Origin of the sequence: Rhodopseudomonas rhenobacensis, from assembly GCF_014203125.1 — a bacterium.
In the GTDB taxonomy this organism is placed as follows: domain Bacteria; phylum Pseudomonadota; class Alphaproteobacteria; order Rhizobiales; family Xanthobacteraceae; genus Rhodopseudomonas_A; species Rhodopseudomonas_A rhenobacensis.
In genome coordinates, this window is the sequence record NZ_JACHIH010000023.1 from 1 (window position 1) to 57,671 (window position 57,671).

The following is a 57,671-nucleotide window of genomic DNA, read 5'->3' on the forward strand; positions in this document are numbered from 1 at the left end:
CCAGACAACACCACATCGCTGCGCGGAAAACTGAAACGTGCAGGATGGAACGATACGTTCCTCTTCGAACTCATCCAACACATGCGATAGCCCTGCCCCGCAAGCGGGGCGAGGGAAGAGCAGCGCCGCTCGTTCATCTACTTTCCAGTCAAATCACAAGGCGCGCGCCGGTGTCGGCGCGCGCCTCGAAGATGATTAAGATGCCCGTCAGCAGTCGCCGGCGGGCTTTGGTTTATTTCACCACCAACGCGAGCGGGCCGCTCTTGCTGCCGTCGGCCGGCTTCACGGCACCCACCGCGGTGAGCTTCGCGGTGCCGACGCCGAGCTTGCTGAGGCTCGCCACCACCGTCGCGGCGCGCTTCTGCGACAGCTTGAAAGCCTTCTTGCCGCCGCCGTCGAACGGGCCCGCGACTTCGATCTGCACCGGCTGGCACAGCGCGATCGCCTGGCCGAGCTTCGCCAGCGCCGGCTGCGAAGTCTTGCTGAGTTCGGCGCTCTTCGGCTCGAAGCCGATCTTCTCCTCGGCGACCACCGCAGAGAGCTTTTGCTGGCAGGCCTTGGCGTCGAGCAGCGCGGCGGTCTTGGCGCCGACCGCTGCGTCGGGCTTTTTCACCGGCACGCTTTCGGCGTCGGCCGTCGCAAGCTGCTGATGCGCGTGGCCGTCCGCAGCCGGCTTGGCAGCAGCGGCCTCCGCTTCGACCTTCGCGGCGGCTTCCTTCGCAGCTACTTCCTTCGCCGCAGCTTCCTTGGCGGCAGCTTCCTTGGCGGCAGCATCCTTGGCGGCCGCCTCCTTCGCCGCAGCCTCCTTGGCCGCCGCTTCACGCTGCGCCGCCTTGCTCATCGCCTGATGCGCGGCGGCTTCCTTGGCCGCGGCTTCCGCCGCTTCCTTGGCGGCGGCTTCCTGCGCCGCGGCTTCCGCGGCCTTGGCTTCGGCGGTCAGCTTGGCGATGGTCTTGGCCGACAGCGCCGGGCCGGTGAGATCGTCGACGTCGGCGACCAGCCGCACGCCCGGCACCGCGAGCAACTCTTTGCCCAATTCAACGCGCATGGCGGCGTCGATATCGGCCGGCAGCAGCACATCCCGGCCGGCGAGGTCGACGTTCACAGGATCGCCGCCCGCGGTTTCGACCGCCGCGGCGACGCGCTCGCGCAGATCCTTGTCGAGGCCGGGCAACGCCACGATCGCGAACGCTGCCCAGATCAGGCCGGTGGCGAACAGCCCGACCCACCAGCCTTCGTAGCGCACCGGCAACAGCTGCACCGTCGCGCCGACCAGGCCGCCGATGGTGTAGGCGACCGCGAGAGCAAAGCCGGCTTCGAGCAGGATCTCCGCCTTGCCGCTGATCAGTTGCGTCGCGATCAGCACCAGCGGAATCGCCAGCACCACGCCGACTCGCGTGATCCAGTATCCCGGCAGATCCGCGGCCCAGCCGAACCGGCTGGCCAACAATGGCGTGACAGCGCCGGCAACAAGGGCGGCTGCCAGCCACATCCAATAATGCGTGAGCAGATAGTACATCAGCAGCGTTCCTTCTCGACAGAGAGCGATGTTTGCAGACGACAATGCATGGTGAGGCTGGCCGACGTTCAAACCGCGCGCAGCGACAGATGCAGCAGGCGCTGCAGGCGATCGGATCGGGCTTTGGCCTCGGAACCGATCAATAGCGTCGTTGGCCGGGCACCAGCCATCCTGACTAAAGTTTGATCGTCATAGATTAGCTGCACCAAAACTGTGCAGCGCGCCGAAGAACGCAGCAAGCCCTACGCGAGTACGCTTACTAACTGTAACGGGGTGAGGAAAAGCAGGATTGCGGCTGAGAGAAGTTTGCGCAGGAATCGCCAACTACTATTCGTTCAGAGTACCGGCCCTTACCTCTCCCCGCTTGCGGGGAGAGGTCGCCCCCGCGTAGCGCAGCGAAGCGGGGTCGGGTGAGGCGGCGTCTCGGCATAACGCGGCGCCCCCTCACCCGGCGCGACAAGCTTTGCTTGTCACGCCACCCTCTCCCCGCAAGCGGGGCGAGGGAGCGATGCCCAAGCGCTCCGCCTAAAATCGACCGCCGATGGCTCGCCTTAGCCGCTGTTGCGCAGGCCGGCGGAGATGCCGTTGATGGTGAGCTGGATGCCGCGCAGCACCTTCTCGTCGACGGCATGGCCGCGGTGCTCTTTCAACAGCTCGACCTGCACGTGGTTGAGCGGATCGAGATAGGGGAAGCGGTTGCGGATCGAACGCTCGAGCCGCGGATTGCCCTGCAGCAGCCGGTCCTGCTGCATGATGTCGAGCAGCGCCTGGATCGAGCCGTGCCACTCGGCGCGGATCCGGCCGAAGATTGCCTGCCGCAGCTGTTCGTCGGGCACCAATTCGGCGTAGCGCGAGGCGATCGCGATCGAGCTCTTCGCCAGCACCATGTCCATGTTCGACAGCAATGTGCGGAAAAACGGCCACTCGCGATACAGCTCCTGCAGGAACGCCATTCCCTTGTCGGGATGTTCTTTGACGAAGGCCTCAACCGCGCTGCCGAAGCCGTACCAACCCGGCAGCATCAGCCGGCATTGCGCCCAGGAGAACACCCAGGGAATCGCGCGCAGATCCTCGATCTTGTGGGTCTTCTTGCGCGACGCCGGGCGGCTGCCGATGTTCAGCGTGGCGATCTCGGTGATCACCGTGGAGGCCCAGAAGTAATCCTCGAAGCCCTCGGTTTCGTAGACCAGGCCGCGATAGGCCTTGAAGGCGAACGACGACAACTGCTCCATGGCGTCGAGATATTCGGCGCGCGGCGCGCTCTGCCGCGGCATCAGCAGGCTGGCCTCCAGCGTTGCTGCGGCAAGAATCTCCAGATTGTTGCGGCCGACCTCGGCGTTGGAATATTTGCTGGTGATGATCTCGCCCTGCTCGGTGATGCGGATCTGGCCGTTCACCGCGCCGCCGGGCTGCGCCAGGATGGCGTCGTAGCTCGGCCCGCCGCCGCGGCCGACTGAACCGCCGCGACCGTGAAACAGCCGCAGCCGCACGCCGTGATGCTCGAACACCTTCACCAGTTCGATCTCGGCCTTGTACAGCTCCCAGCCCGAGGTGACGAAGCCGCCGTCCTTGTTGCTGTCGGAATAGCCCAGCATCACTTCCTGGACGCCGCCGCGGCTGTCGACCAGCCGGCGATAATCGTGCAGCCCGAGCAGCCGGTCCATGATCCCGGCCGCGGCCTGCAGATCCTCGATGGTCTCGAACAGCGGCACCACGTTGATGGCGCTGCGCCCGGCGTGGTCGACCAGGCCCACCTCCTTCAGCAGCAGCACCACCTCCAGCATGTCGGAGACGCCCTTGCACATCGAGATGATGCATTGGGAAATCACGGTGTGCCCGAACGCGGCGTGGGCCTCGGCGGCAGTGCGGAACACGGCCAATTCGCCGAGCGTCTCCTCGCCGTATCTCACGAACGGCGACACCAGCGGCCGCGTCGAGCGCAATTCGCCGGCGAGCAGCGCGATCCGCGCTTCCTCGTTCATCGCCATGTAGGACTTGCCCGGCATCGCGGCGTCGATCAGCTCGGTCATGCTGCGCTCGTGCACCGCGGAGTTCTGCCGCATGTCGAGACTGGCGAGGTGGAAGCCGAAGCAATCGGCGGCGCGGCGCAGCTGCCGCAGCCGGCCGCGCGCGATCACCGCGGCCTGGTTGGCGATCAGCGAGCGATGCAGCACGTCGAGGTCGGCCTTGAACTCCTGCGGATCGGCGTAGGGCTCGGCGGCGCCGACCGGGGCGCGGATGTCGTCGAATTTCAGCCGATGCGCGGTGGCGGCGAGCCGCGCATAGATCCCGGACACCGCCAGCCGATACGGCTCGCCGCTGCGATGCGGCGAGGTGTCGGGCGAGCGCTCCGCCAGCGCGCGCAGATCCTCGGAGATATCGGCGAGGTGGGCTGCGATCGACAGTTCGGAGCCGAGCGCATGCAGCTCGTCGAGATAGAAGCGCAGCGCCCGGGTGCTCTGCAGCCGCAGCGCGCCGCGCATCACCTCGGCGGTGACGAACGGGTTGCCGTCGCGGTCGCCGCCGATCCAGCTGCCCATCCGCAGGAACGAGGCGAGCTCCTCGCTGGCTCCGTCGTCGTCGTTGAGGCGATCTTCCAGCGTGCAATGCAGCCGCGGCACTTCACGCAGGAAGCTGTGGTCGTAGAACGACAGCCCGTTCTTGACCTCGTCGAGCACGGTCAATTTGGTCCGGCGCAGCATGTTGGTCTGCCACAACGTCAGCACCGCGCGGCGCAGCTGTTCCTCGTGCTGCGCAATCTCCTCGGCAGTCATCTGCAGCCGTTCGCGGCGGTCGAGCAGCGCGGCGACCTCCATCTCGCGGTCCATGGTGCTCTTGCGGCGCACCTCGGTCGGGTGCGCGGTCAACACCGGGCTGACCAGCGCGTTGGCGAAGAACTTGCGTAGCTGCGGCGCGCTGATGCCGACCGCGCGGGCATGCGCCAGCGTGCCGACCACGGAGCCCGCCCGCGGCGTGCCGCTTTGCGCGCGTAGCTGCCGGATGTTGTTCTGGTCCTCGGCGATGTTGGCGAGATGCGAGAAGTAGCTGAAGGCGCGGACGATGCGCACGGTGTCGGGCGTCGACAGCCCGTCCAGGATGGCTTCGAGCTCGCTGCGCGCCGGCTTGTCGTTGTCGCGGTGGAAGCGGATCGAGGTCTGCCGGATCCGTTCGACGACGTCGAACACGCCCTCCCCCTCCTGGTCGCGCACGGTGTCGCCGAGAATGCGGCCGAGCAGCCGGATGTCGTCGCGCAGCCGGGCGTCCTCGTCGATCGCGGCAGCGTCCTCTGCGGTGGATTGCGCGGCCTGCTCGAGGGGCATGATCTTGGACGACATCAGCGGATCCTCCAGGATGTTGCCGGCACCCTTTCACCTCGCAAGTTTTTCGCAGCAAGGCAAGGTCAAGAAAACGGCGCTGGCGCGCAGCAAACGGGCGGCCGCCGCAGCGGCACGGTGCAGCGCCCGATCACGCCGCCGCGCGGATCGCAGAGGTGGCGAGCAATCCCGGCCGCAACACCTCGGCGGCGGTGGCGCCGGAAATCACCACCGCCTCGATCCCGGGGCCGTGGGTGGCGGCACCGGCGATCACCAGATTGCGCAGCGGCGTCTTCACCGACAGCGCGATGATCGAGCCGCTGCCATTGCAGATCGCCGGCGATGCCGAGCCGCTCGAATACGCAGCGCACCGGCCCGCCGGGTTGCCAGCCGGAGATGTCGTGCACGCCGGAATCGAAGCGGAACACCAGCTTGTCGCCGGTCGTCGGATCACGCTCGCGGGCGCGGCGCAGCCAGTGATGCGCAAAGCCGCCGGGCACCACGTGATGCTCGCAGACGATCACCTTGAGCCCGGCATCGGCGAGCAGCGCCGCGGCGATCAGGCCGCCGATCCCGGCACCGACCACGGCGACGTCGCAAACTTCGTCGCCTTCGCCCGGCCGCGTGGCGAAATCCGGTGCCGGCCAGGCATTGCGCGTATCGCCCTGGGCCATCCGCGCAAGCCCCCTCCGCACCAACAGCTTCGGCAGCAGCACCGAGGCGACGCCGCCCAGCGCCAGCGGTCCCCAATGCGCCACCGCGGGCAATCGCAGATAGAACGCCAGCACCAGCCAGAGAAACAGCGCCGCCCACAGCGCCGAGATCTGCATGTTGATGCTGAGAAACAGCGGCGAAGCGGCCACGCCCTGATAGTCGCGCGCCGAGAATTCCGCGGTCCACGGCCGCCGCAGCGCCACGCTCAGTAAAGCGCCGAGCCCGAGCCCCAGCATCAGCAACGCGCCGGCGTTGTCGATCAGCGCGGTCGCGCCCGCGGCGTGGCCGACCACGACGATCGCCAGCCCGAACATCAAAGAAAGATCGAACACCGGCGGCGGCTTGCCGCGCGACCACAGCGCCGACCACGCCACGGCGTAGGCGAGCCCCACCGCAGCGCCCAGCAACGGTAAGCCGAGCCAGCTCAGCAGCGCAAAAATCGGTAACGCCAGCAAGGCGGCATGCGCGATCAGAAAGGTCTTCATGGCGGAGAGCTCCGGACCGGGAGCTACTTATACGATGTAAATCAGCCGGAAATCACCGGGAATTTGATCCGGAGCAGCCTGCACGGACTGATCGTGCTGCGGCTGGCCGGACAGCCGCCGCCGCGCGGACTTCTCGCGGCCGCGCGCCGCGTGGATCGACGCGCAGGTCAACGGACTGCGCAAGCGCTGAGCCGTTGTTGTTAGCAGCGGCCGTTAGAACGCCAGCCCGACCCGGCGGCCGGCGCTCCACACCAGCCGGCAGCGCTTCTTCGATCCCGCATACAGCATCTCGAACCGGCCGGGCAGCTTGAACGGGCCGCAGATCTCGACGCAGGCGCCGCCCGCGGAATAATCCACCACGCGGCAATCGATCACCGGCAATTTCGGGCCGACGATCAGCTTGGCGGTGGTCGCCATGCGGCCGGCCGGCCGGACCCGTGCGAACCTGCGCGGATGCATGCATTCCTCCGTGACGTCGCGGTCATCCGCCCCATGGGGACAGAGCGGTTTGAAGAATCCGTTGAACTTTATGGTGAACGAATTCGCCGGCGCCCGCGTATTTGTCTTGCGTCAAATCAGCGCCAGAGTTTGCGACCTAGATTTGCCCGCGGCGGCCCGCCCGCCCCGAATGCACAGGCTCCCCTGCAACAAAGGACGTATCGATGGCCGACGTCGACAAGCATCTTGACGCCCGGATGGCCCGGATCGAACTCGCGGTGCAGCGCGTCCAGCTGTTCATCGTGATGGTGGTGGCGCTGTTCGTCATCAACTGGTGCCTGGCGATCGCCGAGCGCGCGTTCCCCGACGACGAGTTGGTGCTGTGGTTCTACGGCAGCCGCGGCGTGGCGCTGTTGCTCGGCGTGCTGCTGGCCTATGCGGCGGCCAAGATCATCGGCTATCCTCTCAAGGTGCTGGCCCGCGCCTGAGCGTCGCCGCCGGGTGGGGCGGCGATTGCGCCCCGAGCTCTCGGCACGAGCGGCACTATGTCCGCTGGTGCGATGCGCGGCTTTACTAGGTGTCATTCCCTGCAACACGCGCTAAAGTTGATTCGTTCCTGGTCCGCCGCAGTCGGCGGCGCGGGCAGTTGTGACGTGCGAAATCGGTGAGATCGCTCGATCCGAAGCGTTCAACAGAGGTCGGATCGGCCCGCGGTGGCGTTGCGCGGCAACTTCACGGCACGGGCTGGGTCGACCAAAGGCCGGGGATTCGCTTGAGCCAAGGACTAAGCCTTTCGACGCGGCTGACGATCGCCATCGTCGCCTTGGTCGTCGCCACCGCCGGCACCGTGGGCTATCTGAGCTATCGAAACATCGCCGGGGTCGCGGTGCCGCGCGCGCTGGTGCGGCTCGATGCGCACACCCGCTCGGTCGCGGTGGAACTCGCCGACATCGTCAACGACGTGCGCGCCGACCTCACCGGGTTTCGCGACGTCATCGGGCTCGAGGAAATCATCGCGCTGAGCCGCGATCCGGGCACTCGGGAGGCCGGCGGCCAGACGCTGGCGCAGTGGCGCGCCCGCATCGCCCGGCGCTTTGCCGCCGAGCTGGAGGCCAAACCGCACTTCGCGCAATTCCGCATCATCGGCGCCGCCGATGGCGGTCGCGAGATGGTGCGGGTCGATCGTCACGCGGAGAACGGCCGCGCCCGTATCGTGTCCGACGCCGATCTGCAGCAGAAGGCCAGCCGCGGTTATTTCCGGCAGGCCGTCGCGGCGCCGGACGGCGCCGTTCTGGTGTCGCCGATCGAGCTCAACCAGGAATACGGCCGGATCGAATTGCCGCCGCAACCCGTGATCCGGGTGCTCACGCCGATTTATGCGCCGGACGGCCAATGGTTCGGCCTCTTGATCGTCAACATCGATCTGCGGCCAGCCTTCGCGGCGATCAAGTCGCACACCAGCCCGGACACCTCCGTCTATGTGGTGAACGACCGCGGCGATTACCTCGTGCATCCGGATCCGGAGCGCGAATTCGGCTTCGAATTCGGCATGCCGTTTCGCGTACAGAACGATTTTCCGGAAACCGCGGCGGCGCTGGCCAGCGGCGAGCCGCGGCAGCCGGAACTGGTCGAACATCGCGGCGGCACGCGCTACGGCCTGGCGCTGGCGTCGATGCGGCTCGGCGGCGGACCGCTGGTTTCGGTGATCGAGGTGATCCCGGAAGAAAAAATCGTCGCGCTGGCGCTGCAGGCGCTGCGCGACTCCAGCCTGCTCGGCGGCACCATCGCGGTGCTGTGCGCGATGCTGCTGGCCTTCGTTCTGGCGCGCACCCTGACCCGGCAGCTGACCCAGATGACCGCAGCGGTCGCCGGCTTCGCGCAGGGCAAGCCGCTGCTGGTGCCGCTCAACGCCGGCGGCGAGATCGGCGTGCTGGCGCGCGCGTTCCAGAACATGGTGCAGGAGGTCGGCGAAAAGACCACCGCGATCCGGCGCGAGAAGGACGTTTTCCAGAGCATCATGGCGGCGATGGCCGAAGCCGTGCTGCTGATCGATGCCGAGGGCAACATCGTCTACGCCAACCGCGCCAACCAGGAACTGCTCGGGCCGATCGAGCTCGAAGGCACCGGCTGGCGCGAGCTGTACGACATCTATCAACCCGACGGCACCACGCTGCTGCCGCGGCAGCACTGGCCGTCGGCGCGCTGCCTGCTTGGCGAACAGGTCGACGGCTTCGAACTGGTTTGCCGGCGCCGCGACAACGGCAAGTCCATTCATGTGATGGGCAGCGCGCATCCGATCCGCGACGCCGGCGGCGCGCTGAGCGGCGCCGTCGTGGTGTATCGCGACGTCTCCGCCGCCAAGGAGATCGAGCGCCAATTGCGGCAGTCGCAGAAGCTCGACGCCATCGGCCAATTGACCGGCGGCGTCGCCCACGACTTCAACAACACGCTGACCGTGATCACCGGCACCGCCGAAATCCTGATCGAGAACCTCGCCGACCGGCCCGGCATGCAGCAGATCGCCAAGATGATCGACGAGGCGGCCGGCCGCGGCGCCGAACTCACCAAACACCTGTTGGCCTTCGCCCGGAGGCAACCACTGCAGCCGCGCAACGTCGACGTCAACACGCTGGTGCTCAACACCGCGCAATTGCTGCGGCCGACGCTGGGCGAGCATATCGAGATCGAATCCATGCTCGGCAACGACGCCGAACCCGCGCATATCGACCCCTCGCAGCTGTCGACCGCGCTGCTCAACCTCGCGGTCAACGCCCGCGACGCGATGCCGAACGGCGGCAAGCTGACGCTGGAGACCGGCAACGTGGTGCTCGACGAGGCCTACGCCGAGGCCAATCCAGAAGTAGCGCCCGGCCCCTATGTGATGATCGCGGTCAGCGATACCGGCACCGGCATTCCGGCTGCGATCCGCGACAAGGTGTTCGAGCCGTTCTTCACCACCAAGGATGTCGGCAAGGGCACCGGGCTTGGGCTCAGCATGGTGTACGGCTTCGTCAAGCAGTCCAACGGACACATCAAGATCTACAGCGAGGAAGGCTACGGCACCACGATCAAGCTGTATCTGCCCCGCGCCAGCGCCGAAGCCGAAGAGCTGGCGCCGACCGCGCCGATCAAAGGCGGCAGCGAAACCGTGCTGGTGGTGGAAGACGACGCCATGGTGCGCAACTTCGTCGTCACCCAGCTGCGCAGCCTCGGCTACAAGACGCTGATGGCCGCGAACGGCGCCGAGACGTTGGCGCAGATCGACGCCGGCGCGTCGTTCGATCTGCTGTTCACCGACGTCATCATGCCCGGCCTCAACGGCCGGCAGCTCGCCGACGCCGTCAAGCAGCGGCGGCCCGGCACCAAGGTGCTGTACACCTCGGGCTACACCGAGAACGCCATCGTGCATCACGGCCGGCTCGACCCCGGGGTGCTGCTGCTGCCGAAGCCGTATCGGAAATCCGAACTGGCGCGCTTGATCCGCGCCGCGCTGAATGCGGAGGCCGGCGCTGATGCCGACACCGGCCCGACCGTCGAGACCATGGATCGCGCGGGCTCCTGAGAGCCTGACCGAAAAAGCAGCGAGCAAAATCAGGGGTTGTTGTCATTGCGAGCCGAGGACGGCGCGTGGCGCCGGCCGAACAGCGAAGCAATCCAGGGGCCTCATGCGTAGCCCTGGATTGCTTCGTCGCAAGAGCTCCTCGCAATGACGCAATTAATGCCTGATTCCATTGATCGCTTTTTGAGTCAGACTCCGAGCGGAACGCAGCGCAATCAGCGGCGCTGGTCCCGGCTCAATCCATCGAATATTCCGATTGATTATAGCGTAATTATCTGTTGGATTGATTGGTCTCAAACGTCCGATGGTGCGGTGGCAACGATGGAGCCACCGATGACCACGATCCCGGCAGCCGAATGTTCCAGCCCTCCCCCCGCCGACCCCGCCACCGCATCGGCCCCGCGGCTCCGCGGGCTGCGGGCGGTCATCCCCGGGTTGGCCCTGACCGCGGCGATCGCCGCGACGGCGTTCGCCCTGCGACTCGTGCCGGGCATCGGCGTGGTCAGCCCGATGATCCTGGCCATGCTGATCGGCATCACGCTGCACAATCTCGCCGGCACCCCTTCGCTGGCCGTGCCCGGCATCAAATTCAGCGTACGCCGGGTGTTGCGCTTCGCCATCATCCTGCTCGGGCTGCAGCTCTCGGTCGCGCAACTGATCGCGGTCGGCGGCCGCGGCCTTTGCATCATCGCGGCGAGCCTGCTCGCGACCTTCGCGGTCACCAGCTGGATCGGGCACAGGCTCGGCGTCGACCGCAAGTTGACGCAGCTGATCGCCGCCGGCAGCTCGATCTGCGGCGCCTCGGCGGTGATCGCCACCAACGCGGTGACCGACGCGCCGGACGAGGACGTCGCCTATGCGGTGGCCTGCGTCACGGTGTTCGGCTCGTTGGCGATGTTCTGCTATCCGCTGTTGCCGGCGCTGCTGAGGCTCGATCCGCAGAGCTATGGATTGTGGGCCGGCGCCTCGATCCACGAGATCGCCCAGGTGGTCGCCGCGGGATTTCAGGACGGCGCGCAGGCCGGCGAGTTCGCCACCATCGCCAAGCTGGCGCGGGTGGCGATGCTGGCGCCGCTGGTGATCGTGCTCGGCGCCTGGGCGGCGCGCAGCGCGCGGCGCAACGGCGGCGATCGGCAGGCGGCGCGGCCGCCGCTGCCGTGGTTCGTGCTCGGCTTCGTGGCGCTGGTCGGCGTCAACAGCGTGGTCGCCATTCCGGCGGAGGCGAAGGGCTGGATCGTCGTCGTCACCACCTTCCTGCTGACGCTGGCGCTGGCGGCGATGGGGCTGGAAACCGATCTGCGCAAGCTCGCCGCCAAGGGCATTCGCCCGGCGCTCGTCGGCGCGCTGGCCTTCCTGTTCATCGCAAGTTTCAGCCTGGCGCTGATCAAACTCACCGGGTGAGCGCATGACGCTGGATCAGCTTCGCATCTTCATCGCGGTCGCCGAGCATCAGCACATGACCCGCGCCGCCAGCGAGCTGAACCTGACGCAGTCCGCCACCAGTTCGGCGATCGCCGCGCTGGAACAGCGCTACGCCATCAAGCTGTTCGATCGGATCGGCCGCGGCATCGTGTTGACGCAGACCGGCCGCGCCTTTCTCGGCGAGGCCCGCGCCGTGGTCGGACGCGCCAACGCCGCGGCGCAGGTGCTGAACGACCTTGCCGGCCTGAAGCGTGGCACGCTGACGCTGGCGGCCAGCCAGACCGTGGCGAATTACTGGCTGCCGCAGCGGCTGCAGGCGTTTCGCAAACGCCATCCCGGCATCGACGTCCGCCTCGCCATCGCCAACACCGAACAGGTGGCGGCCGCGGTGCATGACGGCCGCGCCGATCTCGGCTTCGTCGAGGGGCCGGTCGACGATCCGCTGCTGGCGGCGCGCCGCATCGACGGCGACAGCCTGGTGATCGTGGTCGGCGCGCAACATCCCTGGGCCGGGCAGCGCCGCATCACCGCGCGCCGGCTGCCCTTGAGCGGCTGGGTGCTGCGCGAGCGGGGCTCCGGCACCCGCGCGATGTTCGAGGCCGCCATGCGCAAAGCCGGCGTCAAGCCGAGCGAACTGCGCGTCGAGCTGGAACTGCCGTCGAATGAAGCGGTGCGCGCCGCGGTGGAGGCCGGCGATTGCGCCACCGCGCTGTCCGACCTGGTGGCGGCGCCGTCGCTGGCGGCCGGCACGCTGCACCGCATCGACTTCGCGCTGCCGCGCCGCGCATTTTTCGTACTGCGGCACAAGCAGCACGCCGCGACCCGCACCGAAACCGCGCTGCTGGAGTCGTTTCTGCCGTGACGTGACGTCGCTGCCTGAGGCCCCGTGTCCCGGACGCGGAGCAGCGCCTTGGCGCTGCTCCGCGAGCCGGGACCGTTACGAGCGACGCGTTCCGTAACGGCCCCGGCTCGCCGCGCGACGCGACGCGACGCGTCGCGCGGCGTCCGGGGCACGATCCACCCCAAGGCCTGTCCGGGGAAATCCACAGGCGACGAATTCGCGTCGCAGCCTCACCCATTCACAAACCGCGGCGGGCGCTTCTCGACATTGGCGCGAACCGCCTCGATCTGGTTCGGCGAGCCGATCAGCTGCTGCTGCTCGATCGATTCTTCGAGCAGCGCCGGTCCAGGAGCAACCAGCAGCTTGTTGTACAGCCGCTTGGCGGCGCGGATCGCGTCCGGGCTCTTGCCGGCGATCTCGCGCGCCAGTTCCAGCGCCGCGGCCCGGGGATCCTCGACGATCTTGGTCGCAAGCCCGTAGCTCAGCGCCTCCTCGGCGGAAAAGATCCGCCCGGTATAAGTGAGTTCGCGCAACACGTCATCGCGGACCAGCGAGGCCAGGATCGGGGTGCCCGCCATGTCCGGCACCAGCCCCCATTTGATCTCCATGATCGACATCCGCGCGTCCGGCGCCAACAGCCGGATGTCGGCGCCGAGCGCCAGCTGAAAGCCGCCGCCGAACGCCACGCCATGCACCGCGGCGATCACCGGCACCGGCAATTGCCGGAAGCCCCACACCGCCTGCTGCGCCGCGTTGGCCTCGCCATGGCTGCGGGTGACGAGGTCGCGCAGCGCGTCCTTCATCTCGGCGAAACGGCCCATGTCGAGCCCGGCGCAGAACGCCTTGCCCTCGCCCGACAGCACCACCACGCGCAGTCCGGCTTCGCCGGCAAGCCGCGCGGTGGTGTCGACCAGCGCCTCGAACATCGCCGCATCGAGCGCATTCATCTTGTCGGCCCGCACCAGCCGGACATCGGCGACGCCGTCGGTGATCGTCACCGCTACGCGATCGTTCATCTCAGTCCCCCCGTTTGTTGCCGGCCCACAGAAAAGCGTTGTCGGAATTTAGTCAATCACCTAGTGAAGTAGCAGTCGTTCTCCAGCCAGGGCGCTTCAAAATGTTTACTGATCAGCTTCTCGCCGGCCGCCGCATCCTGGTCACCGGCGGCGGCACCGGGCTCGGCCGGGCGATGGCGGCGAAATTCCTCAGCCTCGGCGCCGAGCTGCATATCTGCGGCCGCCGCAAGGGCGTCTGCGACGAAACCGCGACCGCCCTGATGGACGAATTCGGCGGCAAGGTGATGAGCTACGGCGTCGACATCCGCGACGCCGCCGCGGTCGACCACATGATCGAGACCATCTTCGAAGAGGGGCCGCTCACCGACCTGATCAACAATGCCGCGGGAAATTTCATCTCGCGGACGCAGGACCTCACCCCGCGCGGCTTCGACGCCGTCGCCAACATCGTGATGCACGGCACATTCTATGTCACCCACGCGGTCGGCAAGCGCTGGATCGCCGGCGGCCATCGCGGCAATGTGCTGTCGATTACCGTCACCTGGGTGCGCAACGGCAGCCCCTATGTGGTGCCCTCGGCGATGAGCAAGTCGGCGATCCATGCGATGACGATGTCGCTCGCCGCCGAATGGGGCCGCTACGGCATCCGGCTGAATACAATTGCGCCCGGCGAAATTCCCACCGAGGGCATGAGCAAGCGGATCAAGCCCGGCGACGAGGCCGGCGCCCACACCACCCGGCTCAATCCGATGGGCCGGGTCGGCACGCTGGCGGAATTGCAGAACCTCGCGGTGTTCCTGATTTCCGGCGGCTGCGACTGGATCAACGGCGAGACCATCGCGATGGACGGCGGCCAGGCGCTGGCCACGGGTGGTAATTTCTATCAGCTGCGCGACTGGAGCGACGCCGACTGGGCGGAGGCGCGCGATGCCATCAAGGCGCAGAACGACAAGGACCGCGCCGCGCGCGGTTGAGGCGGATCTGGCGCAACGGCAGCCCCAGCGCCGGAGCGGAGCCGGGCGTTTCGAAGCATGACCGCCAGGGTGTGAGCTCTGCCGCGTGCGACTAATCACCCCGCAAAAAACGCGCGGATAGCAATCCCCGCGCTTGCGGCTTCGCCTATCATCGCTTCGTCCTCGCTCACGAGGGGCGCTTCTCGAGGGCGCTCGTGAGGCGGAGCGAGGATGCGGTGTCCTGCGCGCGCGGTTCGCACCCGCAAGCCCGGGACGCCCCGGGTCGCCGTCCGGGCCTACTACGGGGCTCTGCCACTTGCTGGTTGGCTGGACGCGGGACAGGTGAAGGCGGGGAAAGCCTGCCGGATCGGCGGTGCGGAGTGCATCGCGCCTGTCCCCGGAAGCACGGTCCTGGGGTCGACAAATCCCGCGATGGAGCGCCGCAAGGCGTGCGCGGTCCGCTCGCTGCCTCGCCGGCAGCGTCGGGCAGCGCCCAACAATCACGGTTGCGCCTTGCGGCGCTCCGTCCCCCTCACTGGCGAGGGGGGAAACTAACGGCTCGCCTCGCGCAATGTCTTGCGCGAGAGCGATGGCGCGTGCGTTGAGAGTTACCGGACGTGGCTGTTTGACAATTTGCATGGCGATGGATGGCGAGGCGCACCGCGCCGCCCTCAGCTCGCAAAGACGATGATATCCCTGATCTTGCTCGCTGCTTTTTCGGTCAGACTCGGAGGAGCCGGGCTGCGCCCGCAGGGCGAGGCCAGGCGTCTCGAAGGATGCACCCCGCGCAGGGCGCCCGCCCCAGCGCCCCTTGCAAGCGCCCGAACTATCTCCCATCCATCTTGTATTTGTCGGCAAACCGCGTCACACTTTCCCCAAAGCGATAACAACTAACAATACCGTCCAGGGAGTTGAAATGTCCGATTCCGCGGAGCCGGCGACGCTTGCCGACGTGGTCCGCGCGCAGGGCCAAGCGCGCGGCGATTCCATCGCGTTCGAGTTCGAGGGCCGCCGCACCAGCTTTGCCGCGCTCGATCGCCACAGCAATCGCGTTGCCCGCGCGCTGCTTGCGCAAGGCATCAAGCCCGGCCAGCGCATCAGCTATCTCGGCAAGAACAGCGACGTCTATTTCGAACTGCTGCTCGGCGCGATGAAAGCCAATGTGGTGATGGCGCCGGTGAACTGGCGGCTGGCGGCGCCGGAAATCGCCTTCATCGTCAACGACTGCCAGGCCACAGCATTGTTCGTCGGCGCGGAATTCGTCGACCCGGTGCGCGCACTCGCGGCGCAACTGCCCGGCGTCAAAGCCTTCATCGCCACCGAAGGCGCCGCCGCCGAGTGGCCGGCCTACCCGGCGTGGCGCGACGCGCAAGCCGACGACGCCCCCGCCGTGGTGCTCGAGCCGCGCGACGTCGCGATCCAGCTCTACACCTCCGGCACCACCGGCCACCCCAAGGGCGCGATGCTGAGCCACGCCAATTTCCTCGCGCTGGTGCGCGCCGGCAAGGACGCCGAACAGCCGCAATGGAACCAGTGGAGTGCGGACGAGGTCTCGCTGGTGGCGATGCCGGTGTTTCACATCGGCGGCTCCGGCTGGGGCGTGATGGGCATGTACCACGGCGTCAAGGGCGTTATCGTCCGCGAATTCGATCCGCACAAGATTCTGGATTTCTTCGCGACCTTCGGCATCACCCGGGCGTTCCTGGTGCCGGCGGCGATGCAATTCGTGGTGCGGCAGCCGCGCGCCCGCGAGATGGATTTTTCCCGGCTGCGCTACATGCTGTACGGCGCCTCGCCGATCCCCGCCGCGCTGCTACGCGAATGCATCGCGGTGTTCAAATGCGGCTTTGTGCAGATGTACGGCATGACCGAGACCACCGGAACCATCGTGGCGCTGCCCCCGGAGGATCACATCGAGGGCTCGGAGCGGATGCTGGCGGCGGGCCGCGCGCTGCCCGGCGTCGAGCTCGCGATCCTCGATCCCGAGGGCAACAGGCTGCCGCCGCGCCAGGTCGGCGAGATCGCCACCCGCTCCGGCTCTAATATGGTCGGCTACTGGAACCTGCCGGAGGCCACCGCCAGGACCATCGATGCCGACAACTGGCTACGCACCGGCGACGCCGGCTATCTCGACGAGGACGGCTACCTCTATATTCACGATCGCATCAAGGACATGATCATTTCCGGCGGAGAGAATATCTATCCGGCCGAAGTCGAGAGCGCGCTCAGCGAGCATCCCGACATCGCCGAGGTCGCGGTGGTCGGGGTGCCGGACGAGGTGTGGGGCGAGGCCGTCAAGGCGATCGTGGTGATGAAGCCCGACAAGCAGGCCACCGCGCACGACATCATCGCCTTCGCGCATCAGCGCATCGCCAAGTTCAAATCGCCGCGCACGGTGGATTTCATCACCGCGCTGCCGCGCAACGGCGCCGGCAAGATCCTGCGCCGCGCGCTGCGCGAGCCGTATTGGGCCGGCAGGCAGCGCCGGGTGAACTGAGCGGCCGATCGGAACCGCGCCAAGCCGGTCACGGCTTTCCTCACGCCTACTACTTTAGGCGCATGAGTATCGCAGATCATTAGCTGCAAATTCCGCAACGAACTGCAACGAGATGATTAGCTGTCAGGGGTAGCGTCACAATGCCGCGAGTGGGTTGTGGAGCAAGGCTGCTACGCGCAATTCATGGATGACTTTCGGTTGCGCTGCCGCCATCTTCGCGCGGGGCAGGAAACGATTCTGGGGGCGACATGACTCTGCAATTCTCCGCGGTGACGCGCCGCGGGCGCATTACCATTGTGACGCTGTCTCGACCCGAAGTGATGAACGCGCTGCACAGCGACGCGCATTTCGAGCTGCACCAGGTCTTCAACGACTTCGCCGTCGATCCGGAACAATGGGTGGCAATCGTCACCGGCGCCGGCGACAAGGCGTTCTGCGCCGGCAACGACTTGAAGTGGCAGGCGGCCGGCGGCCGCCGCGGCTGGGACAGTAGCGGCTTCGCCGGACTGACGGCGCGGTTCGACTGCGACAAGCCGATCATCGCCGCGGTCAACGGCGTGGCGATGGGCGGCGGCTTCGAGGCGGCGCTGGCCTGCGACCTGATCATCGCCGCGGAAAACGCAGTGTTCGCGCTGCCGGAACCGCGCGTCGGCCTCGCCGCGCTGGCCGGCGGGCTGCATCGTCTGCCGCGGCAGATCGGGCAGAAGCGGGCGATGGGCATGATCCTCACCGGGCGCAGCGTCACCGCCCGCGAGGGCTACGAACTCGGCTTCGTCAACGAGGTGGCGCCAGAGGGCGAAGCGCTGGCCGCAGCGGAGCGCTGGGCGCAGACGATCTGCCGCAATTCGCCGATGTCGATCCGCGCCTCCAAGCAGGCGATTCAGAAGGGCTCGATGGTGTCGCTGCAGGAGGCGATCGCCGATCAGCGCGACTACCCCGCGGTCCGCGCCATGGTGGCGTCGCAGGACTACATCGAGGGGCCGAAAGCGTTCGCCGACAAACGCCCGCCACGGTGGGTGGGGAAGTAATCCGAGGCGGAAGCGCTGTGCTGTCATTGCGAGCCGAGGACGGCGCGCAGCGCCGGCCGAAAGCGAAGCAATCCAGGGGCTGCGCGCGTGGCCCTGGATTGCTTCGTCGCAAGAGCTACTCGCAATGACGGATTGAATGCCTGATTTTTTCGGTCAGACACTCAGGATGACGGCGCATTGCTAATCGCAAACGACCCGCGCCCTTCCACAGCTGCGCCCGTTCTGAACTACCTGCCCTGAAACTTCGCCGCGCGTTTGTCGAGGAACGCGCTGACGCCTTCCTTGAAATCCGCGGTGGCGCCGGCGATGCGTTGCGATTGGCATTCCAGGTCGAGCTGCTGCTCGTAGCAATTCTCCTCGCTGTCCCAATAGAGTTTGCGGATCAGCGCCAGCGCCACGGTCGGGCCATTGGCCAAGTCGTGCGCGAGCTTCATCGTCTCGTCCCACAATGCGGCGTCGTCATAGACCCGGTTGACCAGCCCCCATTGCAGCGCGGTCTCCGCCGGCAGCTTGTCGCCGAGCAGCGACAATTCGAGCGCCCTCGCCTTGCCGATCAGCCGCGGCAGCAGCCAGGTCGAGCCGCAATCCGGCACCAGGCCGATGCGGCGGAACGCCTGCAGAAAATACGCCGAGCGCGCGCACAGGATCATGTCGCCCATCAGCGCGAAGCTCATGCCGGCACCGGCGGCCGGCCCGTTGACCGAGGTGACGATCGGGCAATGCCAATTGCGCAACCGGCGCAGCAACGGATGAAACGCGGTCTCCAGCGCCGCGCCGGCGTTGGCCTTGCCGGGCTTGTTGAGGCGACCCTGCAGATTGGCGCCGGTGCAGAACGCGCGACCGGCGCCGGTCAGCACCAGGCAGCGCACCTTGGCTTTATCCTCCTCGATCGCGTCGAGCGCTTCGGCGAAGCCGCCGAGCATGTCGACCGACATCGCGTTCATGACTTCCTGATGGTCAAGTCTGAGGATCGCCACCGCGCCGTCGATATCGAGTGTCACGTGTTTGAACTGCATGATGTCCTCTGCTGCGCGCGGTTGATCCCGCGCGATGGAATTTTGGCTGCTACGCGCCAGGCATCTTCGAGTTTTCGCGCGCGGTTGTCCATGCTGGCAGAATTGTTGATGCCCCCGCCACAACTTCGCGTCATCCTGAGGAGCCCGGCTGAGCTCGAAGAGCGAAGCCGGGCGTCTCGAAGGATGGGCGACACGCCCGAGCGTCCGCACCCTGAGGCTCGCCGAAGACGGCGAGCACCTCAGCGTGACGGCACAACCATCGCAGCCGCTACCGCATCAGGCGCAGCGCATCGGTGAAGAACTCCGGGCCGCCGAAATTTCCCGACTTCAACGCCAGCAGCATCGGCGCGCCGGCGCCGACGCTGCGCAGCACCGGAACGCCGGCGGCGATTTCGGCGCCGATCAGAAAGCCCGGCAGCCCAAGCCGATCGACCACCGCGCCGGAGGTCTCGCCGCCGGCGATCACCAGCCGCCGCACGCCGGCGTCGACCAGCGCCGCGGCGATCTCGGCCATCGCCTGCTCGATAGCGTGGCCGGCCAAGTCGCGGCCGTGGCGGGCCTGCAGCGCCGCCACTTGATCGGGCGTTGTGCTCGACGCGATCAGCAGCGGCCCTTGCCCGATCCGTTCGCGCGCAAACGCGAGCGCGCGCTGCACTTCGGCGCCGCCTGCTATCAGTTGCTCAGGATCGAGCCGGAGCACCGGCATCACGGCTTCGGCGCAGGCGATCTGATTGAGCGTCGCCTGCGAACAGCTGCCGGCGAGACACGCCGCGGCGCCGCCGACCGCGGGCTCGGCTTCGGACAAAGCCGCTCGCGCCGCGATGCCGCCATTCGCCCGCAGCGCTCGCGCCAGCCCAAGGCCGAGCCCGCTCGCCCCCACCGAGACGCCGTGCCGCAGCGCCACCGCGCCGAGCGTCTCGAGGTCGCGCTCGAACACCGCGTCGGCAATCGCCGCACTGACGCCGCAAGCCGCGAGTTCATCGAGCCGCGCCTGCACCGCATCGGCGCCGCGGGCCACCGTCGCGAGATCGATCAGGCCGATCTTGTGACGGCTCTGCCGCCCCAGCACCCGGACCAGATTGGAATCCCGCATCGGGTTGAGCGGGTGATCCTTCAGCGGGCTTTCGTGCAACGGCACGCAGCCCACGAACAGATGGCCCTGATAGACGCTGCGACCGGTCTCCGGAAATGCCGGCGTCACCAGCACGATGGCCTCGCCAGCATCATCGCGCAGCACGTCGAGCACCGGGCCGATATTGCCGGCATCGGTGGAATCGAAGGTCGAGCAGATCTTAAACAACAGATGCTTAGCGCCACGGCCGCGCAGCCATTGCGCCGCGGCGCGGGATTTTTCCACCGCGGTAGAGGCCGCGATCGAGCGGCTTTTCAGCGACACCACCACGGCGTCGACCTCGGGCAGCGCGAGATCGTCGGCCGGCACGCCGATGCTCTGCACGGTGCGCAGCCCCTGCCGCGTCAGCGTGTTGGCGAGATCGGAAGCGCCGGTGTAGTCGTCGGCGATGCAGCCGAGTTGAAGCGTCACGACGCCCGTCCCGCGTAAGGCGCGAACCAGCCGAGCCCGTCGAGCGTGGCGCCGCGCGGCCGATATTCGCAGCCGACATAGCCGTCGTAGCCGAGCCGGTCGAGTTCGGCGAACAGGAACGGATAGTTCAATTCCCCATCGTCCGGCTCGCTCCGCGACGGCACGCTGGCGATCTGGATATGGCCGATCAAGGGCAGCAGCTCGCGCAGCCGCGTGGTGACGTCGCCGTGCAGGATCTGGCAGTGATAGATGTCGAACTGCAGTTTCAGATTGGGGATCTTGAGATCGAGGATCACATCGCGCGCGAAGGCAAAGTCGTTGAGGAAATAGCCCGGCACGTCGCGGCCGTTGATCGGCTCGATCAGCACGTCGATGCCGTGCGGCGCGAAGAAATGCGCGGCGACCGCGACCGCCTTGCGATAGGCCACCACGGCCAGCGCATCGTTGCGGTCGGCGAGGCCCGCCATCAGATGCAGCCGCGTGACGCCGGTGGCCTGCGCGTAGCTCAGCGCGGCGACGAGGCTCGCCTGCAACGCGGCGAATTTGTCCGGCCGCGCCGCGAAGCCGCGCTCGCCCGCCGCCCAATCGCCGGGCGGCAGGTTGAACAGCGCCTGCGTGAGACCATGGCGCCTCAGCCGCTCGGCAATCGCCTCGGCCGGATGCTCATAGGGAAACAGGAATTCCACCGCGCTGAAGCCGGCCTTCGCCGCGGCCTCGAAGCGATCGAGGAACGGCAGCTCGGTGAACATCATGGTGAGATTGGCGGCGAAGCGCGGCATAAACGTCCTTGTTGATTACGCGGTCTTTACGCGCGCGGCACGGCGCGGGTGACGATGCGGATCTCCGAAGTCAGCGTGCGATGCACCGGGCACTTGTCGGCGATCTCCATCAGCCGGCCGCGCTGCTCGGCATCGAGCGCGCCGTCGAGCGTGATCAGCCGCTCGATCTGGTCGAGTGTGCCGGTCTTGGTCTCGCACTCGGCGCAGTCCTCGGCGTGGATCTTGCTGTGCGCCAGCGACACCGTGACCCGGTCGAGCGGCAGCGCCTTGCGATCGGCGTAAAGCCTTATCGTCATCGCTGTGCAGGCGCCGAGCGCGGCGATCAGCAGGTCGTACGGCCCGGGGCCGGAATCGTCGCCGCCGGCCTCGATCGGCTCGTCGGCGGCGATGCGATGCGGGCCGAGCTTGATCGATTGCCGAAACTTGCCCTGGCGGGTTTCGCTCACCACAACGCGGCGCGGCGCGTCGAGGCTTTCGGCCGCCGGCAACGTCGCCACCGGATCGAGATAGCGCGCCACCCAGGCGGCGATTAGTTCGGCCACATAGGCGGCGTGGCGGCGATCTGTCAGCAGATGATCGGCGTCGTCGAGCGAGACGAAGCTTTTCGGATGCTTCGCGGCGAGGAAGATCTTGGTGGCGTTGTCGATGCCGACGGTGTCGTCGCCCGGCGCGTGCAGGATCAACAGCGCCTTGTGCAGCGCTGCCACCGATTGCAGAAGCTTGTGCTCGGCGATGTCGTCGAGAAAGTCGCGCGTGATGGTGAACGGCCGCCCCGCCAGCGACACTTCGCCCGCGCCGGTTGTGCGAATGGAGTCGAGCTGATCGGCGAACAGCTTGGTGACGTGACTGGGGTCCGAGGGTGCGGCGATCGTCACCACCGCTTTGGCTTCGGGGATCTTCGCCGCCGCGGCCAGCACCGCGGCGCCGCCGAGGCTGTGGCCGATCAACAGCGCCGGCGCCTTGTAGTGCGCGCGCAGATGGTCCGCGGCGAGCACCAGGTCGGCGACGTTGGAGGAGAACGTCGCATTGGCGAACTCGCCGTCGCTGTCGCCGAGCCCGGTGAAATCGAACCGCAGCACGGCGATGCCTTGCGCCGCCAGCGACAGCGCGATGCGCCGCGCCGCGAGGCCATCCTTGGCGCAGGTGAAGCAATGCGCCAACAGCGCGTAAGCGCGCGGCGCGGCGTCCGGCAGGTCGAGCGCGGCGGACAATTCGACGCCGTCGCTGCCGGGAAAACGAAAGCGCTCAATCGGCACGGCGGGGCTCCATCGGTCGCGGAAAACTAATCAGTCGAATAGCGCTGCTCCAGCCAGGGGTCGCCGCGGTTGTGATAGCCGCGCACCTCCCAATAGCCCGGCGCGTCGGCGGCGACGAATTCGATGCTCTGGATCCACTTGGCACTTTTCCAGAAGTAGAGCTGCGGCACCACCAGGCGCACCGGGCCGCCATGCTCCGCGGTCAGCGGCGCGCCGGACCAGGCGTGCGCCAGCAGCGCGTCCTCCGCGGCGAAATCCTCCAACGACAGATTGGTGGTGTAGCCGTCGTAGCTGTGCAGCAACACGTGGCGCACGTCGGCATGCGGCCGGCACGCCGCCAGCAATTCACGCGTCGCCAGCCCCTGCCACTGGTTGTCGTAGCGCGACCAGGTGGTGACGCAGTGAATGTCGGAGACAAATTGCGCCTGCGGCTGCGCCATGAACTGCGAGAAATCCCAGAACAGCGGCGCCTCCACCGCGCCATGGACGTCGAGCCGCCAGCGCTCGCGGCCGATCTCGGGCACGATGCCGAGGTCGAGCACCGGCCAGTCGCGGGTGAGATGCTGACCCGGCGGCAGCCGCTGCTCGGCCGGCCGCGCGGTGAGGCCGGTGAGAAACTTGCCCTCGCGCGCCCAGCGCTGCTTGCTTTGCGTCAGTTTCGACTCGGACGGCGGCTCGTCGCTCATGGTCGCTCGCTCCTCTCGGGGTGCGCGCGCAGTGTGCCATAGCGGCGGCGGCGCCGCACGCCGCCGCGATCACATTTCCGCGGGCTGCAGCGCCTTGCGCGGCTCGATCGGCGTGGTGCCACGCAGCCCGAGAATCTCCTCCAGCACCAGCGCGCCGGCCAACAGCCGGGCCTCGCCGCGCGGCGGCGCCACGATCTGCAGGCCGACCGGCAAGCCGCTGGCGGTGAAGCCGCAGGGCAGCGACAGCGCCGGGCAGCATACGAGCGTGATCGCATAGACGATCGCCAGCCACTCGACGTAGTTGTCGAAGCAGTGGCCGTCGCATTCGGCGACGTAGCGATGCTCGATCGGATACGGCGACACGATGGTGGCCGGCGTCAGCAACAGATCGTAGGTCTCGAAGAACTCCAGCGTCCGCGCCGCCATCGCGACGCGCTGCGCCTCGGCGCGCGTCAGATCGTCGACCGTGAGCTTCAGCCCCTGCTCGATGTTCCACACCACTTCCGGCTTCAGCTGGTCGCGGCAGTCGCGCAATAGCTCGGCCTTGCTGATCGCGAAATCGAACGCGCGCAGCACCTGGAAGCACTCGTGCGCCTCGCGCAGATCCGGATGCGCCAGCTCGACCACCACGCCGGCTTCGGCAAAGCGTAGCGCCGCCTTGCGGGTGATCGCCGCGACCTCCGGATCGACCGGGGTGATGCCGAGATCCGGCGAATAGGCGACACGCCGCGGCGGCTTGCCGTAACGCGCGGCGCTGCGGAACGAGTCGGCCGGCGACGGCAGCGACAGCGGATCGGCGGCGCATTCGCCGCTCATCGCGTCGAGCAGTAGCGCCAGATCTTCGACGTTGCGCGCCATCGGGCCCTGCACGCCGAGCGTGCGATCGATCTTGAAGGCGGGCGTATGCGCGACGCGGCCCACGCTCGGCCGCATCCCGACGATGCCGCAGAAGCTCGCCGGGTTGCGCAGCGAGCCGCCCATGTCGGAGCCGTGCGCCAGCCAGGCCATGCCGGTGGCGAGCGCCACCGCGGCGCCGCCGGAGGAGCCCGCCGCCGAGCGCGACAGGTCCCACGGATTGCGCGTGGCGCCGAACAGTTCGTTGAAGGTGTTGGCGCCGGCGCCGAATTCCGGCGTGTTGGATTTGGCGTAGATCACCGCGCCGTTGGCTTCGAGGTGCTCGACCATCAGATCGGAGCGCGCCGGGATGTGATCCTTGAAGATCTTTGATCCCTGCGTCGATAGCACGCCTTCGACGTCGGTGAGGTCCTTGATCGGCAGCGGCAGGCCGGCGAGCAGCCCGCGATCGCCGAGCGGGCGCTGCATCAATGCGCTAGCGTGACGGCGCGCGCGCTCGAAGCAGCGCGTCGGCAGCGCGTTGACCGCGCCGTCGACGGCGGCGATCCGCGCCTCCAACGCATCGAGTAGTTGCAGCGGCGTGACTTCGCCGGCGTTGAGCTTATCGACGACGTCGCACGCCGTCGCCCGGATCAAATCGTCAGATGTCACGCGCGTCCCCCCAATGTCGACGCAAGCTGGTGCATCGGATGGTGGACTGTCAACCGCCGCAACTGCATGCGGTCGGTGCAAGTGATAGAGGCGTCTGCCATCATGCTGTCAGATTGAGCATGACGGTGCGAAGACCGGCGAAGGTGACATTCTGCTCGCCGAGCATCCCGCAATTGGGACCGCGGCATCACCAAACTTTGTCAGCGGTGGCTTTTGGGGCGGCGGCGCAGCGGATGATGCGGACGTTGCGTCGGCAGCCGCAGCGCACGTCGCAGCGGCCGGTCGTTACGCAGGGCAACACGCGGCGGCTTTGACGGCGGTCGGTTGGGGTCCGGTCGACGATCGAGCCGCGGCAATTGCTGCCGCGCGGCGCGCCGCTGCAGCGGGTTTGCGGGTCGCAATTTAAGCGCCGGCCTCGGCGGTTGCTCCGGCGGCCGGATCGCGCGCGGCTGCCGCTTCGGCTGGCGCGGCTGGCGTTGTCGCACCGGCTTGCGCAGCAGCCGCTGGCGCGCAGGCTTATCCGGCTGGCCGCTCGGCGCCGGCGTCGGCATCAACGTCGGCGCGGATACGACGAGCACGTCGCTGGCGTTTGGCGTCGACGTCACCCCCGGCGCGGCTGTGATTGCTTCCGCCTGCGGCATGGGCGGCGCAGCCGCGGCGATGAGTTCTGATACTTCTAACTCTGAAACTGCGGGGGGCGCGGCGGCGACCACCTCCGCCGCGGACCACTGCGGCGCGGTCTCGGCCGCGGCGGCCGGCACCACGCGCAGCACCGGCCCGCCCGCGAACCCTCCGTTATGCCGGGCGGCGGCGGGATAGCGCGCGCGCCGCGGCCGCTTCAGCTCGACGACGGACCAGAGCAAAGCGATCGCCAGCACGATCACCACATCGGCCAATGGCAGCACCAGCCACGCAGCCGTCACTGCGGTCGCCACGGTGGCGACCTTGCCGAGTTTCTCGGCGTCGGCGAAGATCGCTTTCAGTCCGTGCAGGAAGTTGCTTTGCGGCCCGGACGACAGCTGGCGCCAGGCCTGCGCGAAGCCGATATCGCGCGCCACCAAGAGATAGCGAGCGATCAAAAATGTCAGCAGAAAGATCAGCGTGCCGGAGAGACCGGCGGCAGAACCGATGACCACCACCAGGGCCACAGCCAGAATTGCGAACCAGTCCTTCATCCGACACTTCTCCTTCGCCGTCCGCCAAGGGCTTCCGTTCGCGACGCGCGCCCGCGTCCACGAACTAAGTGTGTCATGGCGACAGACAGGATACTTTGATTCGGATCACCGGAGATTCATTCGCCGCGCCTATTTTATAAGGGCAATAGTGCTAACTGCGGTGGATGGTTACCTCTAAGTAAGCATCGATGCGACTACGAATTTCACCTCTCCCCCCGGCATGGCATAACGCGGCGCCCCCTCACCCGGCGCGACAAGCTTCGCTTGTCACGCCACCCTCTCCCCGCAAGCGGGGCGAGGGACGTTTGCCGCGCCGGTCTTAAATCAGTCGACGCTCGGCTCTTAGAACCAGCCTCAGCTCCCCACCGCTTCCGCGACGATGCGCCGGCAGTGTTGCAGCGCCGCTTCGACCAGGTTGGCGCTGGCTTCGGGTGTACGGAACGCGGAGTGCGCCGACAGCGTGACGTTGGGCAGCCGGGTCAGCGGATGGCCGACCGGCAACGGCTCGGTGTCGAACACGTCGAGCCCGGCGTGGCGCAGATGCCCGGAGCGCAGCGCGTCGATCATCGCCGCCTCGTCGACCAGCGCGCCGCGCGCGGTGTTGACCAGGATCGCGCCGGGCTTGATCGTGGCAATTTTTTCGCGCGACAAGAACCCTCTGGTCTCGTCGTTGAGCAACAGATGCAGCGACACCACGTCGCTCTGCGCCAGCAGCGTCTCGATGTCGACGAAATCGACGCCCTCATATTGCTTCGGCGTCCTATTCCAGGCGATCACCTTCATGCCGGAGCCGAGTGCGATCCGCGCCACTTCCGCGGCGATGCCGCCGAAGCCGATCAGCCCGATGGTCTTGCCGGTGAGCTGCACGCCGTCCTCGCGCAGCCAATTGCCGGCGCGCATCTCGCGGTCCATCGTCGCCAGATTGCGCGCGCCGGCCCACATCAGGGCGATGGCGCATTCCGCCACCGCGGTGTCGCCATAGCCGCGGATCAGATGCACGGCGATGCCGAGTTCGGCGAGTTCTTCCGGGTTCATGTAGCTGCGCGCGCCGGTGCCGAGAAACACCACGTGCTTGAGGCCGATGCATTGCCGCGCGATCTCGGTCGGCAGCGCGGTGTGGTCGATGATCGCGATCGCGGCGTTGCCGAACAGCACGCGCGGCAATTGCCGCGGCGTGACGTCGGGGTCGCGGTTGATGATCATCGGCAGATCGAGCGGCGTCGAGATCGTCTCGAACAGATCCCCGAGCGTTTCGCTGGCGTCGACAAAGACCGCGTGCATTGCGATTTCCGCCGCTTACTTCGCCACGCCGGCGAGCGCCAGCACGGTGTGCAGCAACACGTTGGCGCCGGCGCCGCAATCGGCCTCCTTGGCGTCTTCCAATTCGTTGTGGCTGACGCCGTCCTTGCACGGCACGAAGATCATCGCCGCCGGCATCATGGTGGCGAGGTTGCAGGAATCGTGGCCGGCGCCCGAGGTGATGCGGCGATGGCTGTAGCCGAGGTCGGACGCCGCGGTCTGCACCGCGTCGATCAATTTGGGGTCGAAATGCGTCGGTTCGATCCGCCACACCAGGTCGAGCGCGATCTCGACCTTGCGGCGCGCGGCGATCTCGACTGCGGCGGCACGCACGTTCTTGTCGAGCGAATCCATGATCGAGGCCTCGGCGCTGCGCATATCGATGGTGAAGGCGATCTCGCCGGGAATCACGTTGCGCGACGGCCGCGCGATCACCGCTTCGCCGATGGTGCCGACCGCTTTGGGGCCGAGCTCGGTGGCGATCCGCTCCACCGCCAGCACGATCTCCGACAGCGCGCCTAGCGCGTCGCGGCGCAACTGCATCGGCGTCGAGCCGGCGTGGCTTTCGAAGCCGGTGATCTTGCCGTCGTACCACAGCACGCCCTGCCCGGAATCCACCACGCCGATGGTCTTGTTTTCGGCTTCCAGGATCGGCCCCTGCTCGATGTGCAGCTCGACGAACGAGGTGAATTTCTGGGCGCCGAGCGGAGTGTCGCCGCGATAGCCGATCGCATCGAGCGCCTCGGCGACGCTGATGCCGTCAATGTCCTTGCGCGCCAGAATATCCTCGGGCGTGAAGTCGCCCACATAGGCCGCCGATCCCATCATCGCCGGCGCGTAGCGCGAGCCTTCCTCGTTGGTCCAGTTGGCGACGCAGAGCGGCAGCTCGGTTTCGATGCCGGCGTCGTTCAGCGTGCGCACCACTTCGAGCGCTGCGAGCGAGCCTAAGATGCCGTCGAACTTGCCGCCGGTCGGCTGGGTGTCGAGATGCGAGCCGAGCCCGATCGGCGGCTTCGACATATCGCGGCCACGGCGCAGCCCGAACATGTTGCCGAGCGTGTCGACATGCACCTCGCAGCCGGCCTGCTCGAGCGCTTGGCGAAACCAGTCGCGCACCTGTTTGTCCTCGGCGCTCAGCGTCAGCCGCCGCACCCCGCCCTTCGGCGTGCCGCCGAATGTCGCGGTGTCGTGGATGGTGCTCCACAGTCGTGCGGTGTCGATCTGCAGATTGGAGGCGAGTTTGCTCATGCGAAGGTCCCGATTGCGGCGCGCGTCATCGAACGGACGGTACCTTGTCCATACGCTACCTTGTCCATGACGCGGTGACGCCGCCGCGTCAACCAATCGGCTCGTGCGTGGCGCGTTTGATCGCGGGCTGCGGCTCCGGCTTGGCCGGCGCGGCCTGTCCGGCAAAGCCGCCGACCTCGGCGATCTCGCTGGCGAGATGGGCGACGCGTTCCACCGCGGTGGTGTCGGCGGAATCCAGCCAGCTCGCCGAAAACGTCAGCGGCGGAATGTGCAGGTCGGTCTTCAGAAGCTGCAGCCGGCCGTCGGCGAGTTCGGCTTCGACGATGTCGGTGGGAATCACCGCGATGCCCAAGCCTTCCACCGCCATGTGGATCACGGTGGCGAGCGACGCCGAGGCGTGCAGCCGGATCGGTGGCAGCTCCGGCCGGTTGAACAGCGAGCGGATGGTCTCATAGGGCTGCGACTTGCGCGGGAAGGTGATGATCGGATGCTTCGCCAAATCGCGCAGCGTCAGAGTGCCTTGGCCGAGCCCGAGCGACGGGCTCGCCAGGAAGCCGACCGGGTAATCGCACAACAGCCGGTTGCGCACCGTCGGGTCCGGCAGCGGCCCGAGCAGGAACGCCAAGTCGATCTCCTGCGCCATCAGCCGGGCGCGCAGATCGGGCGTGATTTCGACTTCGATCTCCAGCGACAGATTGGGATAGGCGCGGTTCACGCTCTTGATCAGCTGCGGCAGCCAAGTGTGCACGATGGTCTCGGCGACGCCGAGCCGCAGCACGCCGCGCATCGCCGAACGATCGCCGACCACCGCCAGCATCTCCGAGCGCAGCCCGATCAGCTTCTCTGCATACACCATCATCTGCCGGCCGCTCGGCGTCGGTGAGGCGCTGCGGTGATCGCGCTGCAACAGCTTGACGCCGAGTTCGCGCTCGAGCTGGGCGATGCGCTGCGAGATCGCCGGCTGCGTGGTGTTGAGTTTCTGGGCGGCGCCGCGGAAACTGCCGAGCGTCACCACCCACAGGAAGGTCTCGATGGCCTTGAAGTCAGGCATTTGCGGCACCCTTTGTCAGATAAAATAATTTTATCGACATTGATCAAAAGAGAAGATTAGACTTTATAGTAGGCCTAGGCTCCATTGCTGTCGAGATTATAGGCAGGATCCTTTTATGACCGTTTTGACAGCACCGCATGCGTCTAACGCGGCCTCGACCTCACCTTCATACCAGGCCCGGCTCGCCTGCCGGGCGGGAAATGCCGAGCAGACCGCGGGACTTGCCCCGGGTTACGTGCAGGGCAACCTCGCCATCCTGCCGGAAAAACTCGCGTCGGCGTTCCACCGATTCTGCCAGCTCAACCCCAAGCCCTGTCCGATCATCGGCATGTCCGAGGTCGGCAACCCGAAAATCCCCTCGCTCGGTCTCGACCTCGATATCCGCACCGACCTGCCGCGTTACCGGGTCTGGCGCGACGGCGAGATGACCGACGAGCCGACCGACATCATGGCGCATTGGCGTGATGATTTGGTTGCTTTCGTCATCGGCTGCTCGTTTTCGTTCGAGGAAGCCCTGATGGCCGACGAGTTGCCGATCCGTCACATCGAACAGGGCGTCCGCGTGCCGATGTATCGCACCAGCATCGCCTGCGTGCCGTCGGCGCCGTTCGAAGGCCCGATGGTGGTGTCGATGCGGCCGCTGAAGCCCAAGGACGCGATCCGCGCCGTGCAGATCACCTCGCGGTTTCCCTCGGTGCACGGCGCGCCGGTGCATCTCGGCCTGCCGCAGTCGATCGGCATCACAGATATCGCAAAACCGGATTACGGTGATCCGGTGCTGATCAAAGACGATGAAGTTCCTGTATTCTGGGCTTGCGGCGTCACTCCGCAAGCGGTGATCGCCGCGGCGCGGGTGCCGTTCGCGATCACCCATTCGCCCGGATTGATGCTTGTCACCGACCTCAAGAATAAGCAGCTTGCCGTTCTTTGAGGCTTCCCCTCTCATCCGAAGTATCTCATCGCTATCGCCGGTAAATAAAAGGATCCCAGCATGATACTCAATCGCCGAGACGTATTGCTTGGAGGCGCCGCCTCCGTCGCTTTGCTGCCGCTGGCGGCGCGGGCGCAGACCGCCGAAGTGGTGATCGGCGTGATCTATCCGTTGTCGGGCGCCTCGGCGCAGATCGGCGTCGACGCCCAGAAGGCGTTCGAGACCGCGGCCGACCTGATCAACAAGAACTACGATTTCGACCTGCCGCTGGCCAAGGGCGAAGGCCTGTCCGGCCTCGGCGGCGCCAAGGTGCGGCTGGTGTTCGCCGACCATCAGGCCGATCCGCAGAAGGGCCGCGCCGAAGCCGAGCGGCTGATCACCCAGGACAAGGTCTGCGCCATCGTCGGCACCTATCAGAGCTCGGTGGCGGTCACCGTCAGCCAGATCTGCGAGCGCTACCAGATCCCGTTCATTTCTGCCGACAACTCCTCGCCGAGCCTGCATCGCCGCGGCCTGAAATTCTACTTCCGCGCCGCGCCGCACGACGAGATGTTCTCCACCGCGATGTTCGACTTCTTCGACGCGCAGAAGAAGAAGGGCCAGAAGATCGAGACCCTGGCGCTGTTCCACGAGGACACCATCTTCGGCACCGACTCGTCGAACGCGCAGCTCAAGCTCGCCGCCGAGCGCGGCTACAAGGTGGTCGCCGACATCAAGTATCGCGCCAACTCGCCGTCGCTGACCGCCGAAGTGCAGCAGCTCAAGGCCGCCGACGCCGACGTGCTGATGCCGTCGAGCTACACCACCGACGGCATTCTCTTGATCAAGACCATGGGCGAGCTCGGCTACAAGGCCAAGAACATCGTGGCGCAGGACGCCGGCTTCTCCGAGAAGGCGCTGTACGACGCGGTCGGCGACAAGATCCCGGGCGTGATCTCGCGCGGCTCGTTCTCGCTCGATCTCGCCGCCAAGCGGCCGATGGTCGGCAAGATCAATGACATGTACAAGGCGCGCTCGGGCAAGGACTTCAACGACTATTCGTCGCGGCAGTTCATGGGCCTGATCGTGATGGCCGACGCCATCAACCGCGCCAAGTCGATCGACGGCGAGAAGATCCGCGAGGCGCTGGTCGCCACCGACATGCCGGGCGAACAGACCATCATGCCGTGGAGCCGGGTCAAGTTCGACGAGATGGGCCAGAACAACTTCGCCGACCCGGTGCTCTTGCAATACAACGGCGGCAAGTTCGTCACCATCGCGCCGCCGCAGGCCGCGGTGGCCGAAGCCGTCTGGCCGATGAAGTAAGCACCTGATGCGACAAGTTGCGACCGAACGCTCGATGCGCGCGCGGACTTCACCTCTCCCCGCTTGCGGGGAGAGGTCGACCCGGCGAAGCGTAAGCGAAGCCGGGTCGGGTGAGGGGGCGCTTCATCGAAACGCGGCGCCCCCTCACCCGGCGCGACAAGCTGCGCTTGTCACGCCACCCTCTCCCCGCAAGCGGGGCGAGGGAGGGTATGCCGCACCACGCCGGTCAACCTCGACATTGAAATCAGCAGTGAACGGCTCATCCATACAGGTCGGTCTCACGACCAGCAGCGAACTCGCGATGACAATGTCGGATCCCACGAACCTGCCGCTGGAGCAAAGCCTTTGACCACCGCCACCATCATTCAATCGCTCGCCAGCGGCCTCTTGATGGGTCTGCTCTACGGCCTGATCGCGGCGGGTCTCGCGCTGATCTTCGGGCTGATGGACGTGGTGAACTTCGCCCATGGCGAGTTCCTCATGATCGCGATGTACGTCACCTTCTTCCTGTTCGCGTTCTTCGCGATCGACCCCTTGCTTGCCGCGCCGTTGGTCGCGGCGGCGTTGTTCGTGTTCGGCGCGGTGGTCTATCTCTTGGTGGTGCGCTTTGCGATGCGCGCCAAGGCCAATGTCGGCATGGTGCAGATCTTCGCCACCTTCGGCCTCGCCATCGTGATGCGCGGCCTCGCGCAGTTCTTCTTCACGCCGGATTATCGCAGCATTCCGCATTCCTGGCTCGGCGGTCAGACCATCTCGTTCGGCGGCATCTATCTGCCGGTGCCGCAGCTGGTCGGCGCTGGCGTCTCGATCCTGGCGTTCACCGCGCTGTTCTTCTTTATTAAGAAAACCGATTTCGGCCGCGCGCTGGAAGCCACCCGCGAGGACGCCGGCGCGGTGGCGCTGGTCGGCATCGACAAGAACCGGGTGTTCGCGCTGGGTTGGGGCCTCGGCGCCGCCCTGGTCGGACTCGCCGGCGCGATCATGGCGATGTTCTTCTACATCTATCCCGACGTCGGCGCCTCGTTCGCGCTGATCGCCTATGTGACGGTGGCGCTCGGCGGCTTCGGCAGCGTGTTCGGCGCCTTTGCCGGCGGCATCATCGTCGGTCTCGTCGAGGCCTCCACCGCGCTGATCCTGCCGCCGTCGTTGAAATCGGTCGGCATCTACGCGGTGTACCTCCTGGTAGTGTTCATTCGGCCGCGCGGCCTGTTCGGATCGATCTGATGGACAACAGCTTCGCCCAACGCCGCCGTCGCGACCTGTTGCTCGCCGCCGGCTTCACCGCGGTCGCCGCCCTGGTGCCGCTGTTCGTCAAGGACGTCTACGTCCAGAACATCATGGTGCTGACGCTGATGTATGCGGCGCTGTCGCAGAGCTGGAATATTCTCGGCGGCTATTGCGGCCAGATCTCGCTCGGCCACGCGCTGTATTTCGGTCTCGGCGCCTACACCACCGCGCTGCTGTTCTCCAAATTCGGCGTCCTGCCGTGGTTCGGCATGATCGGCGGCGGGTTGATCTCCGCGGTGATCGCGATGGCGCTGGGCTATCCCTGCTTCCGGCTGCGCGGGCACTATTTCGTCATCGCCACTATCGTGATCGCCGAGATTGCCTACCTGCTGTTCCTGAACTGGGACTGGGCCGGCGCCGCGCTCGGCATCGACATTCCGGTGCGCACGGATTCCTGGCTGACCTTCCAGTTCACCCGGAGCAAACTGCCCTACTTCTACTTCGCGCTCGGGTTCTGCGTGGTCGCCTGGCTGGTCACCTTCTGGCTGCAGGATTCCAAGTGGGGCTATTGGTGGCGCGCGGTGAAGGACAATCCCGACGCCGCCGAGAGCCTCGGCGTCGTGGTGTTCAATTCCAAGATGGGTGCGGCGGCGGTGTCGGCGTTCCTCACCGCGGTCGGCGGCAGCTTCTACGCGCAATTCGTCTCCTATATCGATCCGGAAAGCGTGATGAGCTTCCACTTCTCGCTGCTGATGGCGTTGCCGGCGGTGCTGGGCGGCATCGGCACGCTGTGGGGGCCGGTGCTCGGCGCGGTGATCCTGATCCCGCTCACCGAACTGACCCGCTCGTTCATCGGCGGCTCCGGCCGCGGCGTCGACCTGATCGTCTACGGCACCTTGATCGTGCTGATCGCGCTGGCGCGGCCGGAAGGGCTGATCGGATTGTTCTCGCGCAAACGCAAGGGAGCCAGCCGATGACCGCGCTTCTGGAGACCAAAGGCGTCTGGCAGCGCTTCGGCGGGCTGATCGCCAATTCCGACATCTCGATCGCGGTCGAGCCCGGCGAGATCGTCGGACTGATCGGGCCGAACGGCGCCGGCAAATCGACGCTGTTCAACCTGATCGCCGGCGTGCTGCCGCCGACCCAAGGCTCGATCCTGTTCAACGGCGAGGACGTCACCCGGCTGCCGGCGGCGCAGCGCTGTCAGCGCGGCATCGCCCGCACCTTCCAGGTGGTGAAGAGCTTCGAGACCATGACGGTGATCGACAACGTCATCGTCGGCGCGTTGATCCGCACCACGGTGATGCGCGAGGCCCGCCGCAAGGCCTATGAGGTGCTGGAATTCGCCGGGCTCGCAGCGCGCGCCAATGTGCTCGCCAGCGAACTCATTCCCTCGGAGAAGCGCAGGCTCGAGGTGGCGCGTGCGCTCGCCACCGAGCCGAAGCTGTTGTTGCTCGACGAGGTGCTCACCGGCCTGACGCCGGTCGAAGCGCAGACCGGCGTCGAACTGGTGCGCCGCGCGCGCGACACCGGCGTCACGGTGTTGATGGTGGAACATGTCATGGAAATCGTAATGCCGCTGGTCGATCGCGCCATCGTGCTCGATCTCGGCAAGGTGCTGGTCGAAGGCAAGCCGGCCGATATCGTTCGCGATCCGAAAGTCATCAGCGCCTATTTGGGAGATCGTCATGCTGTCGGTGCATGAGGTCACCACCGCCTATCAGGGGCTGGTCGCGATTTCCGAGGTCACCATCGAGATCGCCAAGGGCGAGATCGTGCTGGTGGCGGGCGCCAACGGCGCCGGCAAGTCCACGCTGGTGAAATCGATCGCCGGTGCCGAGCGGCCGCGCTCAGGCTCCGTGACGTTCGACGGTAGCCGCATCGACGGGCTGCAGCAGCACGTCATCACCGCGCGCGGCATCGCCTATGTACCGGAGAACCGCCGGCTGTTTCCGCGGCTGTCGGTCGCCGACAATCTGCGGCTCGGCAGCTACATGTTCCGCCACGAGGCCGACCGCGACGATCCGCTGAAGCTGGTGTTCGAACTGTTTCCGCGATTGCAGGAGCGGCTGGAGCAGCGCGCCGAGACATTGAGCGGCGGCGAGCAGCAGATGCTGGCGATCGGCCGCGCGCTGATGACCCGGCCGCGGCTGTTGATGCTGGATGAACCCTCACAGGGCATCATGCCGAAGCTGGTCAGCGAGATCTTTCAGGCGGTGAAGAAGATCCGCGACGCCGGCATGACCGTGCTGATCGTCGAACAGCGCATGGCGGAATGTCTCGAGATCGCCGACCGCGCCTACATCCTGCAGACCGGGCGCGTCCTAATGCAGGGCACCGCCGGCGAACTGATGGACAACCCCGACGTCCGCAAGGCGTATCTGGGGCTGTAGTTAGTTAGCATACTCCCGGCCGCAGCCGTCATCCTGAGGAGCCCGGCGTAGCTCGAAGAGCGAAGCCGGGCGTCTCGAAGGATGGGCCGCAAGCACCTGTTGCCGCATCCTTCGAGGCTCGCCGCTCCGCGGCTTCGCACCTCAGGATGACGACGCTCAGCATGATGTGGCGTCGTGCTCATCCCCCTGTTCCGGCAACGTCAGCCCGAACGTCGCCACCAGATCGTTCACCTGCGCCGGCGTCAGGTAGCGCGGGTTGAGGCCGCGTAGCAGCAGATAGAGTTTCGCGCTTTCCTCCAGCTCCTCGATGGCGAACACCGCGGCCTCCAGACTGTCGCCGGCGACCACCGGGCCGTGATTGGCGAGCAGCACGGATGAGTATTTGCCGGCCAGGCCCTTGATGGCGTCGGCGACCGCCGGATCGCCCGGCCGATAATACGGCACGAGCGCCACGCAGCCGCACTTCATCACCGAGTACGCGGTGAGCGGCGGCAGCGCCGCGCCGGGGTCGATCTCCGGCAGCATCGACAGCGCCACCGCGTGCGTCGAATGCAGATGCACCACCGCGCGCGACGCGCCGCGCGTCTCGTACAAGGCGCCGTGCAGCGGCACCTCCTTGGTCGGCGGCGCGCCGGACAACAAGCGACCGTCGGCATCGAGTCGCGACAGCAGCGCCGGATCGAGGAAGCCCAGCGACGCATTGGTCGGCGTCACCAGGAAGCCGCCGTCGTCGCAGCGCAGACTGATGTTGCCGGAGGAGCCCGGCGTCAGCCCGCGCTCGAACAGCGAGCGGCCGAGCCGGCAGATCTGGTCGCGCAACCTGGCTTCGGTCATGGCGTCTCCTTCGCGGCCCCGCTTCGTGGAATCGTTTTTGGCAAGCCGGCGCCGCCGTGATACCGAAAGCGACCGCGCGCGGCCGTCATGACGCGCGGAACTGAAGGGAGCCTCGCATGCCGCCAGACACTTCGCCACTGCCGCGCGTCGCCGTGATCGGCCTCGGCTCGATGGGATTCGGCATGGCGAGTTCGCTGCGCCGCCGCGGCCTCAATGTCACCGGCTGCGACGTCTCCGCCGACGCGGTCGCGCGGTTCGTGGCCGAGGGCGGCCAGGGTGCCGCGACGCCGGCCGAGGCCGCGCGGGATTGCGACGTCGTGGTCAGCGTGGTGGTCAACGCCGCGCAGACCGAATCCATCCTGTTCGGCGAAGAAGGCGTTGCCGCAAGTTTGCCGCAAGGCGCGGTGGTCGTCTCGTCGGCCACCATGGACCCCGACATCGTGCGTCGCCTGGCGGCGCGGATCGAGGCCGGCGGCTGGCTCTATCTCGACGCGCCGATTTCCGGCGGCGCGCTACGCGCCGCGCAAGGCGAATTGACGATTCTGGCCTCCGGCAGCGCGGCCGCGTTCGCCAAGGCGCGCCCCGCGCTCGATGCAATGGCGGCGAAGCTCTACGAACTCGGCGACCAGCCCGGGCAAGGTGCGGCGTTCAAGATGATCAACCAGCTGCTCGCCGGCGTGCATATCGCGGCAGCCTCCGAAGCGATCGCGTTTGCGGCCAAGCAGGGCCTCGATCTGCGCCGCGTCTACGAGGTGATCACCGCCTCGGCGGGCAATTCCTGGATGTTCGAAAACCGCGTGCCGCATGTGCTGGACGGCGACTACACGGCGAAGAGCGCGGTCGACATTTTCGTCAAGGACCTCGGCATCGTGCAGGACATGGCACGATCGGCGAAGTTTCCGGTGCCGCTCGCCGCTGCGGCGTTGCAGATGTTTCTGATGACCGCGGGCTCCGGCATGGGCCGCGACGACGACGCCTCGGTGGCGCGGATCTATGCCCGCGTCGCCGGCGCGCGGCTGCCCGGCGACGACGCCACGCCGGAAAGTTCGGTATGACTCATCGGAAGCGCCTTCGGCAGTTAGATTCACCAGTCCTGTGAGGTTTTCCGCACGCTTTCCAGCTCTGCGATGCCGGTTCCGATGCGCGTGACGCGGTGGTGATCGCGACAAACAAAAGGCCCGCGGGTGCGGGCCTTGAGCAGTCTCGGAGAGGTCGAAGAGAAAGCGATTCAGTTGCTCTTGTTGTAGATCTTGGTGAGATTGTCCTGCGCGGTGCGGGTGCTATCGGTGACCAGCTTGCCGAGATATTCGGTGGTCGACTTAGCGCGCGCGATCAGGGCCTCACCCTGCGAGCGAACCAGCTCGGACTGGATCTGCACCACCTCGTTGAGCGACTTGGCGGAGGCGAGCTTGTCGATGCCCGCGAAGAACGCTTCGGTGTCCTGATAGATCGCGTGCTGGATGTTGCGGCTGATCTTGGCGGCTTCGGCGACCGAATTCGACACCGCGGTTTCGATCACGGCGGTGACCTTCTCGGAGCCGGCGTGGATGTCGGCGGCCTTTTCCTTGGCGGTGCCGGCGGCCCGCTTGACGAAGTCGCGGGTGGCTTCCGGAACGTCCAGATTCTGGATGTTCTTCAGCGCGTCGGTGACCGGAGAGAAGGCCTGGTTGACGCTATCCAGCACCGAAGTGTCGGAGCGCGCCTCATGTTCGTGAAACGTCTGGGTTTGATCGTTCATGGGGCTTCCATCCTCGTATTTGAGCCATGGTTGTTCTTCCCCGACTGAGTGTCCCCGGGGCAACTGGGTTATCTCATGGTTAATGGTGCATCGCAACATAGATGGTGCAGTGCGTCATTCACATTTGCGTGAAATCCATCCACGATGCACGCAATGGCAATGTTGCGCTCCGGCCCCCTTTGTGGCCGCGCGCGCTCAGGCCGAACGGTTGGGCGGCCGTTTGCGAGGCGGCGGTTTCGCCGCCGGCGGCAACGGAGGTTCAGGATGCGCCTGCATCTGGCGCAGCAGCTGCGTGATTTCATGCAGCTGGGTTTCGATCGCCTCGAGCCGGGCGCCGAAATCGGTGAGCTGGGCGCGGCTCGGCATGTTGAGGCCGACCAGATAGCGCTCCATCAGCTCGCCGACCTGCTTCTGCGCCTCCGCGGAGACGCCGCCGACGTCGGTGATCACTTTGTTGAATTCGGGCGACGTCAACGCCTGATTGGCGAAAGATTGGAATCCCTTTGACATCTCGCCGAGCATGGTGCGCCACAATTCGGTCGGGTCGCTGGCTTTGGCCATTCGCGGCTCCCTCGGTGGACGGCGGTGGCCCGTGAGCCCCTGTGGATCATTCGATACGGTTGTGCTGGCGCGGTCAATATCGTTGCGGTGGTGCGTCAGCACGCGGCTTCTGCGCGAGCCAGTCCTGCGTTAGATTTTCCGCGCAATCAGGAGGTATCGGTGACCGACGTTCCGCATCAGCCGCCGCAACTCGCCAAGGCCAACGGTATCGAACTCTGCTACGAAATCTTCGGCGCCGCCGACGCCGAACCCTTGGTGCTGATCATGGGGCTCGGCGCCCAGATGATCCTGTGGGACGATGAGTTCTGCCAACAGCTCGCGCACCGCGGCTTTCGGGTGATCCGTTTCGACAACCGCGACATCGGCCATTCCACGAAATTCGCCGGCGAAAAACGCCTCACCATGACCGAGCTGTTCAAGCAGCGCTTCCTGCACATTCCGATCGCAGCACCGTATCGGCTGCAGGACATGGCCAACGACGTGGTCGGCCTGCTCGATGCGCTCGACATCGCGTCGGCGCATATCGTCGGCGCCTCGATGGGCGGCATGATCGCCCAGGAAATCGCGATCCTGCATCCGGAGCGGGTGCGAACGCTGACTTCGATCATGTCGACCACCGGCAATCCGCGGCTGCCCTACCCGACCCGCGAGGCCGCCGCGATGCTGATGGCGCCGCCGCCGACCACGCGCGAGGCTTACATCGCGCGCTTCGCGCAGACCTGGAAGGTGCTGCGCGTCGGCCACTTTCCGCAGGACGAGGCCAAAGACCGCGAGCGCGCCGAGCGCAGCTTCGCGCGCGGGCTCAATCCGGCCGGCGTGGCGCGGCAGCTCCGCGCGGTGCTGGCGTCGGGCAATCGCAAGCCGCGGCTGCGTCAGATCAAGGCGCCGACGCTGGTGATCCACGGCAGCGTCGACCCGCTGGTGCGCCCGGCGGCCGGCAAGGACACCGTGGCGTCGATCCCCGGCGCCAAGTGGCTGCTGATCGACGGCATGGGCCACGCCCTGCCGATGCCGATGTGGCGCACCATCATCGACGCGATCACCAAGCACGCGCTTGGGACAAAAGCGGGGTGATCCTGAGGCGCTCTCTGACCACGTCCTCGCAATGACGGGGGAGCGCCGAATATCATTGATCGGTTGTTCGGTCAGCCATTCCGGATGACGCGCTCGGCTTGCGTCAAGCGCTTCAGGCGACGCGTCTCGCGCCTGGGCCATCCATCGTCATGCAAATTCTCAAACAGCCACGTCCGATAACGATCAGCCCACGCGCCGGCGTCCTCGCGCAAGATGTTGCGCGAGCGGGTCCAGGTCGTTTCCCCCTCGCCAGGTGAGGGGGACGGAGCGCCGCAAGGCGCAACCGTGATTGTGGGGCGCGGCCCGACGCTGCCGGCGAGGCAGCGGAGCGGACCGCGCACGCCTTGCGGCGCTCCATCGCGGGATTTGTCGACCCCAGGACCGTGCTTCCGGGGACAGGCGCGATGCACTCCGCACCGCCGATCCGGCGGGCTTTCCCCCGCCTTCACCTGTCCCGCGTCCAGCCAACCAGCAAGTGGCAGAGCCCCGTAGTAGGCCCGGACGGCGACCCGGGGCGTCCCGGGCTTGCGGGTGCGAACCGCGCGCGCAGGACACCGCATCCTCGCTCCGCCTCATGAGCGCCCTCGAGAAGCGCCCCTCGTGAGCGAGGACGCGGTGATAGTAAGCGACGGCGAAAACGCGGGGATTGCTATCCGCGCGTTTTTTTTGCGGGGTGCGTTGCCCTGGATTGCTTCGCCGCAAGAGTTCTTCGCAATGACGAGTTGAATGCCTGATTTCATTGATCGCTTTTTCAGTCAGACTCTCAGGATAACGCCGAGGTTGGAGTTAATGCTGTATCACCGCCGATGGTGGTCAGCCGAACCGGCGGCGCCGCCATTCGATCAGCTTGGCGCTGACTTCATCTGGCTTCTCCTGCTGGGTCCAGTGGCCGCAGTCGCGCACCAGATATTTTTCCAGATCCGGCACCAGCTTTTCCATGCCGTCGGCGGCCGACGGCGGCAGCACCGCGTCGTCCTCGGCCATGATCATCAGCGACGGCACCCGCACGGTGAGATCGAGCTCGGCGGAGCGCTGCCAGTTGCGCGTCATGTTGCGATACCAGTTGATGCCGCCGGTGAAGCCGGTGGTGCTGTACGCATCGACGAACACCTGCTTTTCCTCCGGCGACAGGATCGGCTCGCGGGTGTCGCGGCTGGCGTCATAGGCCGCGACCATCTGCGGAAACGCCAGATTGGGTTTCGCCGCGTCGCCGTCGGCGGCCGCGCTATCTTTGCGCGGCTGCGGCCTTTTCATGAAAACGTCGAAGGTCTGCTCCACCCGGCTGTCGAAGATCTTGTCCGGCTCGCCCGTCCGATCCTGAAACTGCACGATGTACATGCTGTCGCCGAACCGCTTGCGCAGGATCGCGATCGGATCGACCGGCGGCCGCGCGGTGTGCGGGGTGTTGATGCCGACCACGCCCGCGACCCGGGTCGGATGCCGCAGCAGCATCTGCCAGACCACGAAGCCGCCCCAGTCGTGGCCGACGAAAATCGCCTTGTCGATTTTGAGATGATCGAGCAGCCCGACCAGGTCGTCGGTGAGGTGCTCGATGTCGTAGGCCTCGATCGGCTCCGGCCGATCGGTGACGCCGAACCCGCGCTGGTCCGGCGCGATCACCCGGATGCCGGCCTCGCTGAGCGCCTTGATCTGGTGCCGCCAGGAAAACGCCAGCTCCGGCCAGCCGTGACACAGCACCAGCGGCGGCGCGTCCGAGGCCGGGCCGGCCTCGTAGTAACCCATGCGGATTCCGTTGCTCGATGCAAATTGCAGCGGCGGCATCTCGATCATCGCAACTCCTCCCGGCTCGGTTGTTTGGTCGCACCTTCAGGCGCGTGAGCGATTACTTTGCCTGCGCAGCGGGCGCATACGCAATGGCAAAGGGACCGCCGCGACCAAATGGCTGAAAGCTGCCCTCCGGCTGCGCCAAGCGGTCGGCGACCGCCCACAGCACCGCGGCATTCACCGTGAGCCCGATGTGGCTGGCGAGACAGACCTCGATATTCTCCGCGGTGGCCGACGGCTGCAACACGCTGGTGCGCCAGTTCACGATACCGTCGCCGCGCGAATAGATCGAGGTGGTCGGCACCGGCAGCGCGCCGGCCAAAGCCTGCAGATCCGCCGCCGCGACATTGTCGAGGCTTTCGCCGGACAGTCGTTCGTACACCCATCGGCCGTTGGTGGCGGTGAGATCGCGCGCGAACGGGCTGCCGAGCGTGATGACGCTGCGTACCAGCTCCGGACGATGCAGCGCGAGATCGCGGGCATAGACGCCGCCGAGGCTCCAGCCGACCAGGCTGACCTTGCGGCCGGTGAGATCGTGGATCCGGCGCAGCCGTTCGTCGAGCTTGGCGCGCATGGCATAGACGCCGCCGACGTTGCGGCCGAGCCCCCAGGCGAAGCTGTGGTAGCCGAGACGTTTCAGGAAGCGGCGGAGCAGCGCGGTGGACAGATCGCTCGCCAGCAGCCCCGGCAGCACCAGCACCGGATGGCCATCGCCCTTCGGCGCCTGCATCAGCACCGGCGCCAGCAGCAGGCTGGCGTTCAGCTCGAGCACGCTGCGCGCCTCGGCCAGCAACAGGCCGAGGCCGGGGGGACGGAGCGGCGGCGTCGATTGCGTGGGCATCGCGCCTGATGAACCTCGCTGCTACTTCTTGTCTTTGGTCATGCCGCCGAGCCCGGTCATCGTCACGAACATGTCTTGAAACCGCTCGGCGAGCTTCGGGTCGAAGGTGAACCAGCTCTGCATCAGCGCTTCGGGCGAGACCTTGTCGATGTTGGCCGTCATCTGTTGCTGCAGCTTGTCCATCACCGCAACCTGCATCGGCTGCACGTCGGGGAGACCGAAGAACTGCCGGGCTTCCAGTGGCGTGCAATCGATCTCGACATTGACTTTCATTTCCGCTCCTGACTGCTTTGATCGCCGCTCTGCGAACCGGCCCGAACGGCGCGAGCAGTATCACCGCGACAACCGCCGCGATGCAAGTGATCTCAGATCCGCGCCGCTCAGGCGAAGCGTTCGACCGAGAACGGCTTGGGATCGGCGAACGGTTGTTCGCCAGTGATCAGCTCCGCCAGTAATCGCCCGGTGGCGGGGCCGAGCGTGAGACCATGATGCTGATGGCCGAAGTCGAACCATAATCCGGGGTGGCGCGGCGCGGCGCCGAGCACCGGCAGCATGTCGGGCAGGCACGGCCGCGCGCCCATCCACGGCGTCGGCTCGATCGCCTCGCCGAGCGGGAACAGCTCGCGGGCGAGCGGCGTCGCGCGCGCGATCTGCACCGGCGACGGCGGCGCGTCACGGCGCGCGAACTCCGCGCCGGTGGTGAGGCGAATGCCTTTGTTCATCGGCGCCAGCAGATAGCCGCGGTCGGAATCCAGCACCGGATGACCGAGCACGGCGTTGCCGCGCGGCACGAAGTGCTGGTGATAGCCGCGCTTGAAGCCAAGCGGGATGCGATAGCCGAGCTTGCGGAAGACGAGGTCGGACCACGGCCCGAGCGCCACCACCACGTCGCGCGCGGCCACGCTCGTGCCATCGGCCAGCGCCAGCCGCCACAGTGCGCCATCCTGCTCCAACAGCCGCGCGTCGCCGTGACCGAACTGTCCGCCGTTACGCTGGAACAGCGCGGCGTAGGCTTTCACCAGCGCGCCGGGGTCGGGAATGAAGCCCGGCTCCGGCCAATGGATCGCGCCGGCAAAGCTCCCCGAGAGACTGGGCTCGCGCGCGGCGATCGCCTTGGCATCGAGCACCTCGCCATCGACGCCGTAAGCACGCGCGCGCTCCAGTTCGAGGAGGCTGCGCGCCATCGAGGCCTCGGAGCGGAACAGCTTGATCCAGCCGGTGCGGCGCAACAGCTGCGGCACGCCGGCCTGTTCGATCAGGGCTTCATGCTCGGCGAGGCTGCGCCGGATCAGCGGCAGCGCCGCCATCGCGCTGTGCAGCGAGCGTTGCGGCGACGACGCCAGGAAGTAGCGGATCAGCCACGGCAGATACTCCGGCAGGCCGGACAATTGGTAGTGCACGTCGGTGGAGCGATTCAACGAATAGCGCAGGATATGGCGCAGATCGCGCGGAAAGATGTAGGGAAACACCGAGGCGCATTCGATCAGCCCGGCATTGCCGTAGCTGGTTTCCTCGCCGGCCTGGTCGTGCTTGTCGACCAGCACCACCTCGCGGCCACGCTGCTGCAGATGCAGCGCGGCGCTGACGCCGACCACGCCGGCGCCGAGCACCAAAACATCGACTTTACGCTCGCTCATGACATTCCCCGCCGACGGCGGACGTCACCCTCAGGTCGGGTTCAGTCCGAGCTCGGCGATTTCCTTGTTGCGGTCGGATTCCGCCTGCGCGCGGTGATCGGTGCCGATCGCCACATACACCGCCGGCAGCACGAACAGCGTGAACAACGTGCCGATCGACATCCCCGACACCACGACGAGGCCGATCGAGAACCGGCTGGCGGCGCCGGCGCCCGACGCGGTCAACAGCGGCAACAGGCCGGTGACCATGGCGGCCGTCGTCATCAGGATCGGCCGCAGCCGGACCCGCGCCGCCATTTCGATCGCCGAGCGTTTATCGAGCCCCTCTTTGAGCTGCAATTCGCGGGCGAACTCCACCATCAGGATGCCGTGCTTGCTGATCAGGCCGATCAGCGTCAACAGTCCGACCTGGGTGTAGATGTTGATGGTGGCGACGCCGAAGAACAACGGGATCAGCGCGCCCGAGATCGCCATCGGCACGCTGATCAGGATCACCAGCGGATCGCGCAGGCTTTCGAACTGCGCCGCCAGCACCAGGAAAATGATGATCAGCGCGAAGCCCATGGTGATCGCGAGCTGGTTGCCCTCCTGGACGTACTGCCGGGCGTCAGCCAGATAGTCGTGGCCGAAGCCGGACGGCAGGTTCTTGGCCTGCGTCTCCAGGAAGTCGACCGCCTGGCCGACGGTGACGCCGGGCATCGGCACCGCCTGGAAGGTGGCGGAGTTGAGCTGATTGTAATGCGTCAGCGCGTTGGGATCGGTGGCGGTCTCCACCGTCACCAGCGTCGACAGCGGCACCTGCTGGCCGGTCGCGGTGGGAACATAGTAATTGTCCAGCGATTCCGGCGCCAGCCGCAGCGCGCGCGGCACCTGCGGGATCACCTGATAGGAGCGGCCCTCGAGGTTGAAGCGGTTGGTATAGTTGCCGCCGAGCAGTGTCGCCAGCGTACTGCCGATCGCGCTCATGTTGATGCCGAGATCGTTGGCCTTGTTGCGGTTGATCTTGACCCGCACCACCGGCTGATTGAAATCGAGATCGCTGTCGGCGACGATGAACAACCCGCTCTTGCGCGCGGCGTCCTTCAGCTTGACCATTTCCTCATAGACCGACTGAAAGCCGTTGGTGGAGTTGATCACCATCTGGATCGGCAGACCGCCCGGCCCGCCCGGCAGCGCCGGCAGGTTGAAGGCGAAGGCGCTGACCCCCTCGATCTTGCTGAGGTCGGCCTGCACCAGCGGCTTCAGCTTGGTCGAGGAGCGGGTGCGCTCGTCCCACGGCTTCAGCAGCATGCCGGCGATGCCGTTGCTGGGACCCGAGGTGCCGTTGATCACGAAGCGCAGATCGGTCTCCGGATATTTCGCGAACACCTTGTCGAGCTTGTCGCCGTAGAAATCGGTGTAGTCGATGTTGGCGTATTTCGGCGCCTTGACCACCGCGAACAGGATGCCCTGGTCCTCTTCGGGCGCCAGCTCCTTGGACGTGTTCTGGTACAGAAAGCCGACCAGGAACAGGATCGCGACTGCGAACAGCGCGGTGACCGGACGATAGTCCAGCGAGCGGTCGAGCTGGCGGCCGTACCAGCGCGTGCAGGCGCTGAACACCGCGTCGACCTTCTTGCCGAACCAGCTCTGATCGTGCGGCCGCAGCAGCACCGAGCACATCATCGGCGACAGCGTCAACGCGATCACGCCGGACACGATCACGGAACCTGCGAGCGTAAAGGCGAATTCGCGGAACAGCGAGCCGGTCAAGCCGCCGAGGAAGCCGATCGGCGCGTACACCGCCGCCAGCGTGATGGTCATCGAGATCACCGGGCCGACGATTTCACGGGCACCTTGCAATGATGCTTGGACCGGACTCTTGCCCTCCTCCAGATGGCGATGGATGTTTTCCACCACCACGATGGCGTCGTCGACCACCAGACCGATCGCCAGCACCATCGCCAGCAGCGTCAGCAGATTGATGCTGAAGCCCATCACCATCATCAGGCTGCAGACGCCGATCAGCGACAGCGGAATCGTGACCACCGGGATGATCACCGAGCGGAACGAGGCAAGGAACAGGAAGATCACCACCACGACGATGCCGATCGCCTCGATCAGCGTCTTTTCCACCTCATCGATCGAGGAGCGGATGAACTTGGTGGAATCATAGGCCACCTTCATCGTCAGCGACGGCGGCAGGTTGCGCTCGATCTCCGGGAACAGCTTGCGCACCCCGGTGACGATGTTGAGCGGGTTGCCCTGCGGCGTCGCCTGCACGCCGATGAAGATCGCGTGTTCGCCGGAGAAGGCGACGCTGGCGTCGGTGCTCTGCGCGCTGAGCTCGACGGTGGCGACGTCCTCCATCCGCACGAAGCCGCCGTCCTTGGCCTTCACCGTCATCCGCTTGAACTGCTCGACGTTCTGCAGGTCGGTGTTGGCGGTGACGTTGGAGACGATGAAATAGCCCTTGGTCTGTCCCGCCGCGGACTGGAAGTTGTTGGCGCGGATCGCCGCCGCAATGTCATCCGGCGACACGCCGCGGCCCGCCATCCGCACCGGATCGAGCCAGATCCGCATCGCGAAGGTCTGGCCGCCGAGAATATCGGCGGAGGACACGCCGTCGACCGTCGACATGATCGGCTGCACCACGCGGGTGAGATAGTCGGAAATCGCCGACCCCGACAGCTCGTCGCTGGCGAAGCCGATATACATCACCGCGGTGGTCTGGCCGGTGGATTTCAGGATCACCGGGTCGTTGGCTTCCTTCGGGATCAGGTACTTGACCGAATTGACCTTGGACAGCACCTCGGTCAGCGCCTGGTTGGGGTCGACGTTGAGCTTGATGTAGACCGAGATCAGGCTCTGGCCCTGGGTCGAGGACGAGGTCATGTAGTCGACGCCCTCGGCGGCGGCCACCGCCTGCTCGATCGGCGTGGTGATGAAGCCCTGCATCAGTTCGGGCGAGGCGCCCGGATAGGTGGTGGTGATGGTCACCACGGTGTTCGACAGCTTCGGATACTGCCGGATCGGCAGGCTGGTCGCCGCCTTGAAGCCGATCAGCAGGATCAGCAGGCTGACCACGAGCGACAGCACCGGCCGCTTGATGAAGATATCGGTGATAGCCATCGCTGGTGCTCCTTAAGCGTCATCGGTCGAACCGGATCGGTCGGCCCGGCGACGCAGCATCGTGCTGGGAATCCGGCCACCGCTGACCGGCACCCGGATTGATCTCGTGTGGCTTGATCGAGGCCGGACCAGGCGATCGGCCTGGTCCGGGCCCGAGTTAGTTGCGCGGCGGTGCCGCCGGAATCTGCGGCGCGGGATCGGTCGAAATCGCCACCGCGGCGCCGGATTGCAGCTTCAATTGGCCGACCGCGACCACGCGGTCGCCGGGCTTCAGCCCGCTCTGGATCACCGCCTGGCCGTTGGAGCGATCGCCGGTGCGGACGAAGGTGCGCACCGCGGTCAGGCTCTCGGTGCCGTCCTCGGCTTTCTTCGGCGTGATCAGATAGACCGCGTCGCCATACAGCGTGTAGTCGACCGCGGTCTCCGGAACGGTGACCACCGCCGGCTTGTCCGGCAGCACCACCGTGGTGGTGGTGAACATGCCGGGCTTCAGGATGTGGTCGGGGTTGTCGATCGTCGCCTGCACCCGGATGTTGCGGGTGTCGGTGTTGATCTGCGGCTCGATGGTGGTGATCTTGCCTTCGAACACCTTGCCCGGATAGGCGTCGACCGCCACCCGAACCACCTGCCCGACCTTGAGCGTGCCGGAATCCTTCTCGGTCACGGTGAAGTTGGCATACACCGCCGACAGATCGGTCAGCGTCACGATCTGGGTGCCGGCGGTGAGAAACTGCCCGACTTCGGCGTGGCGGACGCCGAGCACGCCGTCGAACGGCGCGCGCACCAGCTTCTGCGATATGATCGCTTCGGTCTTGGCGATGCCGGCATTGGCCTGGTCGAACGCCGCCTGCGCGGAATCCACCGTGGCCTGCGGCCCGAACTGGCGCGACGCCAGTTGCTTGGCGCGATCGAGCGACAATTGCGCGACGGTGGCCTGCGCCTTGAAGCTGGCGAGGTCGGCGCGGTCCGGCTCGTCGAACAATTGCACCAGCGGGCTGCCCGCCTTCACCACGGCACCCGCGGTGAACATGATATTGGTGATGCGGCCGTTGACGTCGGAGGTGACGTTGACCTGATGCACGGCGGCGAGCTCGCCGACCGCGGTCAGCAGATTCGGCAGCACCTGAGATTTCGCCTCGGCCACGGTGACCGTGGTCGGCGGCGGCTTATTGTTGGCGAAGAACTGCGCGATCATGTGATTGCGGAACGCGTTGAAGCCGACGATGCCGCCGACCAGGAGCGCCAGCAAGACGCCGACGATGATGAACCACCGCGTCATCCGCACCGGACGCGGGCGCGGCTTTTCCTCGACGGCTCGCGCCGAATTTGGCGAGTCTGCAGCAATCGTCATGTCATGCACTTTCTGCCGGTGCCGGTCGCCATTCGCTTTCCGGCATATCACGATCCATATGCGCGGCGATCGCCGCTTCGTTCAGTCCAATGCCGCGCAGGATAAATTCACTTATCTGCCGCTCGAGATCGACGGCCTTCTCGTAGGCGAGACACGGCGTCGCGGGCAACCGCGACAGCCCCGCCATCAAGACGGTGTGGTGGGCGAACCAGAACAGGTTCAACGGCTGCTGCCCCACCCGCGAGGCCTCGCCCGACGCCACCGCCCGTTCCAAAGAAGCCGTGAACACTGGTCCTATCAGAGCTCCTACTTTCTGGTAAAGAAGTCTGGCAAATTCGCCGTCGCTGAGCTGACTGCTCAACATCAGCCTTAACCGTTGTGCATCTTCCTTGTCGGGCACGTCGTTGACGGTCAGAAAATGCCTGACCATGCCGCGAACCAGCACCACCAGCGTCTGCGTCGACGGCTCCCGCCCGAGCAGCCCGTGCATCGTCGGGGCGGCCTCGCATTCCTCCGCCAGAATTTCCGCGTAGAGCGCCGACTTGGTCGGGAAATGCTTGAACAGCAAGCCTTCCGAAATCGACGCGGCCGCAGCGACGCTCTTGGTCGTGGTCCCGGCGAAGCCATGGCGGGCGAAACAGCGCTTCGCCGCGCTCAGGATCAACTCCCGGCGCAAATCACTCGTCATTCGCAACGTGCTCATCTTGTGAGTAAGCACTCACCTAAAATGAAGTCAAGCCGAATGCTGCAGCGCACTAAGTTGTGATCGTTCCTGCAGCTCCTTTAGCGCCTGTGATTTACGATTCGGTGACGCTGCCGGTTTCAACGCCGACGGCACGGCCGCAACCCGACCGTGCGCGCTGGCCGGAGCACGACATCCTCGCTCGGCGCCCCGCGGCGCAAAAGAACATCGCTCCGGCCCGCCGTGCGGGTGGGCTGCTCTCGCGTCAAACGCCATTGTCCAGTTGTGCCCTTTCCGAGGTGCCGTCGATTCCGCGCTGCCCGACTGCAGCAGCTGCGATCACGCGCTGCGGAAATTTTCAGCGATATACCAACGTAACCAATGGTAGTGTAACAGAGGCGATCGCCGTCAGTCCCCAGGGGCCGAAACAACCCACAGTCAATTCCGGATCACTTATGCAGGCTCTCTTTATCGGACAAACCTACATCGACGTCACCTTCATCACCGACCACATGCCGACCGGCGACGAAAAACACGTGGCTTCCGACTATGCGGTGTCGTTCGGCGGCAACGCCGTCACCGCGGCATTCTGCTGCGCCAAGCTCGGCATCGAGCCGGACGTGATCGCCACCGTGGCCAATGACTGGCTCGGCCGGATGTTTCAGGACATGACGGCGAAGTACGGCATCTCGGTGCACCCGCGCAAGGTCAAGACCTCGTCGCTGTCGTTCATCATGCCGAAGGACGGCAAGCGCGCCATCGTGCGCTGCCGCGACGACGAGCATATCCACCCTTTTCCGGTGCTCAATCTCGGTGAATGCCGCGCGCTGCATGTCGACGGCCACCAGCCCGACGCCGCGATCCATTACGCCCAGCTGTGCCGCGAGGCCGGCATCCTGACCTCGCTCGACGGCGGCGGCTTGCGTTCCAACACCCATGAGCTGTTGCAGTTCATCGACGTCGCGATTGTCGCCGAGCGGCTCTGCGAGCAGATGAATCTGAGCCCGGAGGCGATGCTGGATTATCTGAAGAGCCGCGGCTGCAAGGTCGGCGGCGTCACGCAGGGCGAGCGCGGGCTGCTCTGGTACGACGAGACCGGCGCGGTGCGCACGCTGCCTGCGCTGTCGATCCCGCACGCACGCGTGCTCGACACCAACGGCGCCGGCGACGTGTTTCACGGCGCCTACGTGTTCTCCTATCTGACCAGCCCGGAGAAGAGCTGGCAGCAGCACTTCGAATTCGCCCGCGCCGCTTCGACCTTCAAGATCCAGCATCTCGGCAACGAAGCCGGCCTGCCGACGCTGGCGGACATCGGCGCGGTGCAGCGGGAATTCGCCGCGACGGCGTAGCGGCGGCCGCGCCTCTGCCCTCGCGGCAGAGGCGCGCCGGCCGGCGCTTAGGCCAGCGCCTTCTTCAGGTCGAAGCTGAGATCGACCGCCTGCTCCGGCGTGATCGAGCGGCCGGTCGGCAGCATCTTGCGGCCGAACACGTGATCGGCGGCGCGGTTGACCGATTCGATGCCGATCAGCTTGCCGTCCTTGTAGCAGAACGCCGAGAACGAGCGCTCGGCGACGCTGCCGCGCACCACCACCTGATCGAAGCCGGCGGTGAGCCCGGCGATCTGCAGCTTGTCGTCGCCCTGGTCGCTCCAGAACCACGGATAGCCGTCATAGGTCTTGGCCTCGCCGGTCAGTCGCGCGGCGACGCAGCGCGCCTGGTCGGTGGCGTTCTGCACCGATTCCAGCCGCATCAACTCGCCGAACCGCTCGCTGGCGAACAGCGCGCAATCGCCGATCGCCGAGATGTTGGGATCGGCGGTCAATAGCTGCTCGTTGACGATGACGCCGGAGGCGGTCGGCAGTTCGGCGGCGGCGGCGAGTTCGACATTGGGAATGACGCCGACGCCGACCACGATCAGGTCAGCGTCGATCTGGCGGCCGTCGGACAGGCTGACGCCGCTCACCTTGCCGTCCTTGGCTTCGATCTCGGTGGCGCGCACGCCGTAATGGATGCGGATGCCGGCCGCGGTGTGGCGGTCGTGGAAGTAGGCGGAAATCTCCGGCGTCACCGCGCGCGACATCACCCGCGGCGCCAGTTCGAGCACGTCGACCTCGAGCCCCTTGGAGCGCGCGGTGGCGGCGAATTCCAGGCCGATGAAGCCGGCGCCGATCACCACCGCGTGCTTGCGCGTGGGCATCCGCTGCCGCACCAACTCGCTCTCGTCCATCGTGCGCAGATAAAGCACGTCCTCGAGCGTCGAATTGGGCACGTCGAGCAGCCGGTTGCGCGCGCCGGTGGCGATCACCAGGTGGCCGTAGTCGAGCGACTGGCCGGAGGCGAGCAACAGCTTGCGCGCGGCGCGGTCGATCGACACCGCGCGGTCGGAGACCAGCTCGATGGTCTGATCGACGAAGAATTTTTCCGGCCGGAACATTAGCGAATCCGGCGCGCCCTCGCCCTTCAGATAGGCTTTCGACAACGGCGGCCGCTGATAGGGCAGATGTTTCTCGTCGTTGATCAGCACGATGCGGCCGGCGAATTTGGCCTGGCGCAGCGATACGGCGACTTGAAAGCCGGCGTGTCCGGCTCCCACGATCAAGACCGGTCCGGTCATCGTCATACTCATGTGGTTAGGGTGCATTTCTTGGCCGCGCGAACAGCGCGTGAGGGCGAACGAAGCGGCCTGCCTCTAGCACAAACCCGGCGCGATTGTGAGCTTTTCGCCGCTCGCGATGGCCAGCGCGATTAGACTAAAGTCAGAACCGCAGCGCTCGGCCGCGCGGTCAATACGGCGGCGGCCGGCGATCGAACACATCGCCGCGGGCGCCCTCCAGCAGGTCCAACTCTACGACGTCGACCACCAGCGGGCCGCGGCGGCGGGTGACTTCGCCGACCTTTTCGATGCGGCCGAAGCCGGCCTTGAGATCCGGCAGCTCGGAAGCGTTGGTTTCTCCGACCAGCAACAGCTTGCCGGCGAGCAAGGCGCGGTCCGGCTCGGGCGCGTTGACCCAGCGCAGCCGCTGGTTGCGTTGCGCCACACAGCTGCCCTGCGGCAGATAGAAGGCGAGCCAGGCGGTGGTGCCGTAGTCGTCGGCCAGCACGCAGCCGGCGCCGACCCGCACCCGCACCGCTTCGATCTCGGAAACCATCTGCGCCACGCCGACGCCCACGGTGCGCACCGTGGCGTCGCGGCGAAAGCCGGTCAGCAAGCCGGTGTTGGCCTGCACCGCCGCCGCCACGAACAGAGCCACCCCGGTCGGCGCCGCCCAGCGCGTGCAGAACCCGATCACGCGCCGCGTCAGCGGCGGCCAATCGACGCGATGCACCGCCACCGCGGCGGCGATCGCAAACGCCGGATAGATCGGGCTCAGCCAATTGGCCTCGACCCTGGCGTGGAAGGCGTGCCAGACGAAATAGCCGAAGATGATCCAGACCGTCGCATTGAGCAGCGCGCGCGACGCCAAGGCGCCGCCGTCGCGGCGCCACAGCACGTAGAGCCCGTGTGCGCCGAGCACGAACACCAGCGGCGTCGCCAGCACGAACTGGGTCGGCAGCAACTCGCCGAGATAGGCCGGCTTGAAGCTCTCGATGCGGGCGCGTCCGAGCTGCTTGATGAACGACACCCATTGGTGATCGGCATTCCAGACGATCACCGGCGCGAAGATGACCAGCGCGAGCAGCCCGCCGAGATACGGCCAAGGCGAGCGCAGCCAGTGCCGCAGCTGCGGCACCGCCAGCAGCGAGATCAGGATCACCGGGCCGAAAAACATCGCGGTGTATTTTGACACCAGCGCCGCACCGACCGCGGCGCCGACGCCGAGCCACCACGCGCCGCGCCCGGTCGACTGCACCTTGGCGAGAAAATACAGTACGAAGCTCGAGGCCACCAACAGCGGCGCGTCGGGGGTGACGATGGTGGTGCCGGCGGCGGCCATCAGCGTGGCGTTCAGCAGCACGGTTGCGGTGGCGGCGATGCGGCGGTCGTGGAACAGCATTTCGGCCGAGCGAAACACCGCCCAGCTCATCGGCAGCCCGAGCAGGATCGACGCCACGCGGACGCCGAACGCGGTGTCGCCGCCGATCAGCGTGCCGAGCCGGATCACCAGCGCCACCATCGGCGGGTGATCGTAATAGCCGGCGGCCAGATGCTTCGACCACATCCAGTAATAGGCTTCGTCGAAGGTCAGCGGCGTCACCGCGCCGACCACCAGCCGCAGCGCCACCAGGCCGACGACGATCAGCGCAGTGGTCCGCACGAGCCGCGCGTCGGTCATGCGACGATCATCGCTTTCGCCAGACGAAGAGCCCGGACATCGCGTAGTTCCACACCACGCCCATCAGCGCGCCGGCCGCCCCCGCCAGCCACCAGATCGGCTGCTGGTTGTAGACCGAGAAGGCGACGCCGACATTGGCGAGCAGGCCAACGCTACACACCAGATAGAACAGCAACAGTCCGCGCAGAATCCGCGCGCCCTTCAGCCGCTGGTCGCGGTAGGTCAGGAAGTTGTTGAGCAGGAAGTTGCTGGTCATGGCCAGCAGCGCGGCGATGCCCTGGGATTCCGCGAACGGCACCGGCAGCACTTCCAGCGACACGTACAGCCCGACGAAATGCACCACCAGGCCGATCGAACCGACCATCGCGAACAACAGGAAGCGCAGCGACACGATGTCGTTGGTGAATTTCGCCAGCACCAGGCCGAGGAAATCCAGCATCACCATGGAGTCGAGCTTGCTCTCACCATGCAGGCGGCTGGCAAAGGTATAGGGAATTTCCACGATGCGCAGCGCGCCGTGCGCGGTGGCGATGACGTCGAGCAGGATCTTGAAGCCCTGGGTGGACAATTGCGGCGCCAATTGCTCGAAGCGCTCGCGCCGGATCATGAAGAATCCGCTCATCGGATCGGCGACGTCGATCCGCAGCACCCGCTTCGCCACTTCGGTCGCCAGCGCGCTGGCGCCGGCGCGATGCTTGTTGAAACTGTCGGCGCTGCCGCCCTCGATGTAGCGGCTGCCGATCACCAGATCGGCCTGCCCGGCCTGCAGCAGCCCGAGCATCTTCGCCAATTGGGTTTCGTCGTGCTGCAGATCGGCGTCGATCACCGCCACATAGGGCGCGCTGGAGGCCAGGATGCCTTCGATACAGGCGCCGGACAGCCCGCGCCGGCCGATCCGCCGGATGCAGCGCACCCGGGAGTCGCCGGCAGCCAGCGCCCGCACCACGTCGCTGGTGCCGTCGGGCGAGTTGTCGTCGACGAACACCGCCTCCCAGGCAATGCCCGCCAGCGCGACCTGCAGCCGCTGGAACAGCGGTGTCACATTGTCGCGTTCGTTGAAGGTCGGTACGATGACGGACAACTGCAGCGGGCCTTGGATCTGCGGTTGCGTCGCGCTGCTCGGTCTGACGGTTTCATTCATGGCGCCAGCATATATCTGCGGCGCCGGACGATGCCAAGGCGGCCCCTGACCTGTCTTACGAGATCTTGTGCAGGAAATTCAGGGGGAATCGGGTGGTCAAACCCGTGAGGACCGGCAAAATCGGCCCCAAAATGCTAACGACCACGAACAACAGGTGCGCGTACATCCGGCGCTCCCTGATTATTCTGTGGTCGTTCCAGCGCCGGATGCTGTGAAGCATCGACGTCGCCGTTACAAGCTAGATGGGGACGACCCGGACAATCCGCAAGGGGCAGCTGCGATGGCAGGCAAAATCCACATCGGCGTCGGCGGCTGGACCTTCGCGCCGTGGCGCGGGGTATTTTATCCCGATAAGCTGCCGCACGCCAAAGAACTCGGCTACGCCGCCTCGCAACTGACCTCGATCGAGATCAACGGCACCTTCTACGGCTCACAGAAGCCGGAAAGCTTCCGCAAATGGGCGCGCGAGGTTCCGGACGGCTTCGTGTTTGCGCTGAAGGGGCCGCGCTTCGTCACCAACCGCAAGGTGCTGGCGGAGGCCGGCGACAGCATCGATCGGTTCTATCACTCCGGGGTGCTGGAAATGGGCGACCGGCTGGGGCCAGTGCTGTGGCAATTCGCGCCGACCAAGAAATTCGACGCCGACGACTTCGCCCGGTTCCTCGACCTGCTGCCGCGGCAGTTGGACGGCCACGCGCTTCGCCATGTGGTGGAGGTCCGGCACGACAGTTTCTGCGTGCCTGAGTTTATCGGCCTGTTGCGCCAGCATCGGGTCCCGGTGGTGTTCTCGGAACACGCCACCTATCCGGCGATCGCCGACCTCACCGGCGACTTCGTCTATGCCCGGCTGCAGAAGGGCAAGGAGACGGTGAAAACCGGCTATCCGCCGAAGGCGCTCGACGCCTGGAGCGAGCGGCTGCAGCTGTGGGCGAAGGGCGGCGAGCCGGCCGATCTGCCGCGGGTCGACAAGACCAAAGCGAAAAAGCAGCCGCGCGACGTGTTCGCCTATGTGATCCACGAGGCCAAGCTGCGCGCGCCGGCGGCGGCGATGGCGCTGATCAAGCGGGTGAGCTTGAGCCGCTGAATTTTCGCCGACGTTCCTCCATCGTTCTCCTCGCCCGGCTGGACGCTGGGCCAGCCGCACGCTCTAATTGCATCGTCGGAGTGTCGTCGAATGAGTTGAGTGGGGCATTCGGTGCGTGGCGTCGGCGTAAGCGTGCTGGGCGTGGCGGCCGCGGTGATCGGCGGCGGCGGCGTGCTGGCCCAGGACGCGATCGACGCGCCGTTGCTGGATCCGCTGAGCGGCGGCAGCCGGCCCGAGCAAGTCCTGCTGTTCGCCGGCTTCGATCTATGGCGCGGCAGCCTGGCCTCCTCCGGCGGGCTGCAATGGGCGCCGGGTGGCCTCAACAATGACGGCGTGTTCGCCCGGCTATTGCTGTCGCGCAGTCTCGAACGCTATCGCGACAGCAGCACGCTGATCTTTCGCGGCGCGCTCCTCGGCGGCCTCCGCATCAAACGCGGCGAGTTCGAGCTGAAGCTGATGGCCGGCCCGGCGTTGGAGAACAACGATCCGACGTCGCGGTTCGATCAGCTGCGCGGCACCCGGCTCGGCCTGCAGGCCGCCGCCGAGACCTGGTGGCAGCCGACGCCGGAATTGATGCTCGCGACCTCGCTGTCGCTGACCACGCGCGGCGGCGGCTATGGCGGGCGGATCGCCGCGGGCTGGCGGCTGTTCGACCAAGCCTGGGTCGGCCCGGAAGCGTCGGCGTTCCGCGACGATTACAGCCGGCAATACCGCGTAGGTCTGCACGTCACCGGGGTGCGCTTCGACGCTTTGGAATGGTCCGCCGCCATAGGCTATCTGGAAGACGGTTTTGCGCGCCGCGGCGGCTATGGCCGGATCGGCGTGCTGCTCCGGCAATAGCCATCGTCGCCGCTCACCCTTTGGCGTCGCAGACCCAGGCCCGGATCACGCATTGCTTGCCGCCGAACTCGTAGCACTTGCGGGTGGCTTCGTTGAGCGACGAGGAAATCTTCGGCTTCACCGCGTAGCCATAAGGACCGCACGGGTTCTTCATATCCACCGCCAGCGCGGCGCAGGCGCGCTTCATCGTCACCGTGGTGCAGTTGCCCTTGCATTGCTTGCGCGCCGCGGTGATCGCCGCGCTCTCGACCGGATAGTCGAACGCCTGGCCATAGGCGCCGCATCTGCCGATCGCAAAGGCGCCGGCCGCCTGCGACGGCGTGATCAGCAACAGCTCTGCGATCAGTAGCGCACAAGCCAGCACCAGCGCGCTCAAGCGCGCCGCTTCCGTCAACGTCATAGTCCCCTCCCCCGAAGGTCAATGCCGCGGACTGTAACGAAGGGTCGTTTCAACTTGGTGAACAAAGCCCGAAGGCCGACCGCTCAGCCGCGGCGGGCGTCTTCCAAGGCTTGCGGGGTGTCGATGTCGAGGAAGGCGCCGGCGCCGTCGACGGTTACTTCGGCGACCGCTTCGCTGTGCTTGGCGATCAGGTGACGGGCGCCGATGTCGCCGTCCAGCGTCATCAGTTCGGCAAAGAACCGCCGCGACCACAGCACCGGGTTGCCACGCCGGCCATCGCTGACCGGCACCGCGATCAGCGCGCCGCGATCCGGCGCGAACGCCTCGATCAGCCGATCCAGCAACCGCGCATCGACCAGCGGCATGTCGCCGAGGCAGACCACGGCGCCGTCGGACGCCGCCGGCACCGCGGCGATGCCGGTTTTCACTGATGAGGCGAGGCCTTGCGCAAAATCCGGATTGTGCACCACGCGAATCTTGAGCCCGCCGAGCGCGGCTTCGACCTTGTCGGCCTGATGGCCGGTGACAACGATGACGTCGGTGGCTTTCGAGGCCAGCGCCTGTTCGACGACGATTCGCACCAGCGGCGTGCCGTTCAGTTCAGCCAGCAATTTGTTCGGCCCGCCCATCCGGGTCGAGCGGCCGGCGGCGAGAATAATCGCCGCGACCCGGCGGCTAGTCTCGGCATCGACCGGCACGCGCGGCTGCGGCCGCGTCACGATTTCCATCAACAGCCCGCCGACGCCGAGCCCGGTGATGTCCTCGCGGCTCACCGCAAGGCCGGCGAGCAATCGCATCAGCACCCAGTCGAAGCCGTTCTCCACCGGCGACCGCGCGCAGCCCGGGGCGCCCAGCACCGGCACGTCCTGCGCTTGCCCGATCAGCAACAGATTGCCGGGATCGACCGGCATGCCGAAATGCGCGATGCTGCCACCGATCCGGTCGATCGCCGCCGGGATGACGTCGCGGCGGTCGGCGATCGCCGAGGCGCCGAACACGATCACCAGTTCGGCGCCGAGCTTGAGCAATTCCTCGATCGCCGCTGCCAGCGCGATCTCGTCATGCGCCACGCGGCGCTCTGCGATGATACTTGCGCCGGCCGGCGCCAAGCGCTCGG

At 66.5% G+C, this 57,671-nt stretch carries 48 protein-coding genes (1 of these 48 running past the window's edge); 18 read left to right on the forward strand and 30 right to left on the reverse strand.

Annotation, left to right across the window (positions count from 1 at the left end):
• Positions 1–232: 232 nt before the first annotated feature.
• The 4 genes from HNR60_RS16510 to HNR60_RS16525 form a co-directional block, all read right to left on the reverse strand.
• Entirely contained in the window at positions 233–1,519 is a 1,287-nt protein-coding gene (locus HNR60_RS16510) for an OmpA family protein (RefSeq protein ID WP_184259427.1), read from the reverse strand.
• 551 nt (positions 1,520–2,070) lie between these two features.
• Positions 2,071–4,854, reverse strand: coding sequence for a phosphoenolpyruvate carboxylase (gene ppc, locus HNR60_RS16515; protein WP_184259429.1), 2,784 nt, complete (start codon positions 4,852–4,854; stop codon positions 2,071–2,073).
• Positions 4,855–4,919: 65 nt separating this feature from the next.
• Positions 4,920–6,032, reverse strand: coding sequence for an NAD(P)-binding protein (locus tag HNR60_RS16520; protein ID WP_184259431.1), 1,113 nt, complete (start codon positions 6,030–6,032; stop codon positions 4,920–4,922).
• Between the two features lie 213 nt (positions 6,033–6,245).
• Positions 6,246–6,491, reverse strand: coding sequence for a PilZ domain-containing protein (locus HNR60_RS16525; RefSeq protein WP_184259433.1), 246 nt, complete (start codon positions 6,489–6,491; stop codon positions 6,246–6,248).
• 203 nt (positions 6,492–6,694) lie between these two features.
• Between HNR60_RS16525 and HNR60_RS16530 the strand changes: the two genes are divergently transcribed.
• The 4 genes from HNR60_RS16530 to HNR60_RS16545 all read left to right on the forward strand — a co-directional run bounded on the left by HNR60_RS16530 (position 6,695) and on the right by HNR60_RS16545 (position 12,313).
• Entirely contained in the window at positions 6,695–6,958 is a 264-nt protein-coding gene (locus tag HNR60_RS16530) for a hypothetical protein (protein ID WP_184259435.1), read from the forward strand.
• A gap of 284 nt (positions 6,959–7,242) precedes the next feature.
• Positions 7,243–10,032: an ATP-binding protein gene (locus HNR60_RS16535; RefSeq protein WP_184259436.1), complete on the forward strand. Its 2,790-nt coding sequence runs from the start codon at positions 7,243–7,245 to the stop codon at positions 10,030–10,032.
• A gap of 330 nt (positions 10,033–10,362) precedes the next feature.
• Positions 10,363–11,430: a YeiH family protein gene (locus tag HNR60_RS16540; protein ID WP_184259439.1), complete on the forward strand. Its 1,068-nt coding sequence runs from the start codon at positions 10,363–10,365 to the stop codon at positions 11,428–11,430.
• Positions 11,431–11,434: 4 nt separating this feature from the next.
• Positions 11,435–12,313, forward strand: coding sequence for a LysR family transcriptional regulator (locus HNR60_RS16545; protein WP_184259441.1), 879 nt, complete (start codon positions 11,435–11,437; stop codon positions 12,311–12,313).
• A gap of 209 nt (positions 12,314–12,522) precedes the next feature.
• Here the strand turns inward: HNR60_RS16545 and HNR60_RS16550 are convergent, their stop codons facing one another.
• Positions 12,523–13,308: a crotonase/enoyl-CoA hydratase family protein gene (locus tag HNR60_RS16550; RefSeq protein ID WP_184259443.1), complete on the reverse strand. Its 786-nt coding sequence runs from the start codon at positions 13,306–13,308 to the stop codon at positions 12,523–12,525.
• Between the two features lie 101 nt (positions 13,309–13,409).
• Between HNR60_RS16550 and HNR60_RS16555 the strand changes: the two genes are divergently transcribed.
• The 3 genes from HNR60_RS16555 to HNR60_RS16565 all read left to right on the forward strand — a co-directional run bounded on the left by HNR60_RS16555 (position 13,410) and on the right by HNR60_RS16565 (position 17,786).
• Complete coding sequence (locus HNR60_RS16555) at positions 13,410–14,282, forward strand: SDR family oxidoreductase (RefSeq protein WP_184259445.1); 873 nt, start codon at positions 13,410–13,412, stop codon at positions 14,280–14,282.
• Positions 14,283–15,177: 895 nt separating this feature from the next.
• A complete protein-coding gene (locus HNR60_RS16560; protein WP_184259447.1) occupies positions 15,178–16,758 on the forward strand; it encodes a fatty acid--CoA ligase in 1,581 nt (526 codons plus the stop codon).
• Positions 16,759–17,006: 248 nt separating this feature from the next.
• A complete protein-coding gene (locus HNR60_RS16565) occupies positions 17,007–17,786 on the forward strand; it encodes an enoyl-CoA hydratase-related protein (RefSeq protein WP_184259449.1) in 780 nt (259 codons plus the stop codon).
• Between the two features lie 227 nt (positions 17,787–18,013).
• On the opposite strand, the gene HNR60_RS16570 is transcribed toward HNR60_RS16565, so the two are convergent.
• The 10 genes from HNR60_RS16570 to HNR60_RS16615 form a co-directional block, all read right to left on the reverse strand.
• Complete coding sequence (locus tag HNR60_RS16570) at positions 18,014–18,802, reverse strand: enoyl-CoA hydratase/isomerase (RefSeq protein WP_184259451.1); 789 nt, start codon at positions 18,800–18,802, stop codon at positions 18,014–18,016.
• A 268-nt stretch (positions 18,803–19,070) separates the two neighbouring features.
• Positions 19,071–20,345, reverse strand: a complete 1,275-nt coding sequence (gene otnK / locus HNR60_RS16575) for a 3-oxo-tetronate kinase (RefSeq protein ID WP_184259453.1) — start codon at positions 20,343–20,345, stop codon at positions 19,071–19,073.
• A complete protein-coding gene (otnI, locus tag HNR60_RS16580) occupies positions 20,342–21,124 on the reverse strand; it encodes a 2-oxo-tetronate isomerase (RefSeq protein ID WP_184259455.1) in 783 nt (260 codons plus the stop codon). The genes otnK and otnI overlap by 4 nt, the downstream gene beginning before the upstream one ends.
• Positions 21,125–21,150: 26 nt before the next feature.
• Complete coding sequence (locus HNR60_RS16585; RefSeq protein ID WP_184259457.1) at positions 21,151–22,380, reverse strand: alpha/beta fold hydrolase; 1,230 nt, start codon at positions 22,378–22,380, stop codon at positions 21,151–21,153.
• Positions 22,381–22,406: 26 nt separating this feature from the next.
• The gene (locus HNR60_RS16590; protein WP_184259458.1) at positions 22,407–23,066 is read right to left on the reverse strand and encodes a sulfite oxidase-like oxidoreductase; all 660 of its coding nucleotides are present in this window, start codon (positions 23,064–23,066) and stop codon (positions 22,407–22,409) included.
• Positions 23,067–23,135: 69 nt separating this feature from the next.
• On the reverse strand, positions 23,136–24,572 hold the full coding sequence (locus tag HNR60_RS16595) for an amidase family protein (RefSeq protein ID WP_184259460.1): 1,437 nt from the start codon (positions 24,570–24,572) through the stop codon (positions 23,136–23,138).
• Positions 24,573–24,772: 200 nt separating this feature from the next.
• Entirely contained in the window at positions 24,773–25,747 is a 975-nt protein-coding gene (locus HNR60_RS16600; protein WP_184259462.1) for a hypothetical protein, read from the reverse strand.
• Between the two features lie 354 nt (positions 25,748–26,101).
• The gene (locus HNR60_RS16605; protein ID WP_184259464.1) at positions 26,102–27,028 is read right to left on the reverse strand and encodes an NAD(P)-dependent oxidoreductase; all 927 of its coding nucleotides are present in this window, start codon (positions 27,026–27,028) and stop codon (positions 26,102–26,104) included.
• 15 nt (positions 27,029–27,043) lie between these two features.
• Positions 27,044–28,294: a Zn-dependent hydrolase gene (locus HNR60_RS16610; protein WP_184259466.1), complete on the reverse strand. Its 1,251-nt coding sequence runs from the start codon at positions 28,292–28,294 to the stop codon at positions 27,044–27,046.
• An 88-nt stretch (positions 28,295–28,382) separates the two neighbouring features.
• Positions 28,383–29,345, reverse strand: coding sequence for a LysR family transcriptional regulator (locus HNR60_RS16615; RefSeq protein ID WP_184259468.1), 963 nt, complete (start codon positions 29,343–29,345; stop codon positions 28,383–28,385).
• 115 nt (positions 29,346–29,460) lie between these two features.
• Between HNR60_RS16615 and HNR60_RS16620 the strand changes: the two genes are divergently transcribed.
• The 6 genes from HNR60_RS16620 to HNR60_RS16645 all read left to right on the forward strand — a co-directional run bounded on the left by HNR60_RS16620 (position 29,461) and on the right by HNR60_RS16645 (position 35,201).
• Entirely contained in the window at positions 29,461–30,276 is an 816-nt protein-coding gene (locus tag HNR60_RS16620) for a putative hydro-lyase (protein ID WP_184259470.1), read from the forward strand.
• Positions 30,277–30,336: 60 nt separating this feature from the next.
• Positions 30,337–31,581, forward strand: coding sequence for an ABC transporter substrate-binding protein (locus HNR60_RS16625; RefSeq protein WP_184259472.1), 1,245 nt, complete (start codon positions 30,337–30,339; stop codon positions 31,579–31,581).
• A gap of 345 nt (positions 31,582–31,926) precedes the next feature.
• Positions 31,927–32,805, forward strand: coding sequence for a branched-chain amino acid ABC transporter permease (locus tag HNR60_RS16630; RefSeq protein WP_184259474.1), 879 nt, complete (start codon positions 31,927–31,929; stop codon positions 32,803–32,805).
• On the forward strand, positions 32,805–33,785 hold the full coding sequence (locus tag HNR60_RS16635; protein ID WP_184259476.1) for a branched-chain amino acid ABC transporter permease: 981 nt from the start codon (positions 32,805–32,807) through the stop codon (positions 33,783–33,785). Before HNR60_RS16630 ends, HNR60_RS16635 begins: the two co-directional genes overlap by 1 nt.
• Positions 33,782–34,513: an ABC transporter ATP-binding protein gene (locus HNR60_RS16640; protein ID WP_184259478.1), complete on the forward strand. Its 732-nt coding sequence runs from the start codon at positions 33,782–33,784 to the stop codon at positions 34,511–34,513. Before HNR60_RS16635 ends, HNR60_RS16640 begins: the two co-directional genes overlap by 4 nt.
• Positions 34,497–35,201 (forward strand): ABC transporter ATP-binding protein, encoded by a 705-nt coding sequence (locus HNR60_RS16645; protein WP_184259480.1) that lies wholly within the window; start codon positions 34,497–34,499, stop codon positions 35,199–35,201. The genes HNR60_RS16640 and HNR60_RS16645 overlap by 17 nt, the downstream gene beginning before the upstream one ends.
• Positions 35,202–35,357: 156 nt before the next feature.
• Here HNR60_RS16645 and otnC read toward each other — a convergent pair whose 3' ends face one another.
• Entirely contained in the window at positions 35,358–36,035 is a 678-nt protein-coding gene (gene otnC / locus HNR60_RS16650) for a 3-oxo-tetronate 4-phosphate decarboxylase (protein ID WP_184259482.1), read from the reverse strand.
• 116 nt (positions 36,036–36,151) lie between these two features.
• Between otnC and ltnD the strand changes: the two genes are divergently transcribed.
• Positions 36,152–37,090: an L-threonate dehydrogenase gene (gene ltnD / locus HNR60_RS16655; RefSeq protein WP_184259484.1), complete on the forward strand. Its 939-nt coding sequence runs from the start codon at positions 36,152–36,154 to the stop codon at positions 37,088–37,090.
• A gap of 173 nt (positions 37,091–37,263) precedes the next feature.
• On the opposite strand, the gene HNR60_RS16660 is transcribed toward ltnD, so the two are convergent.
• Together HNR60_RS16660 and HNR60_RS16665 are read right to left on the reverse strand one after the other, a co-directional pair.
• Complete coding sequence (locus tag HNR60_RS16660) at positions 37,264–37,773, reverse strand: phasin (RefSeq protein WP_184259486.1); 510 nt, start codon at positions 37,771–37,773, stop codon at positions 37,264–37,266.
• 195 nt (positions 37,774–37,968) lie between these two features.
• On the reverse strand, positions 37,969–38,334 hold the full coding sequence (locus HNR60_RS16665) for a hypothetical protein (RefSeq protein WP_184259488.1): 366 nt from the start codon (positions 38,332–38,334) through the stop codon (positions 37,969–37,971).
• A gap of 159 nt (positions 38,335–38,493) precedes the next feature.
• Here HNR60_RS16665 and HNR60_RS16670 point away from each other — a divergent pair, with 159 nt between their 5' ends.
• A complete protein-coding gene (locus HNR60_RS16670; protein WP_184259490.1) occupies positions 38,494–39,408 on the forward strand; it encodes an alpha/beta fold hydrolase in 915 nt (304 codons plus the stop codon).
• Between the two features lie 813 nt (positions 39,409–40,221).
• Here HNR60_RS16670 and HNR60_RS16675 read toward each other — a convergent pair.
• The 7 genes from HNR60_RS16675 to HNR60_RS16705 form a co-directional block, all read right to left on the reverse strand.
• Entirely contained in the window at positions 40,222–41,199 is a 978-nt protein-coding gene (locus tag HNR60_RS16675) for an alpha/beta fold hydrolase (protein WP_184259492.1), read from the reverse strand.
• Positions 41,200–41,251: 52 nt separating this feature from the next.
• Positions 41,252–42,034: an esterase/lipase family protein gene (locus HNR60_RS16680; RefSeq protein WP_184259494.1), complete on the reverse strand. Its 783-nt coding sequence runs from the start codon at positions 42,032–42,034 to the stop codon at positions 41,252–41,254.
• 21 nt (positions 42,035–42,055) lie between these two features.
• The gene (locus tag HNR60_RS16685) at positions 42,056–42,307 is read right to left on the reverse strand and encodes a DUF6489 family protein (protein ID WP_184259496.1); all 252 of its coding nucleotides are present in this window, start codon (positions 42,305–42,307) and stop codon (positions 42,056–42,058) included.
• A 107-nt stretch (positions 42,308–42,414) separates the two neighbouring features.
• Complete coding sequence (locus HNR60_RS16690) at positions 42,415–43,671, reverse strand: NAD(P)/FAD-dependent oxidoreductase (RefSeq protein WP_184259498.1); 1,257 nt, start codon at positions 43,669–43,671, stop codon at positions 42,415–42,417.
• Between the two features lie 30 nt (positions 43,672–43,701).
• A complete protein-coding gene (locus HNR60_RS16695; protein ID WP_184259500.1) occupies positions 43,702–46,782 on the reverse strand; it encodes a multidrug efflux RND transporter permease subunit in 3,081 nt (1,026 codons plus the stop codon).
• 157 nt (positions 46,783–46,939) lie between these two features.
• Positions 46,940–48,133 carry an efflux RND transporter periplasmic adaptor subunit gene (locus tag HNR60_RS16700; protein WP_184259502.1) on the reverse strand — a complete coding sequence of 398 codons (1,194 nt, stop codon included), beginning with the start codon at positions 48,131–48,133 and terminating at the stop codon, positions 46,940–46,942.
• Position 48,134: 1 nt separating this feature from the next.
• A complete protein-coding gene (locus HNR60_RS16705) occupies positions 48,135–48,836 on the reverse strand; it encodes a TetR/AcrR family transcriptional regulator (protein WP_184259504.1) in 702 nt (233 codons plus the stop codon).
• Positions 48,837–49,270: 434 nt separating this feature from the next.
• On the opposite strand from HNR60_RS16705, the gene HNR60_RS16710 reads away from it, so the two are divergent.
• Complete coding sequence (locus HNR60_RS16710) at positions 49,271–50,164, forward strand: sugar kinase (RefSeq protein ID WP_184259506.1); 894 nt, start codon at positions 49,271–49,273, stop codon at positions 50,162–50,164.
• A gap of 47 nt (positions 50,165–50,211) precedes the next feature.
• On the opposite strand, the gene HNR60_RS16715 is transcribed toward HNR60_RS16710, so the two are convergent.
• The 3 genes from HNR60_RS16715 to HNR60_RS16725 all read right to left on the reverse strand — a co-directional run bounded on the left by HNR60_RS16715 (position 50,212) and on the right by HNR60_RS16725 (position 54,230).
• Positions 50,212–51,429 carry an NAD(P)/FAD-dependent oxidoreductase gene (locus tag HNR60_RS16715; RefSeq protein ID WP_184259508.1) on the reverse strand — a complete coding sequence of 406 codons (1,218 nt, stop codon included), beginning with the start codon at positions 51,427–51,429 and terminating at the stop codon, positions 50,212–50,214.
• A 169-nt stretch (positions 51,430–51,598) separates the two neighbouring features.
• The gene (locus HNR60_RS16720; protein WP_184259510.1) at positions 51,599–53,089 is read right to left on the reverse strand and encodes a glycosyltransferase family 39 protein; all 1,491 of its coding nucleotides are present in this window, start codon (positions 53,087–53,089) and stop codon (positions 51,599–51,601) included.
• A gap of 7 nt (positions 53,090–53,096) precedes the next feature.
• A complete protein-coding gene (locus HNR60_RS16725; RefSeq protein ID WP_184259512.1) occupies positions 53,097–54,230 on the reverse strand; it encodes a glycosyltransferase in 1,134 nt (377 codons plus the stop codon).
• A gap of 280 nt (positions 54,231–54,510) precedes the next feature.
• Between HNR60_RS16725 and HNR60_RS16730 the strand changes: the two genes are divergently transcribed.
• Both HNR60_RS16730 and bcsS read left to right on the forward strand, forming a co-directional pair.
• The gene (locus HNR60_RS16730) at positions 54,511–55,314 is read left to right on the forward strand and encodes a DUF72 domain-containing protein (RefSeq protein ID WP_184259514.1); all 804 of its coding nucleotides are present in this window, start codon (positions 54,511–54,513) and stop codon (positions 55,312–55,314) included.
• A 111-nt stretch (positions 55,315–55,425) separates the two neighbouring features.
• On the forward strand, positions 55,426–56,154 hold the full coding sequence (gene bcsS / locus HNR60_RS16735) for a cellulose biosynthesis protein BcsS (protein ID WP_347339352.1): 729 nt from the start codon (positions 55,426–55,428) through the stop codon (positions 56,152–56,154).
• Positions 56,155–56,167: 13 nt separating this feature from the next.
• Here the strand turns inward: bcsS and HNR60_RS16740 are convergent, their stop codons facing one another.
• Positions 56,168–56,554: a DUF4189 domain-containing protein gene (locus HNR60_RS16740; protein ID WP_184259518.1), complete on the reverse strand. Its 387-nt coding sequence runs from the start codon at positions 56,552–56,554 to the stop codon at positions 56,168–56,170.
• A gap of 83 nt (positions 56,555–56,637) precedes the next feature.
• Positions 56,638–57,671, reverse strand: the 3' portion of a protein-coding gene (locus tag HNR60_RS16745) for an NTP transferase domain-containing protein (RefSeq protein ID WP_184259520.1). Its footprint extends 571 nt past the window's final position; 1,034 of the gene's 1,605 nt are visible here — the last part of the coding sequence; its start codon lies off the right edge, out of view — the gene reads right to left on this strand; its stop codon occupies positions 56,638–56,640.

Coding starts and splice junctions, on each gene's coding strand:
- HNR60_RS16510 (WP_184259427.1), bottom strand. CDS start 1,519: ATGTACTATCTGCTCACGCATTATTGGATGTGGCTGGCAGCCGCCCTT.
- ppc (WP_184259429.1), bottom strand. CDS start 4,854: ATGTCGTCCAAGATCATGCCCCTCGAGCAGGCCGCGCAATCCACCGCA.
- HNR60_RS16520 (WP_184259431.1), bottom strand. CDS start 6,032: ATGAAGACCTTTCTGATCGCGCATGCCGCCTTGCTGGCGTTACCGATT.
- HNR60_RS16525 (WP_184259433.1), bottom strand. CDS start 6,491: ATGCATCCGCGCAGGTTCGCACGGGTCCGGCCGGCCGGCCGCATGGCG.
- HNR60_RS16530 (WP_184259435.1), top strand. CDS start 6,695: ATGGCCGACGTCGACAAGCATCTTGACGCCCGGATGGCCCGGATCGAA.
- HNR60_RS16540 (WP_184259439.1), top strand. CDS start 10,363: ATGACCACGATCCCGGCAGCCGAATGTTCCAGCCCTCCCCCCGCCGAC.
- HNR60_RS16545 (WP_184259441.1), top strand. CDS start 11,435: ATGACGCTGGATCAGCTTCGCATCTTCATCGCGGTCGCCGAGCATCAG.
- HNR60_RS16550 (WP_184259443.1), bottom strand. CDS start 13,308: ATGAACGATCGCGTAGCGGTGACGATCACCGACGGCGTCGCCGATGTC.
- HNR60_RS16555 (WP_184259445.1), top strand. CDS start 13,410: ATGTTTACTGATCAGCTTCTCGCCGGCCGCCGCATCCTGGTCACCGGC.
- HNR60_RS16560 (WP_184259447.1), top strand. CDS start 15,178: ATGTCCGATTCCGCGGAGCCGGCGACGCTTGCCGACGTGGTCCGCGCG.
- HNR60_RS16565 (WP_184259449.1), top strand. CDS start 17,007: ATGACTCTGCAATTCTCCGCGGTGACGCGCCGCGGGCGCATTACCATT.
- HNR60_RS16570 (WP_184259451.1), bottom strand. CDS start 18,802: ATGCAGTTCAAACACGTGACACTCGATATCGACGGCGCGGTGGCGATC.
- otnI (WP_184259455.1), bottom strand. CDS start 21,124: ATGCCGCGCTTCGCCGCCAATCTCACCATGATGTTCACCGAGCTGCCG.
- HNR60_RS16590 (WP_184259458.1), bottom strand. CDS start 23,066: ATGAGCGACGAGCCGCCGTCCGAGTCGAAACTGACGCAAAGCAAGCAG.
- HNR60_RS16600 (WP_184259462.1), bottom strand. CDS start 25,747: ATGAAGGACTGGTTCGCAATTCTGGCTGTGGCCCTGGTGGTGGTCATC.
- HNR60_RS16605 (WP_184259464.1), bottom strand. CDS start 27,028: ATGCACGCGGTCTTTGTCGACGCCAGCGAAACGCTCGGGGATCTGTTC.
- HNR60_RS16610 (WP_184259466.1), bottom strand. CDS start 28,294: ATGAGCAAACTCGCCTCCAATCTGCAGATCGACACCGCACGACTGTGG.
- HNR60_RS16615 (WP_184259468.1), bottom strand. CDS start 29,345: ATGCCTGACTTCAAGGCCATCGAGACCTTCCTGTGGGTGGTGACGCTC.
- HNR60_RS16620 (WP_184259470.1), top strand. CDS start 29,461: ATGACCGTTTTGACAGCACCGCATGCGTCTAACGCGGCCTCGACCTCA.
- HNR60_RS16625 (WP_184259472.1), top strand. CDS start 30,337: ATGATACTCAATCGCCGAGACGTATTGCTTGGAGGCGCCGCCTCCGTC.
- HNR60_RS16635 (WP_184259476.1), top strand. CDS start 32,805: ATGGACAACAGCTTCGCCCAACGCCGCCGTCGCGACCTGTTGCTCGCC.
- HNR60_RS16640 (WP_184259478.1), top strand. CDS start 33,782: ATGACCGCGCTTCTGGAGACCAAAGGCGTCTGGCAGCGCTTCGGCGGG.
- HNR60_RS16645 (WP_184259480.1), top strand. CDS start 34,497: ATGCTGTCGGTGCATGAGGTCACCACCGCCTATCAGGGGCTGGTCGCG.
- otnC (WP_184259482.1), bottom strand. CDS start 36,035: ATGACCGAAGCCAGGTTGCGCGACCAGATCTGCCGGCTCGGCCGCTCG.
- ltnD (WP_184259484.1), top strand. CDS start 36,152: ATGCCGCCAGACACTTCGCCACTGCCGCGCGTCGCCGTGATCGGCCTC.
- HNR60_RS16660 (WP_184259486.1), bottom strand. CDS start 37,773: ATGAACGATCAAACCCAGACGTTTCACGAACATGAGGCGCGCTCCGAC.
- HNR60_RS16665 (WP_184259488.1), bottom strand. CDS start 38,334: ATGGCCAAAGCCAGCGACCCGACCGAATTGTGGCGCACCATGCTCGGC.
- HNR60_RS16675 (WP_184259492.1), bottom strand. CDS start 41,199: ATGATCGAGATGCCGCCGCTGCAATTTGCATCGAGCAACGGAATCCGC.
- HNR60_RS16680 (WP_184259494.1), bottom strand. CDS start 42,034: ATGCCCACGCAATCGACGCCGCCGCTCCGTCCCCCCGGCCTCGGCCTG.
- HNR60_RS16685 (WP_184259496.1), bottom strand. CDS start 42,307: ATGAAAGTCAATGTCGAGATCGATTGCACGCCACTGGAAGCCCGGCAG.
- HNR60_RS16690 (WP_184259498.1), bottom strand. CDS start 43,671: ATGAGCGAGCGTAAAGTCGATGTTTTGGTGCTCGGCGCCGGCGTGGTC.
- HNR60_RS16695 (WP_184259500.1), bottom strand. CDS start 46,782: ATGGCTATCACCGATATCTTCATCAAGCGGCCGGTGCTGTCGCTCGTG.
- HNR60_RS16700 (WP_184259502.1), bottom strand. CDS start 48,133: ATGACGATTGCTGCAGACTCGCCAAATTCGGCGCGAGCCGTCGAGGAA.
- HNR60_RS16705 (WP_184259504.1), bottom strand. CDS start 48,836: ATGAGCACGTTGCGAATGACGAGTGATTTGCGCCGGGAGTTGATCCTG.
- HNR60_RS16710 (WP_184259506.1), top strand. CDS start 49,271: ATGCAGGCTCTCTTTATCGGACAAACCTACATCGACGTCACCTTCATC.
- HNR60_RS16715 (WP_184259508.1), bottom strand. CDS start 51,429: ATGACCGGACCGGTCTTGATCGTGGGAGCCGGACACGCCGGCTTTCAA.
- HNR60_RS16720 (WP_184259510.1), bottom strand. CDS start 53,089: ATGACCGACGCGCGGCTCGTGCGGACCACTGCGCTGATCGTCGTCGGC.
- HNR60_RS16725 (WP_184259512.1), bottom strand. CDS start 54,230: ATGAATGAAACCGTCAGACCGAGCAGCGCGACGCAACCGCAGATCCAA.
- HNR60_RS16730 (WP_184259514.1), top strand. CDS start 54,511: ATGGCAGGCAAAATCCACATCGGCGTCGGCGGCTGGACCTTCGCGCCG.
- HNR60_RS16740 (WP_184259518.1), bottom strand. CDS start 56,554: ATGACGTTGACGGAAGCGGCGCGCTTGAGCGCGCTGGTGCTGGCTTGT.